General features: G+C 36.0%; 45 protein-coding genes and 1 tRNA gene (1 of these 46 running past the window's edge). 7 read left to right on the top strand and 39 right to left on the bottom strand.

Annotation, left to right across the window (positions count from 1 at the left end; translation table 11 throughout):
• Positions 1-239: 239 nt before the first annotated feature.
• From tssE to tssB, 15 genes are all read right to left on the bottom strand, one after another.
• Entirely contained in the window at positions 240-671 is a 432-nt protein-coding gene (gene tssE, locus J3U13_RS00005) for a type VI secretion system baseplate subunit TssE (RefSeq protein ID WP_267339347.1), read from the bottom strand.
• Positions 671-1,186: a type VI secretion system lipoprotein TssJ gene (gene tssJ / locus J3U13_RS00010; protein WP_267339348.1), complete on the bottom strand. Its 516-nt coding sequence runs from the start codon at positions 1,184-1,186 to the stop codon at positions 671-673. Before tssJ ends, tssE begins: the two co-directional genes overlap by 1 nt.
• Before the next feature lie 13 nt (positions 1,187-1,199).
• Positions 1,200-2,243 carry a type VI secretion system baseplate subunit TssG gene (gene tssG / locus J3U13_RS00015; RefSeq protein ID WP_267339349.1) on the bottom strand — a complete coding sequence of 348 codons (1,044 nt, stop codon included), beginning with the start codon at positions 2,241-2,243 and terminating at the stop codon, positions 1,200-1,202.
• Positions 2,207-3,970: a type VI secretion system baseplate subunit TssF gene (tssF, locus tag J3U13_RS00020; RefSeq protein ID WP_267339350.1), complete on the bottom strand. Its 1,764-nt coding sequence runs from the start codon at positions 3,968-3,970 to the stop codon at positions 2,207-2,209. Before tssF ends, tssG begins: the two co-directional genes overlap by 37 nt.
• A 52-nt stretch (positions 3,971-4,022) precedes the next feature.
• Positions 4,023-5,630, bottom strand: a complete 1,608-nt coding sequence (tssA, locus tag J3U13_RS00025) for a type VI secretion system protein TssA (RefSeq protein ID WP_267339351.1) — start codon at positions 5,628-5,630, stop codon at positions 4,023-4,025.
• A 33-nt stretch (positions 5,631-5,663) separates the two neighbouring features.
• Positions 5,664-9,005 (bottom strand): ImcF-related family protein, encoded by a 3,342-nt coding sequence (locus J3U13_RS00030; protein WP_267339352.1) that lies wholly within the window; start codon positions 9,003-9,005, stop codon positions 5,664-5,666.
• Positions 9,006-10,139: a hypothetical protein gene (locus J3U13_RS00035; protein WP_267339353.1), complete on the bottom strand. Its 1,134-nt coding sequence runs from the start codon at positions 10,137-10,139 to the stop codon at positions 9,006-9,008.
• A gap of 4 nt (positions 10,140-10,143) precedes the next feature.
• On the bottom strand, positions 10,144-10,410 hold the full coding sequence (locus J3U13_RS00040) for a PAAR domain-containing protein (protein WP_267339354.1): 267 nt from the start codon (positions 10,408-10,410) through the stop codon (positions 10,144-10,146).
• A gap of 234 nt (positions 10,411-10,644) precedes the next feature.
• Complete coding sequence (gene tssH / locus J3U13_RS00045) at positions 10,645-13,422, bottom strand: type VI secretion system ATPase TssH (RefSeq protein WP_267339355.1); 2,778 nt, start codon at positions 13,420-13,422, stop codon at positions 10,645-10,647.
• Positions 13,423-13,510: 88 nt separating this feature from the next.
• Positions 13,511-13,999 (bottom strand): Hcp family type VI secretion system effector, encoded by a 489-nt coding sequence (locus J3U13_RS00050; RefSeq protein ID WP_267339356.1) that lies wholly within the window; start codon positions 13,997-13,999, stop codon positions 13,511-13,513.
• Positions 14,000-14,032: 33 nt separating this feature from the next.
• Positions 14,033-15,769 carry an OmpA family protein gene (locus tag J3U13_RS00055; RefSeq protein WP_267339357.1) on the bottom strand — a complete coding sequence of 579 codons (1,737 nt, stop codon included), beginning with the start codon at positions 15,767-15,769 and terminating at the stop codon, positions 14,033-14,035.
• An 11-nt stretch (positions 15,770-15,780) separates the two neighbouring features.
• On the bottom strand, positions 15,781-16,446 hold the full coding sequence (gene tssL / locus J3U13_RS00060; protein ID WP_267339358.1) for a type VI secretion system protein TssL, short form: 666 nt from the start codon (positions 16,444-16,446) through the stop codon (positions 15,781-15,783).
• A 10-nt stretch (positions 16,447-16,456) separates the two neighbouring features.
• The gene (gene tssK / locus J3U13_RS00065) at positions 16,457-17,809 is read right to left on the bottom strand and encodes a type VI secretion system baseplate subunit TssK (protein WP_267339359.1); all 1,353 of its coding nucleotides are present in this window, start codon (positions 17,807-17,809) and stop codon (positions 16,457-16,459) included.
• A 36-nt stretch (positions 17,810-17,845) separates the two neighbouring features.
• Positions 17,846-19,378: a type VI secretion system contractile sheath large subunit gene (gene tssC / locus J3U13_RS00070; RefSeq protein ID WP_267339360.1), complete on the bottom strand. Its 1,533-nt coding sequence runs from the start codon at positions 19,376-19,378 to the stop codon at positions 17,846-17,848.
• A gap of 73 nt (positions 19,379-19,451) precedes the next feature.
• The gene (gene tssB, locus J3U13_RS00075; protein WP_267339361.1) at positions 19,452-19,952 is read right to left on the bottom strand and encodes a type VI secretion system contractile sheath small subunit; all 501 of its coding nucleotides are present in this window, start codon (positions 19,950-19,952) and stop codon (positions 19,452-19,454) included.
• A 1,075-nt stretch (positions 19,953-21,027) separates the two neighbouring features.
• Here tssB and J3U13_RS00080 point away from each other — a divergent pair.
• Genes J3U13_RS00080 through J3U13_RS00095 form a run of 4 tightly spaced genes read left to right on the top strand, consistent with a single transcriptional unit; the run spans position 21,028 to position 24,465 of the window.
• Entirely contained in the window at positions 21,028-21,873 is an 846-nt protein-coding gene (locus J3U13_RS00080) for a metal ABC transporter substrate-binding protein (protein ID WP_267339721.1), read from the top strand.
• A complete protein-coding gene (locus J3U13_RS00085) occupies positions 21,870-22,748 on the top strand; it encodes a manganese/iron ABC transporter ATP-binding protein (protein WP_267339362.1) in 879 nt (292 codons plus the stop codon). Before J3U13_RS00080 ends, J3U13_RS00085 begins: the two co-directional genes overlap by 4 nt.
• Positions 22,749-22,762: 14 nt before the next feature.
• Positions 22,763-23,632, top strand: coding sequence for a metal ABC transporter permease (locus tag J3U13_RS00090; RefSeq protein ID WP_416380265.1), 870 nt, complete (start codon positions 22,763-22,765; stop codon positions 23,630-23,632).
• Complete coding sequence (locus tag J3U13_RS00095) at positions 23,629-24,465, top strand: metal ABC transporter permease (RefSeq protein WP_267339364.1); 837 nt, start codon at positions 23,629-23,631, stop codon at positions 24,463-24,465. The genes J3U13_RS00090 and J3U13_RS00095 overlap by 4 nt, the downstream gene beginning before the upstream one ends.
• Before the next feature lie 65 nt (positions 24,466-24,530).
• On the opposite strand, the gene dnaB is transcribed toward J3U13_RS00095, so the two are convergent.
• The 3 genes from dnaB to J3U13_RS00110 are packed head-to-tail and all read right to left on the bottom strand — an operon-like array spanning position 24,531 to position 27,811.
• Positions 24,531-25,955: a replicative DNA helicase gene (gene dnaB / locus J3U13_RS00100; protein ID WP_267339365.1), complete on the bottom strand. Its 1,425-nt coding sequence runs from the start codon at positions 25,953-25,955 to the stop codon at positions 24,531-24,533.
• A gap of 43 nt (positions 25,956-25,998) precedes the next feature.
• Positions 25,999-26,790 carry a tRNA pseudouridine(38-40) synthase TruA gene (truA, locus tag J3U13_RS00105; RefSeq protein ID WP_267339366.1) on the bottom strand — a complete coding sequence of 264 codons (792 nt, stop codon included), beginning with the start codon at positions 26,788-26,790 and terminating at the stop codon, positions 25,999-26,001.
• The gene (locus J3U13_RS00110) at positions 26,777-27,811 is read right to left on the bottom strand and encodes an aspartate-semialdehyde dehydrogenase (protein WP_267339367.1); all 1,035 of its coding nucleotides are present in this window, start codon (positions 27,809-27,811) and stop codon (positions 26,777-26,779) included. The genes truA and J3U13_RS00110 overlap by 14 nt, the downstream gene beginning before the upstream one ends.
• 294 nt (positions 27,812-28,105) lie before the next feature.
• On the opposite strand from J3U13_RS00110, the gene J3U13_RS00115 reads away from it, so the two are divergent.
• A complete protein-coding gene (locus tag J3U13_RS00115) occupies positions 28,106-29,152 on the top strand; it encodes a LacI family DNA-binding transcriptional regulator (protein WP_267339368.1) in 1,047 nt (348 codons plus the stop codon).
• Between the two features lie 68 nt (positions 29,153-29,220).
• Here J3U13_RS00115 and truB read toward each other — a convergent pair whose 3' ends face one another.
• The 13 genes from truB to J3U13_RS00180 form a co-directional block, all read right to left on the bottom strand.
• Entirely contained in the window at positions 29,221-30,123 is a 903-nt protein-coding gene (truB, locus tag J3U13_RS00120) for a tRNA pseudouridine(55) synthase TruB (RefSeq protein ID WP_267339369.1), read from the bottom strand.
• A 67-nt stretch (positions 30,124-30,190) separates the two neighbouring features.
• Complete coding sequence (gene rbfA, locus J3U13_RS00125) at positions 30,191-30,568, bottom strand: 30S ribosome-binding factor RbfA (RefSeq protein ID WP_267339370.1); 378 nt, start codon at positions 30,566-30,568, stop codon at positions 30,191-30,193.
• A 65-nt stretch (positions 30,569-30,633) separates the two neighbouring features.
• Positions 30,634-33,327, bottom strand: a complete 2,694-nt coding sequence (infB, locus tag J3U13_RS00130; protein ID WP_267339371.1) for a translation initiation factor IF-2 — start codon at positions 33,325-33,327, stop codon at positions 30,634-30,636.
• 17 nt (positions 33,328-33,344) lie between these two features.
• Positions 33,345-34,820 (bottom strand): transcription termination factor NusA, encoded by a 1,476-nt coding sequence (nusA, locus tag J3U13_RS00135; RefSeq protein ID WP_267339372.1) that lies wholly within the window; start codon positions 34,818-34,820, stop codon positions 33,345-33,347.
• 16 nt (positions 34,821-34,836) lie between these two features.
• On the bottom strand, positions 34,837-35,298 hold the full coding sequence (rimP, locus tag J3U13_RS00140; RefSeq protein WP_267339373.1) for a ribosome maturation factor RimP: 462 nt from the start codon (positions 35,296-35,298) through the stop codon (positions 34,837-34,839).
• A gap of 192 nt (positions 35,299-35,490) precedes the next feature.
• Positions 35,491-35,567 (bottom strand) — tRNA-Met (locus J3U13_RS00145).
• A 208-nt stretch (positions 35,568-35,775) separates the two neighbouring features.
• Positions 35,776-36,582, bottom strand: a complete 807-nt coding sequence (gene trpA, locus J3U13_RS00150; protein ID WP_267339374.1) for a tryptophan synthase subunit alpha — start codon at positions 36,580-36,582, stop codon at positions 35,776-35,778.
• Positions 36,579-37,772, bottom strand: a complete 1,194-nt coding sequence (gene trpB / locus J3U13_RS00155; protein WP_065633364.1) for a tryptophan synthase subunit beta — start codon at positions 37,770-37,772, stop codon at positions 36,579-36,581. Before trpB ends, trpA begins: the two co-directional genes overlap by 4 nt.
• Before the next feature lie 21 nt (positions 37,773-37,793).
• The gene (gene trpCF, locus J3U13_RS00160; RefSeq protein ID WP_324169954.1) at positions 37,794-39,176 is read right to left on the bottom strand and encodes a bifunctional indole-3-glycerol-phosphate synthase TrpC/phosphoribosylanthranilate isomerase TrpF; all 1,383 of its coding nucleotides are present in this window, start codon (positions 39,174-39,176) and stop codon (positions 37,794-37,796) included.
• Between the two features lie 14 nt (positions 39,177-39,190).
• Positions 39,191-40,822 carry a bifunctional anthranilate synthase glutamate amidotransferase component TrpG/anthranilate phosphoribosyltransferase TrpD gene (trpD, locus tag J3U13_RS00165; protein ID WP_267339375.1) on the bottom strand — a complete coding sequence of 544 codons (1,632 nt, stop codon included), beginning with the start codon at positions 40,820-40,822 and terminating at the stop codon, positions 39,191-39,193.
• Positions 40,822-42,384, bottom strand: a complete 1,563-nt coding sequence (locus J3U13_RS00170; RefSeq protein ID WP_267339376.1) for an anthranilate synthase component 1 — start codon at positions 42,382-42,384, stop codon at positions 40,822-40,824. The genes trpD and J3U13_RS00170 overlap by 1 nt, the downstream gene beginning before the upstream one ends.
• Before the next feature lie 343 nt (positions 42,385-42,727).
• Positions 42,728-44,521 (bottom strand): tetratricopeptide repeat protein, encoded by a 1,794-nt coding sequence (locus tag J3U13_RS00175; RefSeq protein WP_267339377.1) that lies wholly within the window; start codon positions 44,519-44,521, stop codon positions 42,728-42,730.
• 221 nt (positions 44,522-44,742) lie between these two features.
• Entirely contained in the window at positions 44,743-44,922 is a 180-nt protein-coding gene (locus tag J3U13_RS00180) for a hypothetical protein (RefSeq protein WP_267339378.1), read from the bottom strand.
• Between the two features lie 320 nt (positions 44,923-45,242).
• Here J3U13_RS00180 and J3U13_RS00185 point away from each other — a divergent pair, with 320 nt between their 5' ends.
• Both J3U13_RS00185 and J3U13_RS00190 read left to right on the top strand, forming a co-directional pair.
• Entirely contained in the window at positions 45,243-46,151 is a 909-nt protein-coding gene (locus tag J3U13_RS00185; RefSeq protein WP_267333377.1) for an SPFH domain-containing protein, read from the top strand.
• 119 nt (positions 46,152-46,270) lie between these two features.
• Positions 46,271-46,735, top strand: coding sequence for an NfeD family protein (locus tag J3U13_RS00190; RefSeq protein ID WP_267339379.1), 465 nt, complete (start codon positions 46,271-46,273; stop codon positions 46,733-46,735).
• 49 nt (positions 46,736-46,784) lie between these two features.
• Here J3U13_RS00190 and yqfB read toward each other — a convergent pair whose 3' ends face one another.
• The 8 genes from yqfB to dapD all read right to left on the bottom strand — a co-directional run.
• Positions 46,785-47,099 (bottom strand): N(4)-acetylcytidine aminohydrolase, encoded by a 315-nt coding sequence (yqfB, locus tag J3U13_RS00195; RefSeq protein WP_324101454.1) that lies wholly within the window; start codon positions 47,097-47,099, stop codon positions 46,785-46,787.
• A gap of 29 nt (positions 47,100-47,128) precedes the next feature.
• On the bottom strand, positions 47,129-48,796 hold the full coding sequence (locus J3U13_RS00200; RefSeq protein ID WP_267339380.1) for a bifunctional metallophosphatase/5'-nucleotidase: 1,668 nt from the start codon (positions 48,794-48,796) through the stop codon (positions 47,129-47,131).
• 263 nt (positions 48,797-49,059) lie between these two features.
• Complete coding sequence (locus J3U13_RS00205; protein ID WP_416380620.1) at positions 49,060-51,207, bottom strand: carbon starvation CstA family protein; 2,148 nt, start codon at positions 51,205-51,207, stop codon at positions 49,060-49,062.
• A 303-nt stretch (positions 51,208-51,510) separates the two neighbouring features.
• Positions 51,511-52,230, bottom strand: coding sequence for a two-component system response regulator BtsR (gene btsR, locus J3U13_RS00210; RefSeq protein WP_267339381.1), 720 nt, complete (start codon positions 52,228-52,230; stop codon positions 51,511-51,513).
• A complete protein-coding gene (locus tag J3U13_RS00215; RefSeq protein WP_267339382.1) occupies positions 52,224-53,924 on the bottom strand; it encodes a sensor histidine kinase in 1,701 nt (566 codons plus the stop codon). The genes btsR and J3U13_RS00215 overlap by 7 nt, the downstream gene beginning before the upstream one ends.
• 53 nt (positions 53,925-53,977) lie before the next feature.
• The gene (bglX, locus tag J3U13_RS00220) at positions 53,978-56,251 is read right to left on the bottom strand and encodes a beta-glucosidase BglX (protein WP_416380333.1); all 2,274 of its coding nucleotides are present in this window, start codon (positions 56,249-56,251) and stop codon (positions 53,978-53,980) included.
• A 231-nt stretch (positions 56,252-56,482) separates the two neighbouring features.
• Complete coding sequence (locus J3U13_RS00225; protein ID WP_267339384.1) at positions 56,483-56,974, bottom strand: YajQ family cyclic di-GMP-binding protein; 492 nt, start codon at positions 56,972-56,974, stop codon at positions 56,483-56,485.
• A 104-nt stretch (positions 56,975-57,078) separates the two neighbouring features.
• Positions 57,079-57,671, bottom strand: the 3' portion of a protein-coding gene (dapD, locus tag J3U13_RS00230; protein WP_267339385.1) for a 2,3,4,5-tetrahydropyridine-2,6-dicarboxylate N-succinyltransferase. The gene runs 232 nt beyond the window's last position; 593 of the gene's 825 nt are visible here — the last part of the coding sequence; its start codon lies off the right edge, out of view; the stop codon is at positions 57,079-57,081.

Below are 57,671 nucleotides of genomic sequence, written 5' to 3' on the forward strand. Positions count from 1 at the left end.
CAGGGCTGGTTGAGTTGTTCATTGCCGGCAACCTGTAAAACCGAAATCGGCGCGCTTTGACCATCGACAGTTAAGGTATAGCGATGGTGACTTACCATTGATATAACATTATTACCATGAATCTTTTCAGTTAAATGACTAACAAAGTTATTGATCTTGCTTTTCACATTGTTTCCTATTTTTATTTTTTCGATCAATTACGTTATTGTTTGTATGGTTATTCTACTTGCTTAAGCCATTTAGCCGCCGTTCTTATGCGTTTTACGTGTATATTTTATTCGCGCTTTACCATCGGGCATAAAGTAAGTGCCATATCGAACCAGCCCACCCTCTTTGAAATAACAAGTCATTTCATAGGCTAATACCATGTTATCATTATTTTTTTCATCTATATTGATAATAATAGCACTTAGCCTTGGTTCATAAGTTAATAGCGTTTGTTCAATAGCCCTCATTAAAACATAAGCTGACGAAGGCAAAGCTTGAAAAACAGTTGACATATCAGGCAATCCATAATCGGGGAGATGCTGAATGGCACCTGCGCGGCTATTTAAGATCCGCTCAATGTTGTCCATCACACTTATGATTGTCTGTTCGTTTTCAGACACATCGTCAATGGCGATACCGGATTCAAAATAGCCATATAGCATGTCATACAAAGATGCACTCATTAATCTTCATCCACTATTTTGATGGTATATTTGCTTGCCTCTATTTTTCGCGCTTTGGTTATGTGTAAATCAGAACGTTTTAAAATTAATCGCCAGCTATCTTCTTTTAGATTGGGTTCTTTATAAAGTGCGACTACTGCTGCAAATTTAGCTCTGTCATCAAATGGAACTTCGATCGAAACAGAAGTATTGGGTTTTAGTACAATTTCTTTAGTATCGAGTAAGGTGGCTTTGAGTTCATCATTATCTTGATCAACCAAATTTTGGTAAGAAGCAGATTTAAATGCATCATCTTTAGTTAATTGATAAATTCGAATAACAACAGGTGATGATTTTTCTTCATCATCAAGATTTAATTCAGCCCTAGCGGTGATATCTAAATGTAATGTTTTAATATCCCACGAAAAAATACTGTTTCCTAAGCTTGATGCACCTTTTGTTACACTTTGGGCTATACCACATCCACTTAAACAAATGGTTAATAGACAAATGATAAATAAATTAATTCTTTTCATAATGATTCCTTTTTTATGCTGTATAATCCATTCCACAATAGTGACCTAAATTTACAGCTACCTTATCTTGAATATACTCGCCATGTTCTGCCATTTTGGTTAATGATGCAGTTTGTCCTAATCGACAATTCTTTGATACAAGCTGGCTACGCGGCAAAAAATTTCGCTTGATATAAAGTGTCATTTTGGCATCAACTTGATAACCTAAATATGCACGCATCAGTGCCATAAGATCCTTATATAACTGCCCATCAGGAAGTAAATCGATTATCTGCTCTTCATGTTGAGGCGTTATGGCTATATGAATTGTTTGATTGCATTCTCTTAAGCGGGATCCTAAAACCGCACTACCATCTAAACCTATTTTGTTCGTTTTATCCCCTACCTGAGCTGGTTTTTCAATAGAGTGCCAAGTAGGATAGAATTCCGTGATTTCAACTTTGGCATCATTAACGATTACTCTTGTTAAACCAGCAATCCCTTCAGCAGTTCGTGTTTTTTGAGTCACTAAACCTAACAGTGCTAAAAATCGCGAAGCTGGTGAGCCTATTTGTTCATTCGTACCTTTTATTATTAGACCTGTTAACCCAAGTAAACACTGAGATATAGAATCTTTACCGCCACTTATAAAACAGGCTGGGTAATGATATTTCAACCAAATTCGATAAAATTGTGTTATAAATCGATGGTTGAATATGTCTAAAAAATCAGTCATTGCGTGATAATTTTCTTCACGGCGAATAATATTGTGCAACAACCCAAAAGGTAATACTGCATCAACGCCATATAAACCTAAAAAACGAGTTCTTACCGTTGCCGGACGATTTATATAGGGTGATCTTTCAATGTATTTCAGCTCACTCGCAGGAAATGACATATCAACTGACGGTGCAAAACGTAAAGGATCACCAGCTGGAGTTTCCAATCGTCCAAGTATAGGTTGTTTAGCATAAAGTTGTTCAAGTAACTGACAAAAACGATAGAAGTTCATTTTTGGCAGTACTTTTTCAAGTTCCTGCATTAAAGCGCTGTTTTCGATATTTTGCTCTGTTTCCATACTATTTTATTTCCAACAGGTAGAAGATTAATGACTAATTGAGTAAATAGATTAACGTCGGCATATAGAGCAAAAAATTGATGTAATAACTCACCAAAAAGCATCACATCACCTTCGCCAGTAAACTGTAAACTATTAATTGTTACTTCGATTTCGATTCCCCTTTGTAACATTCCTTTTTCAATCCGTTTTATCATTCTATGAGATACATCGACGATACCTTCTAAGCGTCGACGATTAAGTTCGTTTTGAGTCCAATCATATAAGGCCAGCGTTCCTCTTAATACTTCTGCGTTAATTAATGATAAATAATTAGGCGCTAAATGTGATAATACTCGCCAATGAAAGCGATCTTCAGTTGGTGGATAACAAGGAAGTGTTGGCGAACACAAATTACGTACACTCGAAATGCTATTTTGTGAGCTGCATAATGATTGGATCCGAGCATTGCTCAACGCTTTCCGAGGTAACATACCATTGGTTCCTGTAACGCGTAATGATAATGTTTCAGCTTCAAGTGTCTCATTTTTATCCCAAATTTTTCCACCCAAAACCAACCATGTATCATGTAATCCTGAAGCTCCTTTTCGAACGTGGGTATGATAATATCTTTCGGGCGCATCATGACGTAACATACCGCCTCTATGTTTAAAGCTTGTAAAAGGGACATAACTGTAGCGACCATTACGAGTTATCGCTTCAACATGTTCAACGGAGTAAATTTCGATGTGTCCATCTTGACGTAATAGGGGTCTAAGCAGATATTCACTTTCTAATTGATTCACTACAATCGGATCGGCTTCCATATCAAATAAATTGATGATTGGCACACAATGTAATCGAATGTTGTCCTTATTAAAAGGCATATCATTTGGCCAAGTTTGATTAAGAATGATTTCAATATCAATGTATTTACAACCTTCCGGAACAGCCTGAACATTTAAACCGTGCAGATCGACAAACATAAATTTTTCACGAAAAGCAAAGTACTCTAATAATAGTTGATAGCCGGCAAAAGCGTTATCGGGTTTTAACCATAAGCGATCTTCTTCACCAAAGCCAACAGGCGTTATGTTTCCTTGTAACTTTACGATTTTATTCGGATCATTGGAATAGCGTAATTGTATGGCTGAAACTTGGTGAATTAATGCATGATGCAAAGTTGAAGCAATTGGCGCATCTGCATTTAAATAGAATCGTAATTTAGATAAATCAACTTGTTCTAAATCAATGAGCTCACCAAAACCTAAACGAATGTTGATAATGTTTCGCCCATCATGGTGTATGGCTAAGCTGACTTGATCAATTTTAACCGGTTGTAAAGTGACGTCTTGAGTTGTTCGGAATGGACACCGTGTTCCCGACGGTCCTAAAGGCTCAGTCTGTACTTGTAACCCTTTGGGAATGACTTCCAAACGGGATAGCGTTGAATAATTGGGTGTAAGCTCAATTATTGATAATGAAGGTATTAACCTCAGATAATGGGGCCATAGCAAACTAACAAGGCTTTCCGTCAATTCGGGTAAATCATCATCAATTTTCTGACGTAATCGCCCCATCAAAAAAGCAAAACCCTCAAATAATCTTTCTACATAGGGATCACGATCACCAACACGATCTAAATTCAATTGACCTGCTCTATCAGGATGAATTTTGGCAAACTCTTTTCCTGCTTCCCGCAAGTAACGCATTTCTGATTCATAATAGCGTAAAATTAAATCATCCATTTTTTATCTCTTTTGTTTTCTATTTGTCTAACATCCATCGTATTGTAAGGCGTTATATCACACTCAGTGCCCTAGCTGGATTGAGCTGCATGAGTTCATGTTGCAGCACTTCTATTTGTTCGCCAAAATTTCGATTATTGTTATCTTTCTGTTGATTTTTTTGCTTCATTATTTTTAATAAAAATCGTTTAATCTCAAACAATAATTCTGGCTCCCATTGTAATAAGGTTATTGACTGTTGCTGGTTATTCAATCCGGTTAGTAATGTTAATGCGATATCTTGTTTTCCCAGTTGTTCTGCCACTCTTGCTTGGGTATATTGCAATAAATATTGTTGCTTAGCCGTACGTAATGAGGGCAAACTTTGTATCCATTGGAATGCATTTTCTAAACTTTCTGTGTGAGCTAACTCTAAAGCCTGTTTTTCAATCTCATTCCAATCGTTTTCACCCGATACTGCAATGGGTTTAATACCATCACCTTCATCTAAATGATGTATACGCGCATCGCTGGCTATCCAGCTTAACGTTTCATCATCAGCAAAAGGCATGCCATTTTCGAAATGAAGATGTTCTATTCCCTGTAACCGTTCTAGCATTAAGCCAATATCGGTTAAATAGATATCGGCCCATGACTGATAAGGCTCCCCCATTTTTTTTAAGGCTAAAACAGAAGCTCTCTGTAAATCTAACCAAAAATGATTTGCACTTTCCATAAAAGCACTTTCAACACGTTCAAATAGGGTGGACCATTGTTTTTGAAGAATCAAACGACTGATGGTTTGTTTCAGTTCCGCTCTGGGTGCTGGTAATCTTGTTTTACCCTTTGTATCTACAGGTGGCAAATCCACAACCATATCCCAACGAATGACTCGTAAAAAACGACCTGCTGCAAGATATCCTTCAGGATTTTCCCGTAAAAACGCTGCCATTTTTCTAGCTTGATCAAGTAAATCGCGTTGAGAGCTTATTTTTATTTCAGCATGACTTGGTTGTACTTCGGATACCGGTGTAGAATTGACCGTTGTTTGAGATGGTTGTTCTTCATTACTGGTTTTAATAGATTGCTTGGTTATATTGCCAAAAAAATGAACCAATGCCGATAAATCAGGAGGTGTTATTGACTGATTAGGCGCTTGAGAATCAAATAATGTTTGACAAATGCTGTCTATTTGACTTAGCGCGGCAATAATACGACTTAACTGCTCATTACTTATCGGTTGTAATTGTGTCAACTTATCTATGAAACGTGCATTAGTAAGCCACTCTATGGCATTTTTGCGTATATTAGGTCTTGAGGGATAAATCAATGGACCAAATTTATCCAGTAAACCCGCTAATATTTCAAGTCCATCAGCGAATCCTTCTACACCATCTTGATTTAAACGCGCCAAACAATAGTAAGTAGCCACTCGAATATCTTTACCGCTTTGTTTAAGTATGTTTTCACTTTCCGTAATAATAAATGGATAATCGATTCCTGAAATTTTGTCTATTTCTTCTTTAATCTCCTGAAAAGAATCATGATAAGTCAAATCTTCACCTGTTGGTTTATCTGAATTGATTGGCTGTAACCAATCATTCCATGTTTGATTTAACTTTTGACTAAGATTGATCTGATCTTCAGTACCGATAAAACGGCTTAATAGTTGACTGAACATTACATTAATCCAATTTAATAGTTTAATTAAACATTATTCAAATACGTTTTGTGGTAAAGTGAAATTACGTAATTTCAACAATGTTAGGGGTCCGCCACCTAGTTGTGTTCTTAAAACATACCTAAGTTTATTCCCGTCTTTAGCTTCCCAGACCAATTCGTATCGACTGGAATCGAGCGGTTTAACTGAAGCGGATTCAAGTAATCGGATCCATGCCCAATCACCACTATAATATTGATATAACCTTAAACCTGAATTATTACTACTCCAACTGAGTTGCGAATAAGGAGCATATCCATCACCTGGCCAATTGAAGCGTTGCCAAGTTGGCACTTGATTGAAATATTCAAGTTTCTGTTTGTTAATAATCAATTCTGTTCTAGCGGTACTTCCCCCTGTGCGCGGCATTAGATCGAATGATAAAGAGATATCACCTGTTTCAAGTACTTCTGCTGAAAGTTGATTAAATAAGTTTAATGCTTCAAGAAAATTAGATGAAAAATTCAATCCTTGAGCATTGACATTATTTACCACCCAAATTCCACCTTTTTTATCTAGTACACCATTTAATTCACTGATAATAAATCGATCGATAATGCCAGTATCAGCTCGAATAAAACGAGCTAATTCAGGTAAGGAAGCTTCGTTTTCACTATTTTTAAAAGGATATCGACCAGCAAAGGATTTTTTCCACTGACTGACAACATAATTTTGCCAAATATCATTAAAGCTTTCGGCTGCTGGAGTCAATACTACTTGCCAAGATTGTTCTAAGGGTTTTTTGAATAAACTGTAACCAAATCCTGACCACTCTTTTCCTAAGTTAGCCGCAATTAAATTACCGTAATCTCGGGTTTCAGTTAAATCCACCGAAGTGCCTTTAAATACACTTTTAGCTAATTCTTGCATCATCGTTTGTGGTTCGGCACTATTAGTAATATTTTGTAGTTTCAACCGTACTTGCGTGATACGCGACAAATAAGTCTCTAAAGAAAGACCATTGGCATTATCATTTCTTAACAAACTGACAATAGGTGCAAATGTTTCAGTTAAAGGTCCTGTTGATTCATTGTTCTTTTTAGACATTCCAGTAAATGATTTATTGTTATTAATAAGCTCTTTAGCTGAACGTAAAAGATTATTGGATAAACCCTCTTCGTTATAAGTTATCTCTGATTGATATTTGATAGCATTTACCAACGCGATCAAAGGAGATTGTCTCGTATCAGCAAGTATTGTTAGCTGTTCAATCACATCTGTTACATTGTCAGATTGACGCCACTCTATAGCATTTAGAAAGTTCAACCATGCAGCACTGTATTCACTAAAATACAGTTCAGTAAGTTGTTTTTTTAATGATTCAGACGAAATCGATTTAGGTAATGAGTTATCTCCATCACTTAAAACCCAATCAATTTGTTCTTGACGAAGTTTAGAGACTTCATTGATTTCCTGTTTAATTGTATTTTCCCAAGCTTTCCGTGTGTAAATACCTGGTAAGTCATCCTTACTAAAAAACAGTAAATGATTATCAAATCCATCAAGCAATTGATTTAAACTTTGATCTGCATAATTTTGGCTAGTGCGTTGGATCATCGCTTTATAGATTGAGTTAACCGCATTTTGTGCACCAATTTTATTAATTAATATTTGGCGAGCATTTTTTACTAATAATGCATCTTCCTTCTGTACCCACTTAGGATGAAGATTTAATGATTCTCCCCAAAAACGAACAAGATCAGGCATCAATCTTTGCCAATTACCATCACTAACATCTTTCGGTGCACTCCATTTTCTGGCTGCAAATTGACTTAAATAATTCCCATCACTTTTATTAGCACGACTCATCATCAAATATACTTTTAAGACATCATACGCCGATTCAACCATTTCGTCTCGGTGAGGATCATCTGGCGGTAATTGTGTTAACAATTCTAAATAATCGGTCATGGTATCTTTAAAGGGTACAACAATGTTACGTAAGTTGGTTGTGTAATAACTGGACCACAATTTTTTTAATAATTTGGTATCATGATTTAAACCAAAACGATAAGATAACGGTGCTCCATTTTGTTGACGGAACAGTAATTGTTCTAATCTTTGTTGTAGCTGATATTGAATTTGTAACCTTGTTGTATAATCTTGAATAGCTGAATCATCAGCCGTTCTGGCAAGTTTGATACTATCTTCAATTAATGATTCATTTCGGAAATAAGATGTGAGCATAGCACATCCTGTCATGATAAGAGAAATTAATAAAACATAACAGGAGATTGCTCCCCAATTTACCCCAAGTCTTCGCCCTACGTTTGATTTTGCATCATCAAGAATTGATTGCCACGTTGGCGTCATAAAAAAATGATTTAAATCGTCAAACTCTTGTTCTTCCGTTGGCTTCGAGGACTGATAAGGCATAAAAAATAGTCCTCGAAGATTTGGAACATAACGCAAAGAGATCAATGAACTCAAATATCGTTTAATTTTGTCAATATCATTTTTTATCAGATTCTGGCTTAATTGAAGTAAATAGGCATAATGAAAGTTTTCTTTTACCTGTTGTATACCTCGTTGACAACATTCTGCAGCTAATTGTTTTAAAGATAAATCCGCGGCATCAACGATACTTTCTTTAGATGAAGCAAAAGTTATCCCAACGCTTTGTTCAATTCTTCCTTCTTGTGACCATTCACTTGTTTGCCCTGACACTAAATAAAGCGGTGCAGACCATCTTAAAATTTTATCCCGAGATCTCAGTTGCAATAAAGTTTTTTCAACTAAAATTTTTTGTTGTCGAGTATTATCAAGATAATTTTTTGAAACTGTCCAAATGATTGCATCCAGAGGTTTACGATAAAATGGTACACAACGAGAAAAACGTTTTTTTAAGGCCTTCATCCATGGAATATCTACTTCACTGGAAACATCACCGCCATAAACCATTAATGTTTGACCACTTAACTGCCATTTCGCTTGTTGTAAATTAGGAAATAATGTTTCTACATCAGATGATGACCCAATAACTAAGCATTTTCGAACTTTATAACGCCAAAATAGACCATAACGAGATTTGCATTGATTTTTTATTTCTAAAAATTCAGGAAAAGTAACCATTTTTTTTACAGGTTTCTTTTCAGCGGGATTCAATGATTCACGCTTAGCTTTATCTTTAGCCCATATTTTACGATTATTAGTAATAATAACAGGTGTTAACAATAAGCCGAGCAATAAAAGCATTGCTTGTAACCATATTGAAAATTTCTGTCCTGCTGTTACATAACCTAAACCTGCTCCCCAGAAAATAAGTCCTGTGGCGAGAATTAGTGCTCCTAATAATATAATGAAAATTAATCCAATCAGTTTCCATTTATTTTTCATTTACGACTCCCGACGTACTACCGCCAAAATTGAAAGTAACCATTTATCATGACTATATGCAGTCATAAGATTATTTTGGTTAGTGAGCAAAACCATTTCATAACCCATAGCCAAAGAAAGCCAAAAACTTAACGCAGTCTGATTACCAATAAGACTGTCTAATTTAATTAAATTAGTTGGGGTAATTTTTTGATCAGCTAACTGAGTTACCATTTCTACTTGTTTTTTATTTTCCATGTTAGCTATCCAAAGCTGTTTAACTTGTTTTATGGCAAGTTGCATATCTGTCATCTGATTAATTGCATTATCAAGTTGTGTTGCTATCATCGGTCTTAAGATTTCAACTTTTGCGCCATTTATTCCTAATTCTTGATAATGTTGTTGGCTTATTCCGAGAAAAGCACATAAAAATGCCGAATTTAATGAAACCGTATTGTTGATAATGACAAGATGAAGAGCCGCTTGCGAATCATCTATCATTTCTTGTAGTATTTCAGCATTAACGTTATCGGATAGATGCTGTGATAACTTGTATTCCCAAGGCAGTTGGGCAGTTTGATAAGCATTATGAATATCTTCATCTAAAAAAACATTTGATTCAAATGATGAGTAAATGTGAATATTAATGATTTCCTTCTCCGGTATCTCAGGGAGCAATTTACGTAAAGATAGAAAGATTTCTTCAAGAGATAAATGAATGTTGAAATCGTCACCAAATTCCAACGATTTATTGACTTTCATTGGGATATTTTCAATATTACTTAAGATGTCTTGTACAGTTAGGTGATTAGGCAAAATATAATAGCTATCAAGAATGATTAAAGATTTCATCGCCCAATTTTGCCAATTTTCTTCAATATTTTTCTGTTCTAACTGCCATATTTCATATTCCTCTTGCGCCAAACCATATATATATAAACGAATACTGACAGCTATCCCAGTAATTATTGTTGGAATAATGATTGCTGATATCCAAAATATCCACTGAGAACCATAGTTTTCATTTGGCCAGATTGACATTAACAAAATGGCTGTAATAAAAATTAAAACGATAAAAAACAAATACCATCTGCCGCGATTTAATTTTAGTGGGGGTTTCAATGGATTAAGTACTTCGGGTTTAGGCCAAGACATAATATTATTCAATCTCCGAAGTACTGATTGTTGAAATCACTTTACAACCACATTCGCATAGACATTGATCTATGACAATTGCTTTCCCATCTGAAAAACACGTCTTTGAAGATTCAATAATTTTATTTACACCATGTCCTTTCTTTGGACAACTAACCAGATCACCTATTAGAGCAACAAGTTTTCCTTCTACAGTCATTGTTGAAGAAACTGAAATAACTGATCCACCATGAGTTGTGGGATCCCCCAATCGAACCACGTTTTTCCCCATTGTTTTATTCCTTAATTACTATTCCCAAAAATGTTATTTGAATTATATTGTGATATTTACACATTTTTTCACTGTATTTTAATTCATCCTACTGTGTACAGTTTTATGCAGTATCAACAATGATTAATAAGATACATGATGCTTTTTTTATCCCGATTTTATTCTAAACTGACCAACAAGTTTGTAGACTTGTTGGTCATCAATTCTTATTTATAACTTATTTTTTTGAATGATTTATTCAGATTTTTTTTGTTTTTTTTCCGTAGTTTTAATTGGTTTTGTTTTACCCTTAGCAGATTTTTTGCTCGTTTTGACCAAATTCTGATTTACTGATGCATCAATCATTTCAAGCACGATTCCTTCTGTTTCTTTAAAATCGAGGAATAATGTTGAAGTTTTACTGTGAGTATTATTGTTTCTTTTCAATAGTAAATTTGAAATTGCAGGCAAAATTTGTTGATTTAAAATACTATCAATATTACGTGCGCCTGTATCAGGCAATAAACAAGCAGAAGTAAGTCGATCATATATTTGCTGACCAACTTTAAACTCTATTTTGTAATGTTTTCCGATACGTGAAGCAACTTTATCCAATTTCATTTTGACTATCTGCCGTAATGCTTTATCCGTTAACGGTGTATAAATGACCGTTTGGAAACGAGCTAATAACGCTGGCTGAAAATGTTCTCGTATAATAGGTCTTAATAATTCATGTTGCGTTGCAGTGTCGGCATCAGGCATTTCTTCAAAAAGTGCCATTAATTCATCACTTCCTAAATTCGAGGTCATGAGTATTAAAGTATTTCGAAAATCAATTTCACGCCCTTCTCCATCACGCATAAATCCACGATCAAACACTTGATAGAATAAGTTAAGGACATCACGATGGGCTTTTTCAATCTCATCTAATAACACTACACTGTAAGGTCGTTTTCTTACTGCTTCGGTTAACACACCACCTTGACCATAACCAACGTAGCCTGGTGGAGATCCTTTAAGTTGTGATACCGTATGGGGTTCTTGATATTCAGACATATTAATAGTGACAAGGGATTGCTCACCACCAAATAATGCATCTGCCAGAGCAAGGGCTGTTTCCGTTTTCCCTACGCCTGACGGACCCACCAATAAAAATACGCCCAAAGGTGCATCTTCTGAAGTCAGACCTGTCTTAGTAGCTCGAATGCGTTTTGCTAACTCAAATAAAGCATTATCCTGACCAACAATTCGTTTGCGTAAATCATCCTCAAGAACCATAAGGTGACTTTGCTCATCTTTTAATAAGCTTTCTAACGGAACACCTGTCCAGTCAGCAATAACAGAAGAAACGACTCGACTATCAACATCAAGCGATAATAATGGTCTGTTTTTTTGAAGTTTATGTAACTTTTCTTGTGTTTCAGTCAACTGAGTTGACAATTTTGGATCGGGTATAGCCGTTAATTGCTTTCTCAGCTCAATAAGTTCTTCAATGATTTTCTTTTCTTCTTCAAACTGAGTTTGTTCGGCAATTAATTGTTTATGTAAATCATCTAATTGCTTGTTAATTTCAGTCATACGTTCGGATGACTGGTTTTCACCTAATAACAAATCGTCTTTAATCGCCATGTTTTCGATTGTTAATGATGTAATTTTTGCTTCAAGTTCAATGATGGATTCGGGTATGGTATCAAGGCTCATTCTTACTCTCGCTGAAGCGGTATCTAAAAGATCAACGGCTTTATCAGGAAGTTGACGACCACTAATATAACGACGTGATAACGTTACAGCAGTTTTTACTGCTTCATCCAATATGTGAACACCATGATGAATTGCATAGCATGATTTTAATCCACGTAACATAAGACAGGCTTTTTCATCATCAGGTTCATCAACTTTGACCATTTGAAAACGGCGCTCAAGTGCGGCATCTTTTTCAAAATATTGTTTATATTCCGACCATGTTGTAGCTGCAATGGTTCTTAATTCCCCTCGAGCCAAGGCTGGTTTTAATAAATTTGCTGCATCCGCACCGCCTGCCGAATTTCCTGCACCAATAATGGTATGAGCTTCGTCGATAAACAGAAGAATTGGGGGTTGTGAGTGCTGAACGGCTTCAATAACATTTTTAAGTCTCTGTTCGAATTCACCTTTAACACCTGCACCGGCTTGCAATAAGCCTAAATCAAGGGATAATATACTCACCTCTTTAAGATTATTTGGTACATTGCCTTCTGCTATTCGTAATGCTAACCCTTCAACCAAAGCAGTTTTACCTACACCTGGCTCACCCACTAAAATTGGATTATTTTTTCGGCGACGAGATAAAATATCAACCATCTGCCTGATTTCTTTATCACGACCTAATACAGGATCAATTTTACCTGCTTTGGCCTTGTCTGTAACATTTTCAGTAAAACGACTTAATACAGCTTGATGATGTTTCTGCTGAAGAGCTTTATTCTCTTCTTTTGCCCCTTCAACTTGGGTTATTTGCGAATGATGACCTGAATTTTGTGGCTCATTTTCGTTTTGTAAACCATCATTAGAATCATTCAAAGGACTTTCATCGGATTGTTCATCTAAATTTGAACGGAGTTCCTTTAAAGAAACTGGTGTTAATCTAAGAAGTTGCCATGCATCTTGCGCTTTTAAACATTGTGGCATTTCTTGTAATACTTGCAGGATATGAAGAGATCGAATTGTTTCTTCATGATCTTCTAATGAAGCTTTCAACCATGCTGCTTGCAATACAGCAATAAGTGATGATGATAAACTAGGTTTATTATTTATGGTATGGGGTAATGCATCAAGGAAGCTAAGTAGTCCTTGCCAAATTTTATCCATATCAAGTTGATAATGCCTTGCTATGATTGTAATATCACCAGATCCTTGCTCTAATAGTTTCAACAACCAATGTTCAAGTGTGATTTCAGTATGGGCGCGGGTTTGACATAACTCCGCTGCCGCTTCTAGTGATTTTGCACAGTAAGGGTTCAGTCGCCTTAATAAAATAGATGGATCGGCAATCATTACTATTCCTTTTATTATATATTGATCTCTAATCGTTATTCCCAAAGATGCTGATCCTTAAGTCAGGAAAGGATCAGCAAATATTTAATTACGCTCGACTTTCTACCCAGCTATCTGAGTGGATGATGTTGCCATCTTTATAAGTCCAGGTAATTTTTTCATAACGAAGTTCAACACGCTCTAAATGATTGTATTGTTCTTTTGATGGGTCTTTGATATTGTGCATTTCTGGTTTCACAGACACTACTTTTACGCCATCCATAAACGTATTAAAATACTCAACTTCTTGACCTGCATCGTTAATTTTATACCATTTGATCTCAACTGATTTTAAGTTTTGACCAGTAGTCACTGCTTTGTAAAGATAAGGTGATGAAGCATCGACTTCTTTAACAAACTCAAGTGCTTTATGAACACGTGTACCTGTTAATTTACCCGTGTTGCCATCTGTTGGGATGTACACTTTATGGTCAAATTCAACAAGTTCAACACTACCTTCACGGCCAACTACGGTTACAGATCCTTTGATTTCCGCACCACCGTCATCTTTTAAGAACATATATGCTGGAACAGCCATTGTTTTACTCCTTTTTTGTTTTAGTTAAATCCCTTAGTTTTCTTTTGTCATAATACAATTTGACATTTGAGGAACTAAGCTTATTTCTACACGTCGATTTTTGGCACGATTCTCTACAGTATCGTTATCAACCAACGGTTTTTTTGAGCCATACCCTTGTATGGCAAAACAGGTTTCAGGCATGTCGCTTGTTTTCATGAACCAATTTCTAACCGAAATAGCACGATCTAATGATAATTGTATATTTTTGTCCTCATTACCGGTGGAATCGGTATGTCCACCTATTAAGATAAGCCATCCTGTTTCCTGATTGGTATTGATTTGTTTTTGCATTTCGACTAAAGCATTGATCAGTATTTTGGTCGAATCTGGTTTTAAATTTGATTGACCTGTTTCGAATAATGACAAGCTATCCAAACGTATTACCATCGGTAATACCACCTGAGGTTCTTTCACTTCTGGAGGTTTAGCAACGTAATTACTGATTGCAATATTTAACGGTTCTATGAGCTGTTGACCGTGGTATAATCCAACACTTAGGCGTACAGGTTCACCTTGTGAGAAATACTTATTCAACATTATTCTGTCGTTTTTTAAAATTTCTAATGCTTTTCGTTTTTCTTCATAATTATCCATAGCGATGGAATTATAAAAAACGATATCACTTTCAACTTGCTTAGCCAGTTTTATATTATTTTTAAATGATGCCCCTAAACATCCCATAATAAATAAGGAAGTTATAATCAGTAAACCACAGATCATTGAGCTAATAGGAGAAAACGGATATGCAATTGGCATATACTTTACTAAATCATCTGGAGGACTGATGTTTTCTTGTATCTTTCGAGTATTAGGGAGCGTCATGGTTGTAAGACTTTCCCATTGAATTTGAATGATATTATTATTCACTGTCTCTTGATTAACAGGGTAAATAGCCGCGGCAACTGGCATACATTTCGCTACAGGCTGTTTAGAATCAGCTAATGTTGACAATACGACTTTTTCAATCCAATCTTTTGTTTCATTTAAAAAAGCTTGAAGACTTAATCGACGTTCTCTTTCCTTTGTTGAAATTTTACTGTCATTAATCCAACTGGTTATTGGAGATAAATAACGATCGAGCAAGTACAAATTGTGGTTTTTAACTTGAAACCATTGAGGAGGAATCGATTCAACTTCATCATAAATTAAATCATTGAATCCAATATGTACCGATAAGTAAACCGGTAATGAATATTTTGCAATTTTACTTGTATCAACCCAAGATTGACGAAAAGCTTGCAATTTTGCTATCAATATCCCTTGTTCATTCTCAATTTCGGGGATCAAAGCTAAAAAAATTCCTATCCTGCCCAGCATATCAGGCCATTTAGCGATTAATGAATCATAAACTATTGGCAAGTGCGAATATTCATCTACATAGATCCAAACGGCTTCAGATGAAACTAAGATATTAGAGTGAGCTAAAGATAGATCATCAGGGAAAAAATCTTTCGCCCCACTTCCTGTTACTAATAAAATAGGCAGACGATATCGCTGTTTTGCCGGTAGTAAATCAAGTTTTTCAGTTAAAAATGCAATATTTGTTGTCGATGAAGCAAGTACTTTTCGATAGCGCTTCATTCGCCATAATATGCCCATAGCTATAACTACCACTAAAACTGATCCTATAAGCTGCCAACCGATTGATATTGGTAAGAAAACAAATAACAATAATAAGCTTAAGACAGCAGCATGAATAATTACAATACGCTTAGGATAATCGCTCATAAAACCCCTTTTTAACCAATAAGCGAATCAATTAAATTATCAAGTTGATTATTCAAAATAAAATAGAGTGAGATCACACAAATAAAAGACAATGCTGTTAAAGATAAAAGCAAAGTCTTTCGTCCCCAATAACGATGATCCGGAGCTTGTTCAATAAGCGGATGCGATTGCTCTGGTTCAAATTCACACAAGGCTTCTCGAAGCGCTAATATAAGATTATCTCTTTCTGCTTGCGCTTTTCCCAAATAACATCCCTGGAATCCAAGCCCTAATACCCTATCAAAGCAACTTAGAACAATTTCCTCTTTTTTATCATCTTTTAAACGACTACGAATTTTTTCAAACAAATCATAACCTGCATTATTAGTATTAAAATAGATGACTTGTAGCGGTTCACCTAGCCATTCACCATAGCCTTGATCACTTGGATTATCTCTTTGATAAAGTAAAACTGTTTCATCTAATAATGCACACAACGCATAGCTAATATCATCTATAACATCTTGTTTATATTGGGCATTATATAAACTTTCACGAACACGTTTGATTTGTTCTTTACAATGTTCATACAGTTTATGCCCTGATGGAATTTTTGCTTTTGCTTTTAACTCAACAACCACTAATATTGAGTCACGCAATAGTTCATCGATAACAATTTTTTTTGGTTCTATATTCATTACTCTAACCCTATGATCTCAGTACTGCGAAAAGTTCTAATGAAATATCTGGCATTGCCCGTGGAACGTAAAATTCGCAACATCTAGCAAGCAACATTTTTTTTGCTGAACTATGAGACAAATCCAGAGCAAAATATTGGTTTTCTAACCGAAAAGGTATTGCTGCTGGAACATGATTTAATGCTTTAATCGGAATACCTGAAAGTGCTGAATGTATAATTTGTCTAACATCATCAGGCGCCCCTGCTTTACACAGTATCGGGAATTGTGAATTTAGTTCATGGCCAGGCAAACTTGAACGAACTGACAGGTAGAAATCTGCATCCTCAACCAGGCGTGAATCATTCAATCGACCAGTCCATAAGGTATCTTGATCATGTACCAAATCAATTTTAATTACACGTGAAGGTAAACTTTCTTCTAATACATTACGCACCAATTCAAAAAGTGGAGGGAAAACCTTATTAAGATTATCATGCTGATAAGCAGGAATATCATTAACACTATGTACTAATGAAAAAGTCAATAAAGAACCGGTAAACGCTACTAAAGTTCGATAAAGACATTCAGGATGAGTTGTTGGATTATCGCGTAAAAATTTAAGCTGAGGTTCATATGAACTCAATGCATTGAGAAGCCAAAATAAAGAAACATCCGCTATTTCAAAATCAGCAATTTGTTGATTTCGCTCATGGCGCATACCGAGTAAATGTTGACGTTTGGCTTCCATCTGAGTGCATAAAAGATCTAATTCTTTCAGTAGTGAGCCACTTTGTGTTAAAAGATTTAATATTGGCGGAATGTATTGTGAATCGAGAACAAATCGACCGTTAAGATCACGTTTCAAACGAGCAATTGGACAGGTTACATAATCACTATTATCTTCAAAATCAAATAAGAAGGTCAATGCATAACGTTCTACAGCAATGGTTTCAGTGTTTTGACCAAAAAGATCGGGTACTTCAACCCACTCTTTTCGATAACGAAGGGGTCTTTCTAAACGTTGATTATCTTGTAGACAATTCCCACCATTAGCATTTAATAATGGAATTCCGATTAAAACAATGAACTCATTGAGTTCAACAGGAATATTGGCATTTAACATTCTTGCTTCTGGCAAATTATCAGCAATATCAGTATCCACAACTACACCATCATTAAACTGAATGCTGATCGATTCAGCTTTAAGACGGTCTATTAAAAGCGCTTGTGTATCAATATTTATTTTTTTAACGCCCCACGGATTAGCTACTAACATAGCCATTAAGTTTTGTGAGGAGTATTGCCGCCATAATTCTTGTTGTTGGAATTGCTGAGGCGTCAGAAAGACGCCTTCATTCCATAAAGGACGAAATATTTTCATTTATCCTAAGGCTCCAGTTTTTTCCTATAATCGATATTAATTTTTAGCTTTTGGCATTTGTGAAACCATTGATAAATTAATATCCATACCTTCTATCTGGAAATGAGGAACTAAAAATGTTTTAACACGGAAAAATCCTGGATTATCCTCGATGTCTTCAACAATTACTTTTGCTTCTCGTAATGGGTGCGATGCTTGAACTTCATCACTTGGATCGGTCATTTCTGTAACAAGATTACTAATCCATTTATTGAGTTCAAGTTCGAGTACACGGCGATCTTTAGTTGCACCAATATTCTCACGCTGAATTACTTTAAGATAATGAGCTATACGTGATAATAAGAAAATATACGGTAAACGAGAATTAATACGGCTATTTGCCGTTGCCTCTTTGGTATCATAAAGTGCTGGTTTTTGTGTTGAATTAGCAGAGAAGAAACATGCATAATCTCTATTTTTATAAAAAGATAACGGTATAAAACCTAAATTAGCAAATTCAAATTCTCGAGTTTCAGGAATAAGAACTTCCGTTGGAATTTTAACTTGATTACCGGTTCCTAAATCATAAAGATGAATTGGTAAGTCTTCAACTAATCCCCCAGCTTGTGGACCACGAATTTGAACACACCAACCATTACGAACAAAACTTTGTGCCATATTTGCTGCAAAAGCATAAGATGCATTAGCCCAAAGATAACGATCATGATCAAGACCTTTAACATCTTCAATATAGTTAAAACTACGCACTGGAACAGTATCAGGTCCATATGGTAAACGTGCTAATACACGAGGTAAAGTTAACCCAACATAACGTGAGTCATCGGTTTCTCGAAAACTGTTCCATTTTGTATATTCCGCACGATCAAAATAGTTTCCAATATCTTTGATCGCCGCAACTTCTTCCATGGTCTCTTTACCAAAAAATTTCGCTCCAGCAGAGCCAATGAATGGCATATGCGCTGATGCTGCAACTTTAGAAATGTTACGTAATAATGCGATATCCTGTGAACTACGATCAAATTCATAATTTGATATGGTTACGCCAATCGGTTCGCCGCCTGGTGTATCATATTCCTGAATATAAGTATGTCTGAAAAACCCTGTTTGGGAAATTTCAGGTGCATCTTCAAAATCTTGACGAAGATCTTCTTTAGATACATCTAGTAGTTCAATTTTCACATTTTGACGGAAGTCAGTACGATCAACTAAAAATTTTAAACCGCGCCAAGTTGCTTCAATTTCTTGAAAAGTCTCATTATGCATTACAACATCAAGTTGACGGCTGATTTTTTGATCTATTTGACTGATATGATAATCAAGTAAATGCTTATCTAATTTTTCGATTTTTTGAGATGAACCTTGTATTAGCTGAAGTAAAATATTAACGGCCATCGTAACTCGTTCATCTTGTGAAGTTTCAAACAAAACTTCGTTATCTTCATATTTATCGATGTCGCTAACTTTTTTAATAGTATTTAAATTTATTTTATCAAATAAAGATTGGTAAACACTTCCTGTTTCCTGCAAAACTGTCTCCACAGCAGCTTTATTCTCTTGCTTTTGTTCCATTGTTTTCTCTCGTAATACTTAGCTATAACATACTAATTTATCATTAATTTTTGAAATAATTCTTATAAAGAAACTACTTTGTACTTTCAGACACAATTGATTCTAATTCAGCCCGTAGATCATCAGATAATTGTTCATCCTTAACGATTTTTTCAAGTTCATAACGGAATGTTGCATTATCCAGTAAATTAGATTTTAAATCTCTGAGTAAATTACGCATTGCAAGTAAAGAACGTAATTGAGGGATCTTCTTAGCGACTTGTTCTGGAGAGAAATCATTCATGGATTCAAAAGAGAGATGAACACTGACATCACTACCATCATCAGAAAGCGTATTAGGAACAGAAATTTTCGCTTCAGGTTTAAAGTCTTTTAACACTGCATCAAAATTATTCTTGTTGATAGACACTTTTTCTTTTTCTGAAAGCGTGCGTTTATCTTTACCTCGACCATAATCACCAACAGATAAAATTTTTAACGGTAATTCAACTTTCTTTTTGGCCCCACCTGTATGCAGATCGAGTTCAATATTGACACGTGCGGCAGGTACTTCATTTTGATAACTATTAGACATTTTAATTCCTTAATTTCCCTATATTTTATAAATCTTAGCATCGAGATCAATTATTGATCCGTTTCTGTTTGGAATTTACACTAATTAATATCAATTTACAACCTTCATGACTAATTTTATTTAACATTTTTTTAGAAGTAAAAGTTCTTATTTCATTTGAATCCAAATAAAATCTACGAACTCACTGTTAATATTAGGTTTTTTTTTAGTAAAGAATAAGAAAAACTTAATTCTTCTTTATTTAATTTCACATGATAAAAATTCATGTGATAGCTTCAATTAGTAATATCGTTTTTTAAAAAAAACATTTTTTATAAATTGACTTGATAAATTGCATTTCATTTTTAATGAAGGCAACGTTTTGTAAAAATGTGTTGAAAAAGTTGGATAAATTTATTAGAAATGTTACTTTTAATTTTAGAATGATTTATCTAGGCTTTTAAAATCGATGTCCGTTTTAATTCTACTTTTGATCAGATAGAGTTAATTTTTATTAAATAATTGAGACTTATTCAATAATTTGTTTAGGTTGATCATCTTGTGATTTTAATTGTTTATAGCTTAAAAAATAATGATTACTGTCATTATTATTTCTGCTAAAAAATAAGGTTAAATTATTAACAAATCATCACAAATGAAAAGATAGTATTCATAAGAAAAATTTTTATCTTGGTTAATCTTTAATCCATTAAGATATCCTTTTTTATCATATCTATCATTCATATAGATAGAACAAACTACTTTTAATTTAAATTTTATATACAATAATTTATCTTTCAAACTTGCATTGTATAACTTAGGAAACTTTAAAAAATTTGACTTTTACTTATTTAATGATAATAATTCTCATTATTATTTAATGCAGTGAAATTTTTTAAATAAATTTAATACCAAAGAATTATCAGTAAAATGGATTTTACTTTTTTAAATCATAAAACCTCTCACTGATTTTCTGTATTTTGCTTCACTTTGGTTATATATCAAACAACAGGAGTCGCTAATGAAGTTTACGTTTTTTAAACGACGCAAAACCTTACTATCAGTAATACTATCCTCTTTGCTTGCTTTAACAGGTATGTCCGAGTCTTCAGCAGCAGAAAAAAAATTTAAAGTTGTTACAACATTTACAATCATCCAAGATATTGCTCAAAATGTTGCTGGGGATGCTGCAACCGTTGAATCAATCACTAAAGTAGGGGCTGAAATACACGAATATGATCCGACGCCGCAAGATATTACTAAAGCTCTTTCAGCCGATTTAGTTTTATGGAATGGACTTAATTTGGAACTTTGGTTTAAACGTTTTTTTGAAGATATTAAAGATGTTCCATCAGTTATTGTGACAAAAGGCATCGAACCAATGCCAATTCAAGAAGGAAGTTATAAAGGTAATCCAAATCCTCATGCATGGATGTCACCAACACTTGCCTTAACTTATATTGAAAACATTCGAGCCGCCCTTGTTAAGTATGATCCTAAAAATGCTTCTGTCTATAATAAAAATGCGCAGAATTATGTTGCTAAAATTAAAGCACTTGATGCCCCATTGCGTGAGCGTTTAGCTAAAATTCCAGAAACGCAACGTTGGTTAGTAACAAGTGAAGGAGCCTTTAGCTACCTTGCTCGTGATTACAATTTAAAAGAAGCGTATTTATGGCCAATTAATGCCGAACAACAAGGTACGCCAAAGCAAGTTAAAAATCTTATTGATTTAGTTAGATCGAATAAAATTCCAGTTATTTTTAGTGAAAGTACCATTTCTGATAAACCCGCGAAGCAAGTCAGTAAAGAAACAGGAGCGAAGTATGGAGGTGTGCTTTATGTTGATTCGCTTTCCAAAAAAGAGGGGCCTGTTCCAACCTATATTGACCTTTTGAAGGTTACGGTTGAAACCATAGCTCAAGGATTTGAAAAATCATGACACAAATATGCTTGAACGTTGATGATATTACAGTGACTTATAATAATAGTCACACTGCAATTCATAATGCCAGTTTCCGTCTTAATGGTGGTACCATTTGTGCTCTGGTGGGAGTGAATGGTAGCGGTAAATCCACATTATTTAAGAGTATTATGGGCATGATTCGTCCAACCCGAGGACAAGTAACATTTAATGATATTTCGGTTGCTCAAGCATTGAAGCAAAATATCATAGCTTATGTTCCGCAAACAGAGGAGGTTGATTGGGATTTTCCTGTTTTAGTTTCGGATGTCGTTATGATGGGTCGTTATGGTCATATGTCTTTTTTTCGCATCCCAAGTAAAGAAGATAAAAAACAGGTTGATATTGCACTCGAACGCGTCAATATGCTGGAATTTAAGCATCGCCAAATAGGTGAGTTATCAGGAGGTCAAAAAAAAAGGGTTTTTTTAGCGAGAGCTTTAGCACAACAAGGTAAAGTATTATTGCTTGATGAACCATTTACAGGCGTTGATGTAAAAACTGAAAATGCCATTATCGATTTGCTGAAAGATTTGAGAAAAGAAAATCATCTTATTTTAGTTTCTACCCATAATTTAGGCAGTGTGCCAGAATTTTGCGATCAAGTCGTGTTAATTAATCAAACTGTATTGGCTTTCGGACCAACCGAAACGACCTTTACCCCTCAAAATTTGATGACGACCTTCGGTGGTGCGTTACGTTATCTAAGTTTATCTGGCGAAAAATTACACCAAGATGAAGATCCTCGTAAGGTATCCATCTTAACCGATGATGAGCGTGCGGCAATTTTTTATGGAGAAGGTAAAGATGATTCACCACACCAAGATCTGTTGGTCGATGATCAGCAAAATTAAGCAAAAGGATGACAATAATGGAATTCTTTCTTGAACCATTTAGCTATAACTTTATGCTTAAAGCCATTTGGGTTAGTAGCATTGTTGGGGCTTCTTGTGCTTTTTTATCAGCGTTTCTTATGTTGAAAGGTTGGTCATTAATGGGCGATGCATTATCCCATTCGGTGGTCCCTGGTGTTGCAGGTGCTTATGCGCTGGGTTTACCTTATTCGATCGGCGCTTTTTTTACAGGATTACTTGCTGCCTTATCTATAACTTTCGTCCGCGCCCTTACTCGCTTAAAGGAAGATGCCATTATTGGCTTTATTTTCTCGACTTTTTTTGCAATTGGACTATTAATTATTTCACTAAATCCAACTTCAGTTAATGCCCAAACGATTATTTTTGGGAATATTTTAGGCATTGATGATAGTGATATGTGGCAGGTACAGATTATTATTTTGGTTTCTTTAATTTTGTTATTATTTTTTTGGAAAGATCTGTTAGTGGTATTTTTTGACGAAACCCATGCACGCTCAATAGGTCTAAAGCCATTACATCTCAAAATTCTTTTTTTCACTATTTTAAGTGCTTGTACCGTCGCAGCCTTGCAAACCGTTGGAGCGATTTTGGTGATTGCTATGGTGGTCACTCCCGGAGCAACAGCCTATTTGCTTACTAATCGATTTTCTAAACTGTTAATGATTTCCGTCGTAATTGGTGCGTCAACCAGCGCCATTGGGGCTTATTTTAGTTACTTTTTGAATGGTGAAACAGGCGGTGTTATTGTCACGCTACAAACTTTGGTTTTCCTAATGGTATTTTTGTTTGCACCAAAACAAGGTTTAATATCAAACCGTTTACGAATAAGGCAAAGCCGTTTGAATAACGGGGGAAATCTATGATAGATATATTGGAATATCTTTATTACCCTTTTACTCTTCCTCTTATGCAACGTGCTATTTTAGCTGCACTTTCAACAGGTATTGTTTGTGCGCTTCTTTCATGTTTTTTGGTATTAAAAGGCTGGTCTTTAATGGGAGATGCAATATCGCATGCCGTATTACCTGGCATTGTGCTTGCCTATTTAGCTGGTATTCCAATTATCCTCGGTGCATTTGCATCGGGATTATTGTGCTCAGTTGCCACTGGCTATATTAAAGAAAATAGCCGGATAAAAGAAGATACAGTAATGGGAATTGTGTTTTCGGGAATGTTTGCGTTCGGATTAGTGTTGTTTTCAAAAGTAGATACATCACAGCATTTAAATCATATCTTATTTGGCAGCGTGCTCGGTACCAGTTATGATGATTTAAAACAAATTATATTAATTGCAGCGATAATATCAACAATAATAATCATTAAGCGTCGTGATCTACTTCTGTATTGTTTCGATCCAGTACAAGCCAAAGTTGTCGGTTTATCTGTAAAATTATTACATTATGGTTTACTTTGTGTTTTGGCTTTAACTATCGTCAGCTCTTTAAAAACGGCTGGAGTGATATTAGTGATTGCAATGCTGATAGCACCTGGTATTATTGCATTTTCGTTGACTAAATGTTTTGAAAAAATGCTGTTGATAGCAGTAATTGTTTCGATATTTGCAACGGTTGTCGGTACGCTCATTAGTTTTTACTTTGACGCATCGTCCAGTGCGTGTATTGTAATTTTGCAAGCTGTTATCTTTCTTGCAGTACAAGTCTGCCAATTTATTGTAAGAAAAAATATAACGCATTAATTAAGAATACATTATCTATAGCGTGAGTATAAGTGTGCTCACGCTACCTTTCTGATAATCGGCAATTATTCATCATCCATATATTTACTGGAATCGGCATAATTATCAAATCGAGAAAATTGACCTTGGAATTTTAAGCGAACTTTACCAATTGGTCCGTTTCTCTGTTTACCTAATATAATTTCAGCAATCCCTTTATGTTCAGATGCTTCATTATAAACTTCGTCACGATAAATAAACATAATTACGTCAGCATCTTGTTCAATGGATCCCGATTCACGTAAATCTGAATTAACTGGTCGTTTATCCGCTCGTTGTTCTAAACTACGGTTTAGCTGTGATAGCGCTACTACTGGTATTTGTAACTCTTTTGCTAACGCTTTTAATGAGCGAGAAATTTCGGCAATTTCTAAAGTTCGGTTTTCAGAAATATTGGGTACACGCATCAACTGTAAATAATCGACCATAATCATACTTAAACCTTTATGTTCACGATAAATACGTCTAGCCCGTGAACGCAATTCCATTGGTGTTAAACCTGATGAATCATCAATATAAATATTTTTCTTTTCGAGTAAAAGTCCCATCGTGCTCGAGATTCTTGCCCAGTCATCATCTTGCAATTGTCCTGTTCGAATACGTGTTTGATCAACCCGCGATAATGAGGCAAGCATACGCATCATTATCTGTTCAGAGGGCATCTCTAAACTGAATATTAATACAGGTTTTTCTTGCGTCATTGCCGCATTTTCGCATAAGTTCATTGCAAATGTGGTTTTACCCATTGATGGTCTGGCAGCAATGATGATTAAGTCTGAACTTTGTAACCCAGCGGTTTTTTTATCTAAATCAATATAACCTGTTGAAACACCTGTCACACCGTCATGTGGACGTTGAAATAGTTCTTCAATTTTAGCAACCGTTGCTTCAAGCACTTCAGTAATGCTTTTAGGACCATCGCCCTGCTTTGTTCGACTTTCAGCAATTTGAAAGATTTTACTTTCTGCTAAATCTAATATTTCAGTACTGTCTCGACCTTCTGTAGCATAACAATTATCTGCGATTTCATTTGAAGCACTGATTAATTCGCGCAAAATCGCCTGTTGTCGAATAATCTCACTATAAGCAACCACATTAATCGCACTTGGCGTATTTTTAGAAAGCTCAGCTAAGTAAGCAAATCCCCCCACATCCGTTAATAGATCTTTGCTTTCTAAGCTTTCTGATAAAGTAATTAAATCTATCGGTGTACCTTTGCTTATCAGCGAATGCATTTCAGAAAAAATCAGTTGATGATGGCGCGAATAAAAATCGCGATCCATAATCATTTCAGCAACCGTATCCCAACGTTGATTATCAAGCATCAAACTACCAAGCACAGCTTGTTCTGCCTCAATTGAATGCGGAGGCATCTTGATGTTATGTAGATTTGATTTTTTCGCCTCTTGATTTCTTGAATTTCTGTTTAAGCTTGTTTCATCTTTGTTCATTACGTTCATCTTTTTAATCTAATTCATCATTAAGCTTATTGGCTTACGCTAAAAATAATGGTCCTAATGCGAGATTAGGTATTTGATACTCACTAGGATAATCCACTTGTACTAAATATAAACCTTCAGGTTTTGCTGTTGCTGCTGCTTGAGTCCTGTCTTTTACGCGTAGAAGTTCATCAATCCATTTTGGTGGTTTATTGCCTACCCCAACTTCAAGTAAACTACCTACTATATTGCGAACCATATGGTGAACAAATGCATTCGCTTTGATATCAACGAGGATATACTCACCCTTCCTTATTACTTCAATATGATGAACATTTCTCCAAGGTGTTCGTGATTGACATTGTGCCGCTCTAAATGATGAAAAATCATTTTCACCTAATAGATATTGTGCAGCTTGATTCATCAATGTCTCATTTAAAGGTAAATAATAGTGCGATACACCTTTAGCTAAAATTGCTGGGCGATAACGGTTATTATAAATGATATAACGATAACGCCGAGCTGTTGCGCTAAACCGAGCATGAAAACTATCATCGACAACTTGAGACCAGCGAACAGCGATATTTACCGGTAAATGTGCATTGACCCCCATTGTCCAAGCTGTTTGGGATCGTCTAGCTTGGGTTTCAAAATGCACTACTTGTCCTGTCGCATGCACACCAGCATCAGTCCGACCTGCGCAAAACAAATTGATGGGTTCATTGGCGACAATCGACAAGGCTGATTCTAATTTTGCTTGGATAGAATCAACCGATTGCTGACGCTGCCACCCAAAATAGCCACTGCCATCATACTCAATTCCTAATGCAATTTTAGAGGTAGTCATTAATTAAGATCTCAAGGGTCTCAATCAACATTAATGCCCCTAAATAACGGACATTGTCAGCTACTGACCAAAATTGAATTTGTTCATAATGCCCATAACTGTGTCGTAAATTAGCCAATTTAATTGTTAACTGAGATTCGGATTCAGGGCTAACTTCTGTTACTGGTGTTGGTAAGTTATCTTCATGTACTTCAACACCATATTCACCAAATCGCGCCATATCCAATTCAATAGGTAAACTGCTCGATACATTAATTGCTTGGGCAAGCCCATAAAATACTGGTACCACAACAGATTCGATCGATACAGGTAAATCATAATTATTAAGGACTTTGCGAATTTGGTTAATTTGTGATTTTTCACCTAATGCCATATCATCACGTTCATGTGATATTGGTAATAAATTAAAAGCCAATTGTTTATCAAATAACGCATTATCAACTGGCATGCCATTAAGCAAACGTGCACTTTGCCCTGCTAATTCATCAACACCAGGCTTACCATAGAGTGATGCTGGGATAAAACTGGTTGCATGTAAGTTAGTGAGTAAGTCAGTATCGGTTAACGATGCCACACAACGCAATAACTGGCATACTGTTGCGCTTGCTACAGCAACAATATTATCATTACGATACTCAGTTAACACATTGTTATTCACTTTTGGCACAATTAAAGGAATATGATCTTGAGTCGCAAAATAACCACTGGCATCAATAACAACACAACCAGAATCAGTCACTACTTGTGCATATTTTTCACTGGTCTCAGCCCCAGCAACAAAAAAGGCAAAATGACACTGACTCCAATCCATTTGTGCACCATCAATAACAGTTAAGTTTTTACCCGCAAAGCGAACAATTTCACCCGCGCTGTTATCACTTCCAACTAAATAAAGATTTTCAATTTGTAAATTATGTTTTTGTGCCTCGTCTGTTTGAACACAATGTTGTTGTAACAATTCAATTAGCGCAGAACCGACTTGTCCTGTCGCACCGACAATAGCAATATTCCATGCAGACATATTTAATAACCCAAATAAAAAAGTTTAGTGGTAATTATATCACTATATCGTAAATATAGCGGTAAAAGATATTTTGCCATGATATTGGCATTTGTTCTCGTTAGCCTCGTTCATATAAAAGGAATTGATAAGACTTGATTTTTAGAAAAACTTAACATTCGTTTTTAATTATTTTTTTATTATCTCTAATAAATTTTTTGGAATATTGATCGACAAAAAAGATCTTTTCCAGTTACTAATTGAATAATCATCGCTAAATTAGACAATTATAAAACACATTCAAAATCATCTATTATGGCAAAAAAAACATTATCCACCATTGCTAAACAAGCCAATTTATCCATTGCTTCCGTGTCGAGAGTTTTAAAAAAACCGCATTTAACTTCTCCCATAACACAATCGAAAGTTTATCAAGCTATTGAAGAGCTCAATATTGATATTCATAAAAATTTTAAATCACGTAATGATCATCATGACAGTAATAAAATATTGGTACTCGACAATCAATTTATTACAAGAACACACATTAACTTTGGTTTAGAGCAAACATTGACTAAAGCGGGTTTTGTAACTTTTTACTTTCGTTTTCCCTATCATACGAGACAAGATATTCATTATCTAATTAAATATATTAGTCAACATTCTTTTGCGGGTATTTTAGTCATTAATGACGCACCTTATTTGCAGGAGCTGGAAAAGTTTAAAAAAGTTTTACCGCCTATTGTTTTAATTAATCACTTTTCCCTCAACTTTATATGTGTTCATTTTGATCATTTAGTAATTGGACATCAAATAACCCAATATTTATTAAGTAATTCTCATACTAAAATTGCGGTTCTATATAATGACAAAAATAAAGCCAGTTCGACGCTTTTCTTACAAGGTTATAAACAAGCTTTGTTAAGAGCAAATTTAATCGTTAACAAAGACTATCTTATTGAAGATTGTTTTACTTATGAGCATGGCAAAGCAGCAGTTAAACAATTAATTAATAGTAATAGTCCTCCTACTGCTGTTATCTGTTGTGATCATATCAATCTAAATTATTTAGATGAACAATGTCAAAAATCAGAGTTTTTTTCAACACATTATAATGTCATTTTAGGTGCATTACATCAGGCTAAGGAAAGTGAAATCCAATTGCCTAAACCGCTTACAATAACGTACCTTAGCCACTCAACAGATAGACAATATAATGAATTAGATAAACTAAGTCGAATTAATAAACCCCTGTATAAAATGGGGCAAGAAGCAGCAACATTGCTTTGCCACTATATATTAAATAAATTGGCATCAACTAAACATTACCATATTATTGATACTGAGGCATTTTTTTATTAAAAATTCAAACCATACCGTGTTAATATAATTCAATATAGTCTATTAATTCGATAAAGCATTATTAAACATTACGAAGTTGATATTAAGCGTTTTGGCGATAATTTATTAAACAGCTGTATACCTGCTCCAATGAATTGTTCATCTTGATAGATTCTTACCAATGTTTCGACTGGTATACAATTATCAAGTTCAATTGTTCGCCCCAGTAAAATATCATTACCTTGAGCATGCGTCAGTATCACTTTTGGACAATCTTGTAATGGGCTATCAACAGCCATTAAGAATTGTTCTTTATCGATCATATCTTCTAATGTTTCTAATGTGACCATATTTTCAATAGGATAATTGGATACTTGTAAACGTCTTAAATAAATAACATGTGCACCACAACCAAGACGTTCACCCAAATCATCAACAATGGTGCGAATATAAGTTCCTTTTGAACAATGTATCTCTAACGTCAATTCATTTTTTTTATCATCAAATTGAATAAATTGATTTTTATATACAGTGATAGGCCTAGCTTGGCGTTCAATCACAATACCTTGACGAGCATATTCATAAAGTGGCTTACCTTGATGTTTTAATGCTGAAAACATGGTTGGTACTTGTAAAATATCACCACGAAAATGCGTCAAAGCTTGATTAATTTGTAATTCGGATACCTCAACAGGTCTGGTACACACAATCTGACCATCTGCATCAGAAGTGTCCGTTCGTTCACCAAGTTTAGCAATAACACGATAACACTTGTCAGAATCTAACAAGTATTGAGAAAATTTGGTTGCTTCACCAAAGCAAATTGGTAACATTCCCGTTGCTAATGGATCAAGCGCTCCGGTATGTCCTGCTTTTTTTGCTTTAAACAGTCGTTTTACTTTTTGCAGTGCATCGTTTGACGTCAGACCTTGTGGTTTGTCTAGCAATAAAACGCCGTGAAGATCACGGCAAGTTTTTTTTATGTTTATCATCTTTTTATACTGAAACGTATAGTTAACCTGAAACTTCTTTACAAAAAATTAGAAGTTATTTTTAAAATTAATCTTTATGACGCTCGTTGTCTTGCTTAATAACATTAGTTACTAAATTAGACATATGCATACCTTTAACCAGAGACTCATCATAAAAGAATTTAATCTCAGGAATAATACGTAAGCTCATGGCTTTACCGATTAAAGTACGAATGTAGCCTTTAGCATCATTAAGCACTTTTAAACCCTGTTCAATAACTCGCGGATCTTCATCATTTAAAAAAGTCACAAAAACTTTAGCATAGGAAAGATCGCGTGAAATATCTACCCCAGAAACCGTCACCATACCTAAACGAGGATCTTTGATTTCCCGTTGTAAGATGATTGCAATTTCTTTTTGTAATTCATGTCCGACTCGAGATGAACGATTAAATGCTTTTGCCATATCTATTTTCCTTTAAATATAAATAAGCAAGGTCTAAACCTTGCTTATGAAAGACAGCGAAATGACTAAATCGTACGTTTGATTTCAATAGTTTCAAAGACTTCAATAGCATCGCCAACACGAACATCATTATAGTTACGTACACCAATACCACATTCCATACCATTACGAACTTCGTTAACATCATCTTTAAAGCGACGTAATGATTCAAGTTCGCCTTCATAGATAACCACGTTATCACGTAATACACGAATTGGGTTATGACGCTTAACCACACCTTCAGTTACCATACAGCCAGCAATCGCACCAAATTTTGGTGATTTAAAGACGTCACGTACTTCGGCAAGACCAATGATCTCTTGTTTGTACTCAGGTGCAAGCATACCACTCATTGCTTGTTTCACTTCATCAATGAGATCATATATTACTGAATAGTAGCGTAGATCTAAGTTTTCTGTTTCAATAACTTTACGTGCAGATGCATCAGCGCGTACATTAAAGCCTAAAATAATTGCATTAGATGCTGCTGCAAGTGATGCATCAGTTTCAGTAATACCACCTACACCTGAACCAATAATTTTAACTTTAACTTCATCTGTTGATAGTTTAAGTAATGAATCAGAAATTGCTTCAACTGAACCTTGAACATCGGCTTTTAAAACAATATTAAGTTCAGATACATCACCCTCAGTCATGTTGGTAAACATGTTTTCAAGTTTCGCTTTTTGTTGACGAGCTAATTTCACATCACGGAATTTACCTTGTCGATAAAGCGCAACTTCACGCGCTTTCTTTTCATCACGAACAACGGTTGCTTCATCACCTGCTGATGGCACACCAGATAGACCGAGAATCTCAACTGGAATAGATGGACCAGCTTCGGTCACTTCTTTACCTAATTCGTTACGCATTGCACGAATTCGACCATACTCAAATCCACAAAGTACTATATCACCTTTATGTAACGTACCTGATTGAACCAGTACAGTAGCAACAGAACCACGACCTTTATCGAGGAATGATTCAATAACTACACCACTTGCCATTCCAGTCTCGTAGGCAGTTAATTCAAGAACTTCAGCTTGTAATAAGATTGCTTCAAGTAGTTGGTCGATGCCTGTACCTGCTTTAGCCGAAACATGAACAAACTGAGTATCCCCCCCCCAATCTTCTGACATAACGCCATATTGGGCCAGTTCACCTTTTACGCGCTCAGGATCGGCTTCTGGTTTATCAATTTTATTTACAGCAACAACAATTGGCACATTCGCAGCTTTAGCATGCTGAATAGCCTCAATAGTTTGTGGCATCACACCATCATCAGCTGCAACGACAAGCACCACAATATCGGTCGCTTTCGCACCACGGGCACGCATTGAAGTAAATGCCGCATGACCTGGAGTATCTAAGAAAGTGATTTCACCATTTGCGGTTTTAACATGGTAAGCACCGATATGCTGAGTTATACCACCTGCTTCGCCTGATGCGACCTTCGCTTTACGAATATAATCAAGTAACGATGTTTTGCCGTGGTCAACGTGCCCCATAATGGTCACAACTGGAGCTCGTGCAACCTTTTCTGCTCCAGTATCACGATCGCTCATAAGCGATTCTTCAAGCTCATTTTCACGACGAAGCACAACTTTATGTCCCATTTCTTCAGCAACAAGCTGAGCGGTTTCTTGATCGATAACTTGGTTAATGGTTGCCATTGCGCCCATCTTCATCATGGTTTTAATGACTTCTGAACCTTTAACAGCCATTTTATTGGCTAATTCAGCAACCGTAATCGTTTCACCAATCACAACATCACGATTAACCGCTTGCACTGGTTTATTAAAGCTTTGTTGCAATGCACTTTTACCTTTCTTTTTATGACCACTTCGAGTAACTGCACGCGCTTCTTCACGTTCAGCTTTGCCTTCAGAAAGTTTACTGCCTTTTTTCTGTTTAGTTTGTTTAGCGTTGCGACCACGCCCACGAGCGCTTTCGACTTCACGATCAGTATCATCTTCAGCCGCTCTCGCATATTTTGAAGTCGTCACGTGATAATCTTCATCATCCGGATTATCACTCACTTCAGTATCACTATATTGTTCGGCTAATTTACGTGCTTCTTCTGCCATACGTTTAGCATCTTCTTCAAGTTTACGACGATTTTCTTCTTCTGCTTTTCGTTTAATTTCGTTAGCTTCGGCTTCTAAACGTGCTTTCTCTTCCTGTGCTTTTTTCACTTTAGGATCCACTGGGTGTGCTTGTTCAATTTTAGCTACTTGCTTAGTTTTTTCTTCTTCAGCCTGAGCTTGGGCCTGAATTTCAGCTTGCTTTTTCGCTTCTTCTTCACGTTTTCTGGCTTCTTCTGCGGCTGCTAATTTTTCTTTTTCTTCCGCTTCGTTACGTGCTTTCATTTCAGTTTCTTGTTTAATTTTTTCAGCTTCAAGACGAGCTTTCTCTTGCTGTGCTACGACTTCAGCAGGATCACGCTTGACAAAAGTACGTTTTTTACGGACTTCTACTTTAATTTCTTTGCTTTTACCACCAGCACTTGACACATTCAAAGTTGAATGGGTTTTACGTTGCAACGTTAATTTAGTCGGACCTTGCTGAGGATTTAAATGAGCAAGCAAAGCTTCTTTTTCCTTTTGTGTAACAGTATCTGATGCTGTTTTTTTAATGCCCGCATCGGCAAACTGTTGCAAAAGTGTTTGCACTGGAGTGTTTATCTCTTGAGCCAGTGTTTCGATTGATACTTTGGTCATGTATTACTTTCCCTCAATTATTCATTTGCAAACCAACAAATATTACGTGCAGCCATAATAAAATCGCCAGCTTGTTTGCTTGTTAAACCCTCAATATCGGCTAGATCGTCGGTACCTTGTTCAGCTAAATCTTCCAAAGTAGTTACGTCATGTTGTGCTAATTGATAGGCCAATTCTTGTGTCATACCCGCCAAATCTAATAAATCCTGAGCAGGTCTTTTATCACCACTAGTAGCTAATGCCATTGTGGTTAATGCATCCTTTGCTCGGCTTCTTAATGCTTCAACGAGTTCTTCATTGAGTTCTTCAATTTCAAGTAATTCATCAACTGGTACATAAGCAAGCTCTTCCAGTGAAGTAAAGCCTTCTTCAACTAACAGTTGTGCAAGATCTTCTTCAATATCTAAATGCTTCATGAAATTACTAATTGAAGCAAAAGATTCTGCATGATGTTTTTCTTGTAAATCTTCGGTACTCATAACATTTAATGTCCAACCCGTAAGTTGGGATGCTAAACGAATGTTTTGCCCATTTCGACCAATTGCCTGTGGCAACGTATCGGCATTCACGGCGACATCCATAGTATGCTTATCTTCATCAACAACGATTGACACCACATCTGCAGGCGCCATAGCGTTAATTACGTATTGTGCTGGATTATCATCCCACAAAACAATATCGATTCGCTCACCACCAAATTCATTTGATACCGCTTGAACTCGTGCACCACGCATACCGACACAAGCACCCACTGGATCAATACGACGGTCATTACTGCTCACTGCAATTTTTGCGCGCGATCCTGGATCACGAGCAACTCCTTTAATATCAATCATCTCTTCACCAATTTCTGGCACTTCGATACGGAATAATTCTTCCATCATCTCAGGGTTAGAGCGACTAATACAAAGTTGTGCTGGTTTATTATCTTGTTCAACGAGGTATAAAATACCACGAACACGGTCACCAATGCGAAAATTTTCACGTGGTAACATATCATGACGTAACATCATTGCATCAGCATTATTCCCTAAATCAAGAATAACACTATCACGGTTGGTTTTCTTAACAATACCGGTTACTATTTCACCAATGCGATTTCTAAACATGTCAATGACCATGGCTCGCTCAGCTTCACGTACTTTTTGTACGATAACTTGTTTAGCTGTTTGGGTAGTAATACGGTCAAATGCTACTGATTCGATCTGCTCTTGAACATAATCACCCAATTGTACTGATGGATCTTCGTATTGTGCTGCTTCTAATGTTATTTCTTTCGTTGGTTGAGTAACATCACTCACAACATGCCAACGACGAAATGTGTCATAATCACCTGTTTTATGGTCGATTTTTACAATAACGTCAATATCCACATTCTGTTTCTTTTTCGTGGCTGTTGCTAATGCTGTTTCTAACGCTTCAAAAATTTTGTCACGCGTTAGTGCTTTTTCATTTGATACTGCTTCAACAACAGCTAAAATTTCTTTATTCATCCTTTACACCCGTACTCTATTTAAGGTTAAAATTAGGTACTATGTTTGCTTTCTGTATATTAGTAAAAGCAAACACTTCATCATTATCTTCCACCGTTAATGTAATCATCTCATTATCAATGGATTTTATCCGACCTTTCCACTTGCGACGATTTGCAACAGGAATACGTAAACTAACAGTGACTTCTTCACCAATAAAACGTTGATAATGTTCAAGCGTAAACAGAGGTCTATCCATACCAGGAGATGAAACTTCAAGATTGTAGGCGTCTTTGATAGGGTCTTCAACATCAAGTACTGCGCTAATTTGTCGGCTTACATCAGCACAATCATCAACAGTTATACCGTTTTCACTATCTATATAAACTCGTAACACTGGGTAACGGCCACGAATGTATTCAACGCCAACTAACTCAAAGCCAAGTGCACTTACTGGTTCTTGAATGATATCAGTTAATTGCTGTTCTATATTAGCCAAACAAACCTCCACTGCAGAAAATAAAAAAGGGCATATAGCCCAACATTCTTTTTAAACTTACGCTTAAAATCACAACACGAAAAAAAACCTCGACATGCGAGGCTACATTTAAAAAACTCATTATAATGAAGCCACTTGAGTTGAACTTTCATGCAATAAAAGGGTTGATTGATTTATGGATGAAAATTTAAGTGGTTGCGGGGGCTGGATTTGAACCAACGACCTTCGGGTTATGAGCCCGACGAGCTACCAAGCTGCTCCACCCCGCGATAGATGACTGAGAATTATACTTCTTTTTGGATAAAATGCAACTTAAAATCACGCTAGTTTTATCAATTCTGCTTAAAGTTTATAAAAATAACCTACTACAACTTGGCTTATGCATTTAGATAAATTAAGCATAATTGGTTAACTCATATTGGTATAAAAAACCTATTTTAAAGTTTATTATACCAATGTGCGTTCATTAAATAATGATTACTTGATTGTCGCCTGTTTCATGATTTTAACAAAGTGAGCTAATTCGCTTAGCATTTTGTCTGTGTTATTCAGATTATGTTCAATAATTTTTACCGTAGCGGAACCAGCAATAGCCCCAGCAGCACCAGATTTAATGGCTTCACTCACTTGCAACGGTTCTGAGATACCAAATCCTTGAATCGCTGGCGGCGCGCCGTACTGAGTCAATTTTTGGATTAAATGCGTTAAAGGTTTATTGGCGCGATTTTCAATACCGGTTACACCAGCACGTGACACAAGATAGGTGTAACCTTTACCCAATTCAGCTATTTTTTTAATAACTTCGTCATCAGCATTTGGTGGGCAAATAAAGATTGGCGCAATCTTATATTTTTCTGCATGTTTGGTAAATTCTTGTGCATACTCAACCGGTAAATCAGCAATTAATACTGAATCTACGCCTGCTTTTGCACATTTCGCATAGAAGTTATCAATACCATTTTTAAAAACTAAATTAGCATAGATGAGTAAGCCAATAGGAATATCAGTATGATAGTTTCTAATTTGAGTTAATATTTCAAAACATTTTTCAACACTAATACCACCTTTAAAAGCGCGAATATTCGCATTTTGAATGGTTGGTCCATCGGCCATAGGGTCAGAAAACGGAATACCCAGCTCTAATGCATCCGCACCAGCATCAATTAAAGTTTGTATTATTTGTAAAGAGAGTTCTGGATTAGGATCCCCAACAGGAACAAAAGGAACAAATGCGCCCCGCTTTTCTTGATTTAATTTATCAAATAATTTTTGATAACGGTTCATTCAATTTCTCCTTTTGCTTTTAAAATATCATAAACAGTAAAGATATCTTTATCTCCGCGGCCCGATAGATTGACAATCAACAGCTGTTCTTTATTAGGATTTTCTTTGATCATCTTTAGTGCATAAGCTAAAGCATGCGATGATTCTAACGCAGGAATAATACCCTCATGACGCGACAACGCTTTAAAGGCATCTAACGCTTCATCATCGGTAATCGAAACATATTGCGCACGGCCGATACTATCTAAATAAGCATGTTGAGGTCCAACCGATGGAAAATCAAGGCCCGCTGATATCGAATACGACTCTTCAATTTGCCCTTCATCAGTTTGCATCATTGGCGATTTCATACCAAAGTAGATACCCAATTTACCATGTTTTAATGATGCACCATGTTCACCGCTTTCAATGCCGTGTCCACCCGGTTCAACACCAATTAAGCGTACTGATTTTTCTTCAATAAAATTCGCAAACATACCAATTGCATTAGATCCACCGCCAACACAAGCAATCACGGCATCAGGCAAACGTCCTTCTTTTTCTAATATTTGCTGTTTGGCTTCGCGGCTAATCATCTGCTGAAATTCACGTACAATAGTCGGGAAAGGATGCGGACCTGCTGCGGTACCTAGCATATAGTGAGCTTTTTCATAACTTCCTGACCAGTCACGCAACGCTTCGTTACAGGCATCTTTTAAAGTAGCTGAACCTGTTTCAACCGGAATCACAGTCGCCCCCATTAAACGCATTCTAAACACATTAGGCGCTTGCCGTTTAACATCTTTTGCGCCCATATAAATACGGCATTTTAAGCCAAGTAACGCACAGGCCAGTGCTGATGCAACGCCATGCTGCCCTGCACCGGTTTCGGCAATAATTTCGGTTTTGCCCATACGTTTGGCAAGTAACGCTTGCCCTAATACTTGATTGGTCTTGTGCGCACCGCCATGTACAAGATCTTCACGTTTTAAATAGAGTTTAGTTTTAGTGCCTGCTGTTAAGTTTTTACATAAAGTAAGCGCAGTTGGTCGACCGGCATAATTGACTAATAAATCATTAAACTCTTTTTGAAAACTTGGATCATGAATCGCTGATAAAAAAGCATCCTCAAGTTGCTCAAGCACAGGCATCAATATTTGAGGGACATACTGCCCACCAAACTCACCAAAATAAGGATTTAATTTTGACATAACTATTCCTTTTAACATTAATTAAATTTGTTCAAATACAGCTTGAATTTTGTGTTTATCTTTAATACCCGGCGAAATTTCGATACCAGAATTTAAATCCACCCCAATCACATTTGTAGCTAAAGCATTTTTTATATTTTGCGGATTAATGCCGCCGGCTAAAATCACATTAGTTAAATCTTGCCCTGCTAGTAGTGACCAATCAAAGCTTTTACCCGTTCCCCCGGCGCCATGATCAAATATATAACGACTGAATAACGGATTATTGTGTTCGGGGATGGTATTGCTGATACTTAATGCTTTCCAAATCTGACAATTTTTAGGTAATTTTTCACGTAATAATTGGATATATTGGTTATCTTCATCACCATGCAATTGAACAGCATAAAGTGAAAGTTGTTCAGCTATTTGACAAACTTGATCTATCGTTTCATTTTTAAACACACCTACCCAATTTAGCGGCGCAGCTGAAATGACTCTACGGGCATTTATTGGCGATAGATAACGAGGTGATTTTGGTGCAAATATTAATCCACCATATACCGCACCGGCTTGGTAAGCTGCTATCGCATCTTCAGCGCGAGTTAAACCACAAACTTTATTTTCACCCAGCATGACTTTACGAATCGCTAAGGTTAAATTAGGTTCTGACATCAGCGCGCTACCAATTAAAAAACCATTAGCAAACTGACTTAATTCTTTAACTTGATTATGTGTGTAAATCCCCGATTCGCTGATAATAATGCGATCATCAGGAATCGTTTTCGATAGATTTTTAACGCGATTTAAATCGACACTCAAATCACGCAAATTACGATTATTAATGCCTATCACTTTAGCACCAAGTGCAATTGCTCGTTCCACTTCGGCTTGCGTGCTTGCTTCGGTTAATATGCCCATATTGAGTTGATGAGCGATACGGCTTAAGTGACGATACTCATCGTCATTGACGACTGATAGCATTAATAAAATGGCATCGGCCTGATAATAACGCGCTAAGTAAATTTGATATTCATCAATAATAAAGTCTTTGCAAAGAACAGGCTGAGTTACCTCATTACGTACGATAGGCAAAAACTCAAAACGTCCTTGAAAGTATTTTTCGTCGGTCAACACCGAAATAGCCGAAGCATAATCTTTATACACTTTGGCAATAGTTGCAGGATCAAAATCATCCCGAATTAACCCTTTTGACGGTGAGGCTTTTTTACATTCTAAAATAAATGCTGTTTTAGTTTGATTTAATGATTGATAAAAATCACGATCACTAGGCTTCACATCCATTTTAAATGTTTCAAGCGGTTTTGATGCTTGCTGTGAGACTAACCAACTTTGTTTATCTTCGATGATTTTTTTCAATACGGTTGCCATTTCAACATTTTCCGTTAATGCTGCAATTGCCATATTTTTCTCCACTGTTATCTTGCCGCTAATTGCTGTAATAGTTGATAAGCTTTACCACTACGCATCATTTCAATCGCTTGTTTAGCATTTTGTTTTAAATCGGACTGACCAAACAAACTCATTAACATCGCAACGTTAGCGGCGATCGCTGCTTCATGAGCCGGTTTGCCATGTCCTTGTAAAATCGCAATTAACATATCACGATTCATCTCTGGCGTGCCACCTTCAATATCTTTTAATGTATATTGCTGTAAGCCGAAATCTTGCGGTGTTAATGTAAAGTAACGAATTTTGCCATTATGCACTTCAGCCACTTGCGTTTCACCATGAATCGCAACTTCATCCATTCCTGAACCATGTACCACATAGGCATGGGTATAACCTAACATAGTTAACGTTTCAGCAATCGGTTTGATTAAATCTGGGTGATATACCCCTAATAAAATTCGTTTAGGACGAGACGGATTAATGAGCGGCCCTAGTACATTAAAAATCGTTCGAGTCTTCAATTGCTGACGAACCGGCGCGGCATGACGAAAACCTGAATGATATTGCTGAGCAAATAAAAAACATACACCAAGCTCATCTAACGCCTTACGCGAATCTTCGGCCGGCATATTTAATTTAATGCCTAAAGCAGACAACACGTCTGATGAACCTGATTTACTCGACACCCCACGGTTACCATGTTTAGCCACCTTGTAACCTAACGCAGCAGCCACAAAGGCACTGGCGGTTGAAATATTAATACTGTTGGTACCATCACCACCTGTTCCGACAATGTCGGTAAACGCATAATCTGGAATAGCAAAACTATCGGCATTTTCAAGCAGTGCTTGCGCGGCTCCTGCGATTTCATCTGGCTTTTCACCGCGAACTTTCATACTAATTATTGCTGTTGCCAATACCGTCGGTTCGATTTTACCTTGAATAATTAAGTTGAACAGTATTTTACTTTCTTGTTGGCTTAATACCTGTCCTAAATATAACTTATTGAGAATAGGTTGAATATTATACTCTTGCTTATCAATAATGGCTTCTTGTTTTGGTTGCGCTGTTTGTTGTGATGGATTAAGCGCCCACTCAATGGTTTGCTCAAGCAGTTTTACGCCTTGAATAGTTAAAATTGATTCGGGATGAAACTGAAAACCACACACCCGATCCTCATCATTACGCACCGCCATCACAATATTGTTACACAAGGCATTAATGGTTAGGGTTTTAGGAATATTTTCGCCTTTTAATGAATGATACCGCGCGACCGGTAATGGATTAGGTAAGCCTTTAAACATGGCTTGTTCATCGTGTTCAATAAGTGAAGCTTTGCCATGTAAAATATCACCCGCTGGTACAATGCTTCCACCATAAGACTCAACAATCGCCTGATGACCAAGGCAGATACCTATAATCGGTAATTTCCCTTTTAGGCGTTTAAGTAATTCTGGCATACAACCTGCTTCACTTGGTGCGCCGGGTCCTGGCGATAACATCAAAATAGGATTTTGCATTTGTGAGAGTTTTTCAACTATCACATCAGCCGGGATCGTATTACGATAAATCGTCACATGATGTTGGCTATTACGTAGTTGATCGACGAGGTTATAAGTAAAAGAATCAATATTATCAATAAATAAAATATTAGCCATTAGAATATACCTTCTACATTATGTGCTGCCATAATTGCTCTAACCACAGCGCGCGCTTTATTACGTGATTCGTCGGATTCAAATTGTGGTTCAGAATCTAAAACCACGCCGCCACCAGCTTGAACAGTCGCTATGCCGTTTTCAACATAAGCACTACGAATCACAATACACGTATCAAGATCACCATTGGCAGTAAAATACCCTACTGCCCCACCATAGCTACCCCGTTTAACTTTTTCTGATTCGGCAATCAATTGCATTGCACGAATTTTGGGCGCACCGGTTAATGTCCCCATATTCATGGTCGCTTGATAAGCATGAAGTGCATCTAAATCTTCACGTAATTGACCAATGACTTTAGACACCAAATGCATCACAAACGAATAGCGATCAACTTTGAGTAAATCTTTAGTATATCGTGTACCTGGTTGACAAATACGTGCTAAATCATTACGAGCTAAATCCACTAACATTAAATGTTCTGCCAGTTCTTTCTTGTCGGTACGCATATCTAACTCTAAACGACTATCTAAATCATAATCAATGTCGCCATTAGCAGTTAAGCCTCGAGGACGCGTTCCGGCAATAGGGTAGATTTCGACTTGATTGGTGGCTTTACTATATTTAAGTGCGCTTTCTGGTGAAGCACCAAATAACACAAAATCCTTATCTTGCATATAAAACATATAAGGGCTTGGATTATTAGTTTTAAGAAGTTGATAGGCAGACAAAGGCTCAGGACAAGGCAGTGTAAAACGACGAGATGGCACTGCTTGAAATATTTCGCCTTGTTGAATCGCATCTTGCATCTTTTTAACTATGGTATTAAAGTCATCATCACTTTTATTACAATCAACCGTAATATTGGCAAGGGATTGAGTAGGAATTGGCTTTATCGGTTGGTTTAACAAAGTTTGCAGCTCATCAATACGTTTAGCTAAACGTTCCACTTCTTTTGGATCAGCCGTGAAAGCGGTCGCTTTTAATATTGAAACGTGATTTTGATGATTAATTTCTAATAACGTTTCGGCTAAATAAAAACAAAAATCTTGGCAGCGCATATCAGTAGGGAGTTTAGGTAAATTTTCAAAACCAGCCACCAAATCATAACTAAATAGCCCACCAACAAAAATCGCATCATGGCTTGCTTGTTTCGAATAATTCACAAGACTAAGTAGCGTTCTTAACGCATCAAAAACGGATAGCGATTTTAATCGAGAATCCTCATCTTGCATGGCATCAACTTGAGGAAACACTAATGTCAACTTTGACGTTTCAACTTCAACTTTCACAGTACTTGCTGAAAATGCATCGGCAAGTAAAGGTAACAACGTTTGCCCATTTGAAGTTAAAGCTTCAAATATCACCTGCTGATCGATTGCCGAAATGCGTAACGCACTATCCACAATCATCACACTTTTTATGCCTTGCTTGTTATCGATTTCGGCTGATTCAAGCAGCAATGTAGCTGGCCTGTCATGACATAATTGATAAAATACCTGAGTCGGATCTTGATAATAACCAATGGTTTTGGTTATCTGCGTTGATGTTGGCTTATTCATTGTTGACTCTCTATTTTTAAATTTTTATTTAAACTATGCATTTAATTATGAAAAACTAAAAACCCGCGCTAAGCGGGTTTTTCATACAAAGACAATGCTTTATCAAATCACCCACCCAAAGTGATACGCCACCAACCAAAATTAGCGAATTTGCAAGCAATCAAATAACAGTATTGTGATTTCATGATTATTATTAATGTAAAATGAATGTTGTACTATTAAACTAGTTCATTGATGCAATGTCAAGTGAATATTTTGTGTGCAGAAATAAAATTTACTTTAGTATATCAATAGCAAGTTTAACCAAAGGATGCTATTTGTTATAAAGCATCCTTTGTAAAAATTAGCGCAATGGCATTTCGGATTGAATCACTTTAACCAACTTAGATCTTGGTTTTGACGAAATACGAAAGTGGTTAGTAATCCATAATTTATGATGTGCTTCACATTGCGGACCTAAATAAATCTTCTCAATATAATCTTCCACCGTTTTGTAATTAATAAATAAACTGCTGGCTTGAACATAATCTGTCGGCGCTTGAATTTTTTCATCGGCAATATTTGTGATATAAATCATTCGACATTCATCTTCATCTTCAAATGCAGCATGTTTAATTAAGCACGAGATAGGCATGACAGCTAAAGTTATTAATTGATCGAGAATAGAAAGATTTTTTATCTTTTCGTTCGCCTTTAATTTTTTTATTTTTTGTTTTATTTGATTTAATATCTTTCTAATTGTTTTAATTTTATGCTCTTCATCTAATTGTTTTAGGTAGTCATTCCATTTTTTTTCAATCTTAGATGCAGAACTTTCTCGGTGCTCCAAATAAAAAGAAAATTTATTACGTTTGGCAAGACTAATATATTCATTATTTGGATCAAAATACAAACAACGGAACAAAGGTAGATCATGAAAGGAAGTTTGTGTTAACGGTTCGTTCTTCTCATTAGCATCAGTTTTATTATCAATAAAATCTTGTTTTGCCATTTTAACTGATGTGAATTTATTTAAATGATTAATACCATCAGGATTGATGCTTTGCCGAACATCGTCGCCAAAAAAATTTTGATTAAATACGACACTGACACTCGAGCCGACAATATTGTTTTCATTGCCATATAAACGAAATTGATTTAACGAATTATGATTAAATGAAAAACTGGCTAAAAAGCTTTTTATTTCACTATCCCTATCGGTTTTAATATCGAGCCAATTAGTCAGGATCTGATTTTCAGTGGGATCGTTCATAAAATCAACCACATTTAAACGAAAATCGCTATGCTCATTTTTTAAAAGATTAAATAACACGCCCGGTCTGGTATAATGTGCAACCTGCCGTTCATATTGTTTCTCTTCACTTTTTAAGTTTTCATTTAATCTAAATGTAACCAGTAACTGCTTCTGAATATTTTCTGCTAATTTTCTGATATCACAAATGTAGTGAGTAACGGATTGCTCGCGTTTATTGGCATCGGCAAATAGTGAAGACGCTTCATTATTATCAATGACTGATAACATGATTTGAGCAATAATATAATATACAAATAAATCATTGGAATAAGACACTTTTAGATAATATTCTTCTGCTTTTTTTAAACTCCCTTCTGTTTTTTTAAAATAGATATTATCCCCTAAATAAAGATTCGCTATATTGGAGAAAAAAGGATTAATGCTATCACAACATTGTAAGAAACACTGACTGGCTTTGTTATAAAGCTGTTTTTCAGTTTGATAGATAAGACCTAAATTACATTGTGCCCAAACATAAGCTTCGGCATTATCCTGCTTTTGCACCTGTAAATAATGGTATTCTGCCTGCTCGATATCCTGTTTTTCAAAGTAGTAAATACTTGCTAAATTACATTGTGCCTTAGCATAAGCTTCAACATTATCCTGCCTTTTCACCCGTAAATAATGGCGTTTTGCCTGCTCGAAATCCTGTTTTTCAAAGTGGTAAATACCCGCTAGATTAAATTGTGCCTTAGCATAAGCATCGGAATTATCCTGCCTTTTCACCCGTAAATAATGGCGTTCTGCCTGCTCGATATCCTGTTTTTCAACTTGGTAAATAAGTGCTAAATTCCATTGAGCATAAGCATAAGCATAAGCATCAGCATTATCCTGCCTTTTCACCTGTAAATAATGGTATTCTGCCTGCTCGATATCCTGTTTTTCAACTTGGTAAATAAGTGCTAAACAATATTGAGCCCTAGCAAAAGCATCGGTATTATCCTCCCTTTGTACCTGTAAATAATGGTGTTCTGCCTGCGCTATGTTATTTTCATCTTGATATATCAGGGCTAATTTGAACTGAGCTTCGGCATATAATTTCGAATTACCTAGCTTTTCAACCTTTAATAAATGTTTGATTGCGGCTTCACTATTTTTTTATCCAAAAAATAAATTTTGGCTAACTCAAATTGAGCCTCTGAATATGCTTGATCGCCATCGTTTTTGGTGATATTTTTCAAATCTGCAATTTTCTGCTCGATCGTTTGCTGTTTAATATTTTGTTCAACTGTTTGCTCTTCCATTATTATTCCTATTCTGTTTTTCTTGTCATATTTAATCGTAGTAAACAATTAAACGACAGCCAGTATGTGCTCGGCTGGAATGATTCTTGTTGGTTAATATTAGCGCGTCGTTTAAATTAATAGACACAGTTTAGCGTTAAGTTAAAAAATCACCAAAAATTTAATAAGAAATAGAGCAAAATTATGACTAAAAATAAATTAGCTTCATAAAATCAATAATAAATAACATAAAGATTATTTATTAATAACTGGTCAAAAAATCTCATAGCCATTAGAATGCTTATACCGTCGAAATTCATATTACTAAGAGAAATTAATCTATGCCTATATTTTATATTTTTATCGGTATCATCGTGTTACTCGCACTAATCACCGTTTTAAAATGCATTACCATTGTTCCGCAAGGTTATCAATACACCATTGAGCGTTTTGGTAAATACACCCACACACTTGAACCGGGATTGAATATCATTATTCCTTTTATGGATGGGATTGGTCGTAAAATTAATATGATGGAACAAGTGCTTGATATTCCATCACAAGAAGTTATATCAAAAGATAATGCCAACGTACAAATTGATGCCGTTTGCTTTATTCAAGTGCAAGACGCAGCTAGAGCCGCTTATCAAGTCAATCAACTTGAACGTGCTGTGATTAATTTAATGATGACCAATATTCGTACGGTACTCGGCAGCATGGAACTTGATGAAATGCTATCGCAACGTGATCACATCAACTCAAAATTACTTAGCATTGTTGATGATGCAACAAACCCTTGGGGCATTAAAATCACCCGTATTGAAATTCGAGATGTTCGCCCGCCGGCAGAACTTATTGCCGCGATGAATGCACAAATGAAAGCAGAACGTAATAAACGTGCGGAAATTCTGGAAGCTGAAGGTGTTCGTCAGGCAGCAATACTACGTTCAGAAGGTGAAAAACAGTCCGAAATATTAAAGGCCGAAGGTGAGCGACAAGCTGCATTTTTACAAGCCGAAGCCCGTGAACGTGCGGCCGAAGCCGAAGCAAAAGCCACACAAATGGTGTCTGATGCAATTGCAGCAGGTAATATTAATGCGGTTAATTACTTTGTTGCACAAAAATATACTGAAGCGCTACAACAAATCGGATCGGCAGATAACAGTAAAGTCATTATGATGCCTTTAGATGCATCAAGTTTAATGGGCAGTATTGGTGGCATTGCGGAGCTCATTAAAAACTCTAAATGATGTCACAAGGTAGTTTCCGAACTGGTTGTATATATTTTCCAAGGTACTTTAAAACAAGTTATTTTGGAATTAAATAAATACTTTTGCAATTTCAATTATGTAATTAGGTAAATTAAACGATGACTGATATTTTAACCGTTATTTATAATTCCCCTCATTGGGTATTTTTTATTTTAGGGGGAACATTATTAATTGCAGAATTGCTTGGTACTGGTGGCTACTCACTTTGGAGCGGCATCGCTGCAATTGTTGTTAGTCTTATTGCTTGGATTTTACCTCTGTCTTGGCCTGTTTTATGGATTTTATTTGCTATATTTACCTTGGTTTCAGCATATTTATGGTGGCTATGGCTTAAAAAGTCTGGGCAAAGCAAACCGAATAGCAACGAAATTAATCAGCCACAACAAGATTTAATTGGTATTAAAACCCTTGTTACCGACGCCATTATCAATGGCTCAGGCCGAGTCAAAATCAAAGACGGCACTTGGCCAGCACAATGTAATATTAATTTACCGGTTGGTCATGCTGTTGAAGTTATCGCGGTTAATGGTCTAGTTTTAACGGTACAACCAATAAAAAACTAGTCACATTTTGCTTTTTACCAGTAAAAAAACGCGCCTAAGGCGCGTTTTTTTAGATTGATAATAGTTGAAAAGCAATAATAACAAACTGTTGTTCGTTAGGGTAAATATCACTAATGACTTTTTTCAGTTCAGTTAGGCTCATATTTTCCTGCTTAGCCTGTTCTTCAGTCAATTGATTGAGTGTTACAGGCGTCACATTAGTAATTTTTATACTACAAAAATATGCATCCGTTTCAAAAACGCCCACTCGCAACGTATCACCCACCTTAAAATGTGATTCACTTTTATCACGAATAGTAATCGTTTTTAAACCTGCCAAAATATCCGATTTAAAACGTTGGTAAAACGTTATATCATTTTTCACAACGATCATCCTTTTTATTAAACGAGCGGTTAAGGTTTGATACCGATCACTTGCCAATTATGGTTAGATTCATCAGTAATTTTACCTTTTTTGACGTCTGTAATATATTTTATCGTCATATTACGGATAGTACCTTGTTCATCACCAAAAGCGGTTCGTGAGTCCCAAGTTGGTTCAACACGTCTTCCTTCTAATGGCCCACCTTTTTTGACTAACATCTCATAACGATAAGCGTTCATACCTAATTTTAGCTTCATATCCGCAGTGATAGCCTGACCATTAAGCAATGTTAAATTTTTAATTCGCTCACCAACCGGTTGAGTTAAATCAATAGTATATTTGACCCCACCAAACATATCGTAAGTCATATATTTTGACGCGCCACGAATAGGATCATATTGATAATTTTTATCGCCGGGTTGTACTTGAGCAAAATAAGCAGCAGACCATTCCATATAGTCTTTAAGGTCTTGACCGGTAACTTCGAATATACTGGTTTCACCAGCGGTATATTGATAGTTATTGGCGATATCTTTACGCGTGATTGGACCTTTATTCAGGATTGCTTTTTTATTATCAACCAACACAGATGTCACATCCGCACCGCTATAATATAATTGAACAGCGTTGAGTAAATGGGTTATCCCTGTTTCTTCGAGGTAAATCGCAGGAATACCATGAATCATTTGCTGGGGAACCAAATCACGATCGGTTTCACCAATAACCTGATTGGCTATTTCTCTTAATTGTTGATGATAAGGCGCATAGATTTTTTCAATTGCCGGATCGGCAGCATACGATTTAACTGGCTGTGTTTCGGCTTTTTTATTCACTAAAGAGGCTTTGTTCTTTTCAAGATCAAAGGTTAAATCAACCACCGAAACCACGGTACCATAACGATGCGGTTCAGTAATCAAAACATTATTGATCACTTTTTCACTTATATTTTGATGATTATGCCCAGCTATAATCACATCGATATCGGGCACTTGGTTAGCCACATCAGCAACGCCGGTTCCTGGTTTATTGTTTTCATTATCCACCCCCATATGGGTAACTAAAACAATAGCATCAACATGTTGTTGTTTTAACGTTTCAACTTGTTTTTGTATTTCTGGAATTGGCATAGTGAATTCCATTTGTTTTACATAACCTGTTTTATCTTCATATTCAGGTACAAATGGTGTCGTTGCCCCAATAAAACCAATTTTTACGCCATCTTTTTCAATAATGGATGTAGCGGGTAAATAGGCTTTACCTGAGTCTTTATAAAAGATGTTCGCTGCTAATGTTTTACCTTTAAATTCAGCAACGATTTTATCAACAACTGGCATGCCAAAATTAAATTCATGGTTACCTAATACCATAATGTCATATTTCATAGTATTAAGAGCCTCAATAGCTGGATGATTTTTCACATCGTGAAAACGTTCAATTTGGTTATCTTGAATGATATCACCCGCATCAACCAAAATAACATTGGCATGATTGCTACGATATTGATTCACAAAGGAAGAAATTTGAGCATAAGAGCCAGAAAAATCCGCCTTGTCGGTACCGTAATCCCAAGGTAACATGCGACCATGGACATCTGTTGTTGCGAGAATCGATACATTAATCTGTTTTGCCAATACGTGAAATGCACTGCTAAATATTAAAATGCTACACAATGAGAGTAGCTTTTTGTTAATGCGCATTTTTATCTCCTATCAATATTCTGCACATTTTAAATTTTAATAAATAAAGTAGAGTCAAGATATGATATTTTTCATATTTATAATTTTCATCCTCAACTCACAGTAACTTATTTAGTAAATAGGCGTCTATAGGTATTTGACTGTAATTGTGATAAAAAAAATGCCCATCAATCTTTATTGAAAGATGAGCATAAGATAGGCAATTTAAAACTTATTAATAATCTTAAGAAACCTAATTAATAAGGCATCCTATCAAATAATAATTAGTGTGACATAGAGGTTTTAACGCCACCTTTCGGAATTGGTACATAAGCGGTTTCTTTATCTGTTCTATGTTTGTTATTACGAACTTTAAGCACAGTTCTGATACCAAAGAAGATGATACTATAAACAACCAGCAAAAATAGTATACTTAAACCCGCATTAGTATAATTATTAATCACAATATGGTGCATATTATCAATTTGCTGAGAAGTTAGCGAGTTACCATCAGCAATGCGACGATTGTACTCGTTAGCTAAATAGAAGAATCCTTCCAATTGAGGATCATTACTAAACAGTTTTAATACTAATGCCCATGTAGTACAAATTAATAACCAAACGGCTGGAATGATTGTTACCCAGACGTATTGAGCTCGTTTCATCTTAATTAATACAACTGTCGCTAACACTAACGCTACAGCCGCCAACATTTGGTTAGAGATACCAAATAATGGCCATAAGCTCTTCACACCCCCTAATGGATCGACGACGCCTTGATAAAGCAAATACCCCCATAAACCAACACAACCAAGCGTACCAATAAAACCAGCAACGAGTGAATCGGTTTTCTTCAAGAAAGGCACATAATTACCTAATAAGTCTTGTAGCATAAAGCGACCTGACCGTGTACCTGCGTCCAATGCAGTTAAGATAAATAACGCTTCAAATAAGATCCCAAAATGGTACCAAAAGCCCATATTTGCACCAGGAAGAATTTGATGGAAAACATGCGCAATACCTACAGCTAAAGTAGGCGCCCCACCAGCACGATTTAAAACCGATGGCTCACCAATGTCTTTCGAAGTTTGCATGATTTGTTCAGGTGAAATGACAAATCCCCATGAACTAACCGTTGCAGCAGCATGAGTAGTGACATCTTTCAATTGAGCCATAATCATAGGCGCATCCTCTGTTCCGAGTTTATGCAAATCTGGCATGGTAATACCTAACGCAGATGGCGGGGTATTCATTGCAAAATAGAGACCCGGCTCAATAATGGACGCTGCCACTAAAGCCATCATTGCCACAAAAGATTCCATCAGCATTGCACCGTAACCAATAAAACGAGCATCGTTTTCATTAGCCAATAATTTTGGTGTAGTACCTGAGGAAATCAATGCATGGAAACCTGAAACAGCACCACAAGCAATCGTGATAAATAAGAATGGGAATAGCGAGCCTTTCCAGACAGGACCGGTACCATCGACATATTGGGTAACATCAGGCATTTTTAAATCAGGATTTAAAATAACAATACCTATTGCTAAACCCACAATTACGCCAATTTTTAAGAAAGTAGCTAAGTAATCGCGTGGTGCTAAAATCAACCAAACAGGTAACATGGCAGAAACAATTGCATACCCTACAAGAACATAAGTAATTGTGGTCGCCTTGAAAGTTAACGCTGGTCCCCAATAAGGGTCATGCGCAATAACCCCACCATACCATATTGATAAGATTAATAATATTATACCAATAATTGAAACTTCCAGTACTCGTCCCGGTCGTAGCAATCGCATGTAAATCCCCATAAATAAAGCAATTGGTACTGTTGAACAGACGGTAAATACGCCCCAAGGACTTTCAGCTAATGCTTTAACCACAATTAATGCTAATACTGCAAGTATAATTAGCATAATTAAAAAGCAACCAAATAAGGCGATAGTGCCAGGAAAAGCCCCCATTTCTTCTTTGATCATTTCACCTAATGATGAACCATTACGGCGTGAAGATAAAAATAGAACCATAAAGTCTTGCACAGCACCAGCAAAAACGACCCCAGCAAGTAGCCATAGTGTGCCCGGTAAATACCCTACTTGTGCAGCAAGAACTGGACCAACTAGAGGTCCTGCACCAGCAATGGCAGCAAAATGGTGACCAAACAAGACATATTTGTTAGTTGGCACATAATTTAAACCATCATTATTAATCATTGCAGGAGTTGCGCGGGTAGGATCTAATTGCATAACGTTTGATGCAATATACAAACTGTAATAACGATATGCGACAAGGTAAATTGATACTGATGCAGCAACAATCCATAGCGCACTAACATGTTCACCACGCCTTAAAGCAACCACAGCAAGGCAACATGCTCCAATAAGAGCTAAGATTAACCATGGAATGTGCTTAAAGACTTTATTATTCATGATCATTCTCTTCAAAAATCCAAATTAATTAGTTTGATATTTAAGTCCATCAAAACAAAGGCTATTTAACAATGACTGTAAATGATTAATAGGAATCTTCTTCATAAATAAAAGATTAAATTATCATTTTTCAATGACTTAATTTATCAACTAAAGGTCCTTTATGTTGGAGAACATAGTAAGTTTTAATGTATAAAAATAGTAATATTATTTAAGTTTTAGGTTGGATTAAGACTATGAGTGGTCAAAATTAGACATTAAGCGGTAAAATAAACATCAATCAATAGGCTTTTAAGTCAGTTGTTATAGCCTTAACAAGGCTTTAAGAAATTTTAGGTAACGGCGACTAACCGGAACAGAAATATCATTGATAAAAATTACATCTACACCGCCAGCATCATTAAAACGGATTTCTTTAAGTTTTTTTAAATTAACAAGATATTGTCGATGGCAGCGAATTAAAGGTGTTTTGTCTTCAAGTGTTTTTAAGGTTAATTCTGTGTAATATTCATTATTGGATTGATTGAAAACATAAATCCCACTGATTTTCGATGAAACATAAAAGACATCCTCTAGGTTTAATAAATAAATTCGATTATGCCCAATGCATGGAATGTATTTTAGATTCTGATTTATCTCTTCTGATTCATTGATCTTTCTTGATAAGCTTTGATGATGTAAACGATGTAAAGTTTTATTTAATCTTTCTTGCTCAACAGGTTTAAGGAGATAATCAAAGGCTTGTTCTTCAAATGCCTTGATAGCAAATTCGCCATAAGCCGTTAGAAATACGATCCTAGGCATGGTTTGTGGGTTAAGCATAGATAACATTTCAATGCCGTTTATTTTTGGCATTTGGATATCCAAAAAAACAACATCAGGTTGCAGACGATGAATTTCACGTATTGCTTCCATAGCATTATTACACTCAGCAATAATAGAAATTTGAGGATCGTTTTCTAATAAACAACGTAAATTTTCGCGTGCGGGTAATTCATCATCAACAATAATAACTTTTAGCATTGAACCTTCGTATCCTTTTGCAACGGCAAGATTAACATCACTTTCGTATATTCATCCGATTTACATTCTATCTTGATACCGTATTTTTCACCATAACGAATCTTGATCCGTTTATCGACAAGATTTAGACCTAATCCATGGTTATCTTTTTTATTTTCACAATAATTACCTGCATTATCAATAATTTCTATTATTATTGATTGACTCTTGTCATAAGCACGTATAATTACTTTTCCTACTCCGATCAATTGTGAAGTACCATGTTTTATTGCATTTTCAACAATGGGTTGTAATGAAAACGCCGGCAATTGTACACATTCTAATTCGGATGGGATATCAATTTCGATAGTCAATTGATCCATAAATCGCATTTTTTCAATTTGTAGGTAGGCGTTAACATGCTCAAGCTCATCTTTTAAAGTGACTATTTCTTCGGTCATTTTTAAGTTTTTTCGAAAAAACGTAGATAAATTTTGCACTAATTGCGAAGCTTGTGTTTTATCACGGCGAATGACTGCAAGCAAAGTATTTAAAGCATTAAATAAAAAATGAGGATTCACTTGCGCATGCAGTAATTTAATTTCTGTTTTGGAAAGCAGTTGTTTATAGTATTCATACTTACCGGCTAGAATTTGTGCGGATAATAGGCTGGCTATACCTTCTCCGAGAGTTCGATTTATTGAGCTAAATAAGGTATTTTTTGCTTCGTACAGTTTAATTGTACCAACAACAGTATTATTTTCACCTCTCAGTGGTATAACGAGTGTTGAACCTAAGCGACAACCTTTACTTATGGAACATTGATAAGGTTGATGTGCACCATCAAGATATTGTACTTCATTCCTTTCAATCGCCTTAAAAGTGCTATTAGAGGTTATTAGTGTTCCTGGTTTATGATGATCATCCCCAATACCTATAAAAGCTAATATTTTTTCTCGATCAGTAATTGATACCGCACCAATATCAAGTTGCTGATAAATGATTTGAGCAACTTTAGTACTATTGCACTGGTTAAAACCATCGCGCAACAAACCTTCAGTACTAACAGCAATTTTTAATGCTCTGGCTGAAAAAGCTGAAGTATATCTATCAAATATTGCCCGTCTATCTAATAAAATCCGCATGAACATCGCCGCTCCAATACTATTGGCAATTATCATCGGTGCGGCAATACTTCTAACTATATGCAAAACGACATCAAAGGGTCGAGAAATGGCTAGCACTATTGTCATTTCAAGTGTTTCAACCAATAATCCTAAAATACCAACTAAAAAAGGATTGTAGATAAGATCGACCCGTCCTTTTTTCATTAATAAGTAGTGAATCAGACCACTTAATAAACCGGTTAAAATAGTTGATAACATACAACTTTCAGCAGTAATACCGCCCATTAAATAACGATAAAATCCACCTGTAATACCAACAAGTAATCCAACAATTGGTCCACCAAGAAGTCCTCCCAAAATAGCGCCTATCGCTCGCGTATTGGCAATCGTGTCTTCAATATGCAAGCCAAAATAGCTTCCCATAATACAAAATAAAGAAAAGATACAATAACAAACTAGTTTGTAAGGTAAATGTACAGTAACTTGCATAAGAGGAATAACAATTGGTGTTTTACTTAGCAAATAAGCAATCACTAAGTAAACACACATTTGTTCTAGTAGCTGTAAGACAAGATCAAATTCGAACATAATATTGCTACCAAATCGAAACGGTCAAAAAATTTCGATAAAAGATTGCCGATTTATTTATCTAATAAAGAAAATGTCTGTTTATTCTGAGTTGTCGAGTCAAAACCAACGAACACATTAAATTTACCCGATTCGGCAACATATTGCATTTTATCATTCCAAAATTTTAACATGTCATATTTGATGACAAATTTTACTTGACCTTTTTCATGCGGTTTTAACGTAATATTGTCAAAACCGACAAGCTGCTTGACAGGACGGCTGACCGATGCAGTAATATCTTGTAAATACAGTTGTACTGTTTGTGTTCCTGATCTTTCGCCAATGTTTTCAACATTAGCAGTGACAATAATCTCACTGTTCTTAGTCATTTCAGTGTTGGACAGAACAAAATCAATGTTAAAATTGGTATAACTCAAACCGTAACCAAATGGGAATAATGGTTCGTTAGGGCTATCAAAGTAGGAAGTTGTATATTTACCCATATTTTCAATTCCCCTAGGTCGCCCCGTGTTTAAATGGCTATAATAAACAGGGATCTGCCCAACATTAAGAGGAAAAGAGATAGGTAATTTTCCCGAAGGGTTATAATCACCAAATAATACATCAGCGATAGCATTACCTCCTTCTGTGCCTAAATACCATGTTTCAAGCATAGCATCAGCTTGGGCATACTCTTCGTTTAATGTTAATGGACGTCCATTCATTAAAGCAATCACTAATGGTTTACCTGTCGCTTTTAAAGCTTTAATTAACTGTTTTTGACTAATTGGTAAAGATATATCTGTTCGGCTTGATGACTCGTGCGCCATACCTTGAGCTTCACCAACAAATGCAATTATGACATCGGCTTTTTTTGCTTTTAGAACCGCTTCATCTATCATTTTATCCGCAGGTCGATTATCAAATTTGGTCGTTTGTTCATATAAATTTAAAAAGCGATATAAATTAGCATCATTTGATAGATTTGCTCCAAAGGCATAATTTACTGAATGGACATTATTCACCGCATGTTTAATGCCTTCTAGTGGTGTTACCGCTAAATCAGCTCGACCTGCCCCTGACCAACTACCCAAAATATCACGTTTTGAATCAGCTAACGGACCCACTACAGCAATCTTTGCATTTTTAGAGATTGGCAAAATGTTATTACTATTTTTTAATAAGACAATACTACGACGAGCAACCTCTCTTGCTTCTTGACGATGCAAACGGTTATCAGCAAACATGGTAGTGCTATCTAAGTGAGGATCTAAATTTCGGTGAGGATTATTAAATAATCCCATATCATATTTAAGTTCGAGTACATGACGACAAGCCTGATTAACTTGAGCTTCAGTAACTGCACCTTCTTTAATCAATTCGGGTAAAAATTGTAAAAAATATTCATCGTTCATGCTCATATCAATCCCGGCATTAATAGCAACACGCACGGCATCTTTCGGATCGCTTGCCACACCATGATTAATAAGTTCGCGTATTGCACCATGGTCACTCACTACAACACCATTAAAATGCCACTTATCACGAAGTATTTCCGTTAAGAGCCAGTGATTAGCTGTTGCTGGAATACCATTAACACTGACTAACGCAACCATAACAGCACGGCTACCTGCATCAATAGCCGCTTTATAAGGCACCAAATATTCTTGGAACATTTTACGTTCACTCATGTCAGTACTGTTATACTCACGTCCCCCTTCAACAGCTCCATAAAGAGCAAAATGCTTAACCGAAGTCACTAACGATTTTTTATCTGCCAACGATTGTTTTTGCATCTTTTCTACAAAAATCCGTCCAGCTTCTGACGTTAAATAAGGATCTTCCCCAAAACCTTCAGAAACACGCCCCCATCTTGGATCTCGGGTAATATCAACCATAGGAGCCCAAGTAATATTTAATCCATCGGATGTGGCTTCATCAGCCGAGACGTCAGCCACTTTACCAATGGCATGACGATCCCAAGTTGCGGCTATGCCTAAATTGATAGGAAATACTGTTCTATGACCATGAATTATATCAAAACCCAGTAATAGTGGAATTTTATTGGGGGATTTTAAAGCGCGATCTTGCATCTGTGATAGATCAGGTTCGACAATGGTATTAAATATTCCCCCAATCTCTCCTGCTTCAATTTCATCGAGCGTCTTGCTAAGTGTCTGTTCATCACCCACACTAATTAAACGCAGTTGACCAACTTTTTCTTTAATGGTCATTTTGGATAATAGATCATCAATAAAGCGTTTTTTTTCTTCGCTTTGAGTTTGTTGTGCTAACAGACTCCCAGAAAAGGCGATAAGAAATAAAAGTGTCGCTATTTTTTTTATCATAATATTTTTTATTTAAGAGGATAGATTAATGAATAGCATAACGCATTCATTGAAGAAAATCTTACTTTATAAGCATTGATTTTCATATTTAAGACGCTTTAGCAATGGTTATTTTAAATTTTTATACTAAAACGTATAGTTAACCTCAAACTTTTTGACAACAATAAATTTATTTGTTAAAGGTTAACTTTGTCGACTAACGTCGACAAAAATGAACATTAATTTTGATTAGTCTCTAAAATTAGTAAACTGGAATGGTTGTCCAAATTCTCCATTTCGCACTAAAGTCATAGTAGCTTGTAAATCGTCCCGAGATTTACCCGTAACTCGTACTTGCTCACCTTGCACTTGAGCCTGTACTTTTATTTTGCTATCTTTAATGGTCTTTACAATTTTCTTGGCTAACTCTTTATCAATTCCTTGTTTAAGCTTAACAGTCATACTGTACAGTTTACCACTGTGTTCCATTTCTTCTGGAATTTCTAAAGCACCGCCATCAATACCACGCTTGGCTAACTTATCACGTAAAATATCGAGCAATTGTTGTACTTGGAAGTCAGATTGACTTGTCGCTTTGATTGTTTCATTTTTTTCATTTAATTCAAACGATGCTTCAACGTTTTTGAAATCCCAACGGGTTGCCAATTCTCGTGTAGCATTTTCAACGCCGTTTTTAACTTCAGGCATTTGTATCTCAGAGACAATATCAAAAGAAGGCATAAACTCTCCTCTTATAATGGTTATAAAAATAATTAGATTTAAGAATGAATAAAATATCAGCCGCCTTTCTAATTAGGCGGCATGTAAAGACGATGACAGCTAAATTAATCGATAGTACGTAGTAGTTCGTTAATACCTACTTTACCTAATGTTTTTGCATCTACTTTTTTAACAATGACTGCACAATATAGGCTATATTTGCCATCTTTAGTGGGTAAGTTACCTGACACTACAACTGAACCTGCTGGTACACGACCATAATGGACTTCACCTGTTGCACGATCATAAATTTTAGTGCTCTGTCCAATAAATACGCCCATTGAGATTACACTACCTTCTTCAACAATCACACCTTCAACGATTTCACTACGTGCACCAATAAAACAGTTATCTTCAATTATTGTTGGATTAGCTTGTAATGGTTCTAATACACCACCAATACCCACACCACCTGATAAATGGACATTTTTACCAATTTGTGCACAAGATCCAACTGTTACCCAAGTGTCAACCATAGTACCTTCATCAACATATGCACCAATGTTAACATAAGATGGCATTAAAACGGTGTTACGTGCCACATAAGCACCTTTACGCGCAATAGCGGATGGCACAACACGAAAACCTTCTTGCTGGAATCGAGCTTCATCATAATCGGCAAATTTTAATGGTACTTTATCGTAATAATTCGTTGCAC

It is taken from the genome of Gilliamella sp. B2887, assembly GCF_026537015.1.
In the GTDB taxonomy this organism is placed as follows: domain Bacteria; phylum Pseudomonadota; class Gammaproteobacteria; order Enterobacterales; family Orbaceae; genus Gilliamella.

What these genes read in the sequence shown, in the direction of transcription:
- tssE (WP_267339347.1), bottom strand. Translation starts at nt 671, where the DNA reads ATGAGTGCATCTTTGTATGACATGCTATATGGCTATTTTGAATCCGGT.
- tssJ (WP_267339348.1), bottom strand. Translation starts at nt 1,186, where the DNA reads ATGAAAAGAATTAATTTATTTATCATTTGTCTATTAACCATTTGTTTA.
- tssG (WP_267339349.1), bottom strand. Translation starts at nt 2,243, where the DNA reads ATGGAAACAGAGCAAAATATCGAAAACAGCGCTTTAATGCAGGAACTT.
- tssF (WP_267339350.1), bottom strand. Translation starts at nt 3,970, where the DNA reads ATGGATGATTTAATTTTACGCTATTATGAATCAGAAATGCGTTACTTG.
- tssA (WP_267339351.1), bottom strand. Translation starts at nt 5,630, where the DNA reads ATGTTCAGTCAACTATTAAGCCGTTTTATCGGTACTGAAGATCAGATC.
- J3U13_RS00030 (WP_267339352.1), bottom strand. Translation starts at nt 9,005, where the DNA reads ATGAAAAATAAATGGAAACTGATTGGATTAATTTTCATTATATTATTA.
- J3U13_RS00035 (WP_267339353.1), bottom strand. Translation starts at nt 10,139, where the DNA reads ATGTCTTGGCCTAAACCCGAAGTACTTAATCCATTGAAACCCCCACTA.
- J3U13_RS00040 (WP_267339354.1), bottom strand. Translation starts at nt 10,410, where the DNA reads ATGGGGAAAAACGTGGTTCGATTGGGGGATCCCACAACTCATGGTGGA.
- tssH (WP_267339355.1), bottom strand. Translation starts at nt 13,422, where the DNA reads ATGATTGCCGATCCATCTATTTTATTAAGGCGACTGAACCCTTACTGT.
- J3U13_RS00050 (WP_267339356.1), bottom strand. Translation starts at nt 13,999, where the DNA reads ATGGCTGTTCCAGCATATATGTTCTTAAAAGATGACGGTGGTGCGGAA.
- J3U13_RS00055 (WP_267339357.1), bottom strand. Translation starts at nt 15,769, where the DNA reads ATGAGCGATTATCCTAAGCGTATTGTAATTATTCATGCTGCTGTCTTA.
- tssL (WP_267339358.1), bottom strand. Translation starts at nt 16,446, where the DNA reads ATGAATATAGAACCAAAAAAAATTGTTATCGATGAACTATTGCGTGAC.
- tssK (WP_267339359.1), bottom strand. Translation starts at nt 17,809, where the DNA reads ATGAAAATATTTCGTCCTTTATGGAATGAAGGCGTCTTTCTGACGCCT.
- tssC (WP_267339360.1), bottom strand. Translation starts at nt 19,378, where the DNA reads ATGGAACAAAAGCAAGAGAATAAAGCTGCTGTGGAGACAGTTTTGCAG.
- tssB (WP_267339361.1), bottom strand. Translation starts at nt 19,952, where the DNA reads ATGTCTAATAGTTATCAAAATGAAGTACCTGCCGCACGTGTCAATATT.
- J3U13_RS00080 (WP_267339721.1), top strand. Translation starts at nt 21,028, where the DNA reads ATGTCCGAGTCTTCAGCAGCAGAAAAAAAATTTAAAGTTGTTACAACA.
- J3U13_RS00085 (WP_267339362.1), top strand. Translation starts at nt 21,870, where the DNA reads ATGACACAAATATGCTTGAACGTTGATGATATTACAGTGACTTATAAT.
- J3U13_RS00095 (WP_267339364.1), top strand. Translation starts at nt 23,629, where the DNA reads ATGATAGATATATTGGAATATCTTTATTACCCTTTTACTCTTCCTCTT.
- dnaB (WP_267339365.1), bottom strand. Translation starts at nt 25,955, where the DNA reads ATGAACAAAGATGAAACAAGCTTAAACAGAAATTCAAGAAATCAAGAG.
- truA (WP_267339366.1), bottom strand. Translation starts at nt 26,790, where the DNA reads ATGACTACCTCTAAAATTGCATTAGGAATTGAGTATGATGGCAGTGGC.
- J3U13_RS00110 (WP_267339367.1), bottom strand. Translation starts at nt 27,811, where the DNA reads ATGTCTGCATGGAATATTGCTATTGTCGGTGCGACAGGACAAGTCGGT.
- J3U13_RS00115 (WP_267339368.1), top strand. Translation starts at nt 28,106, where the DNA reads ATGGCAAAAAAAACATTATCCACCATTGCTAAACAAGCCAATTTATCC.
- truB (WP_267339369.1), bottom strand. Translation starts at nt 30,123, where the DNA reads ATGATAAACATAAAAAAAACTTGCCGTGATCTTCACGGCGTTTTATTG.
- rbfA (WP_267339370.1), bottom strand. Translation starts at nt 30,568, where the DNA reads ATGGCAAAAGCATTTAATCGTTCATCTCGAGTCGGACATGAATTACAA.
- infB (WP_267339371.1), bottom strand. Translation starts at nt 33,327, where the DNA reads ATGACCAAAGTATCAATCGAAACACTGGCTCAAGAGATAAACACTCCA.
- nusA (WP_267339372.1), bottom strand. Translation starts at nt 34,820, where the DNA reads ATGAATAAAGAAATTTTAGCTGTTGTTGAAGCAGTATCAAATGAAAAA.
- trpA (WP_267339374.1), bottom strand. Translation starts at nt 36,582, where the DNA reads ATGAACCGTTATCAAAAATTATTTGATAAATTAAATCAAGAAAAGCGG.
- trpB (WP_065633364.1), bottom strand. Translation starts at nt 37,772, where the DNA reads ATGTCAAAATTAAATCCTTATTTTGGTGAGTTTGGTGGGCAGTATGTC.
- trpCF (WP_324169954.1), bottom strand. Translation starts at nt 39,176, where the DNA reads ATGGCAATTGCAGCATTAACGGAAAATGTTGAAATGGCAACCGTATTG.
- trpD (WP_267339375.1), bottom strand. Translation starts at nt 40,822, where the DNA reads ATGGCTAATATTTTATTTATTGATAATATTGATTCTTTTACTTATAAC.
- J3U13_RS00170 (WP_267339376.1), bottom strand. Translation starts at nt 42,384, where the DNA reads ATGAATAAGCCAACATCAACGCAGATAACCAAAACCATTGGTTATTAT.
- J3U13_RS00180 (WP_267339378.1), bottom strand. Translation starts at nt 44,922, where the DNA reads ATGGAAGAGCAAACAGTTGAACAAAATATTAAACAGCAAACGATCGAG.
- J3U13_RS00185 (WP_267333377.1), top strand. Translation starts at nt 45,243, where the DNA reads ATGCCTATATTTTATATTTTTATCGGTATCATCGTGTTACTCGCACTA.
- J3U13_RS00190 (WP_267339379.1), top strand. Translation starts at nt 46,271, where the DNA reads ATGACTGATATTTTAACCGTTATTTATAATTCCCCTCATTGGGTATTT.
- J3U13_RS00200 (WP_267339380.1), bottom strand. Translation starts at nt 48,796, where the DNA reads ATGCGCATTAACAAAAAGCTACTCTCATTGTGTAGCATTTTAATATTT.
- J3U13_RS00205 (WP_416380620.1), bottom strand. Translation starts at nt 51,207, where the DNA reads ATGAATAATAAAGTCTTTAAGCACATTCCATGGTTAATCTTAGCTCTT.
- btsR (WP_267339381.1), bottom strand. Translation starts at nt 52,230, where the DNA reads ATGCTAAAAGTTATTATTGTTGATGATGAATTACCCGCACGCGAAAAT.
- J3U13_RS00215 (WP_267339382.1), bottom strand. Translation starts at nt 53,924, where the DNA reads ATGTTCGAATTTGATCTTGTCTTACAGCTACTAGAACAAATGTGTGTT.
- J3U13_RS00225 (WP_267339384.1), bottom strand. Translation starts at nt 56,974, where the DNA reads ATGCCTTCTTTTGATATTGTCTCTGAGATACAAATGCCTGAAGTTAAA.